Annotated in this window: 40 protein-coding genes; 26 read left to right on the top strand and 14 right to left on the bottom strand. The window is 64.5% G+C overall.

Annotated elements, in window-relative coordinates; translation table 11 throughout:
* The first annotated feature begins 174 nt into the window (after positions 1 to 174).
* Complete coding sequence (locus RJQ10_RS09540; protein ID WP_350145967.1) at positions 175 to 600, top strand: Hsp20/alpha crystallin family protein; 426 nt, start codon at positions 175 to 177, stop codon at positions 598 to 600.
* Positions 601 to 606: 6 nt separating this feature from the next.
* On the opposite strand, the gene RJQ10_RS09535 is transcribed toward RJQ10_RS09540, so the two are convergent.
* Complete coding sequence (locus tag RJQ10_RS09535; protein WP_350145965.1) at positions 607 to 1,578, bottom strand: ChaN family lipoprotein; 972 nt, start codon at positions 1,576 to 1,578, stop codon at positions 607 to 609.
* Between the two features lie 177 nt (positions 1,579 to 1,755).
* On the opposite strand from RJQ10_RS09535, the gene RJQ10_RS09530 reads away from it, so the two are divergent.
* From RJQ10_RS09530 to RJQ10_RS09515, 4 genes are all read left to right on the top strand, one after another.
* Complete coding sequence (locus RJQ10_RS09530; RefSeq protein WP_350145963.1) at positions 1,756 to 3,114, top strand: cytochrome P450; 1,359 nt, start codon at positions 1,756 to 1,758, stop codon at positions 3,112 to 3,114.
* A gap of 141 nt (positions 3,115 to 3,255) precedes the next feature.
* Positions 3,256 to 5,154, top strand: coding sequence for a transglycosylase SLT domain-containing protein (locus RJQ10_RS09525; protein WP_350145961.1), 1,899 nt, complete (start codon positions 3,256 to 3,258; stop codon positions 5,152 to 5,154).
* Between the two features lie 13 nt (positions 5,155 to 5,167).
* Positions 5,168 to 5,854, top strand: a complete 687-nt coding sequence (locus tag RJQ10_RS09520; protein WP_350145959.1) for a TIGR04283 family arsenosugar biosynthesis glycosyltransferase — start codon at positions 5,168 to 5,170, stop codon at positions 5,852 to 5,854.
* Positions 5,847 to 6,476, top strand: coding sequence for a TIGR04282 family arsenosugar biosynthesis glycosyltransferase (locus tag RJQ10_RS09515; RefSeq protein ID WP_350145957.1), 630 nt, complete (start codon positions 5,847 to 5,849; stop codon positions 6,474 to 6,476). Before RJQ10_RS09520 ends, RJQ10_RS09515 begins: the two co-directional genes overlap by 8 nt.
* Here the strand turns inward: RJQ10_RS09515 and RJQ10_RS09510 are convergent.
* Both RJQ10_RS09510 and RJQ10_RS09505 read right to left on the bottom strand, forming a co-directional pair.
* On the bottom strand, positions 6,466 to 6,867 hold the full coding sequence (locus tag RJQ10_RS09510) for a hypothetical protein (RefSeq protein WP_350145955.1): 402 nt from the start codon (positions 6,865 to 6,867) through the stop codon (positions 6,466 to 6,468). The two genes, RJQ10_RS09515 and RJQ10_RS09510, sit on opposite strands and share 11 nt — an antisense overlap.
* Before the next feature lie 258 nt (positions 6,868 to 7,125).
* Positions 7,126 to 7,491, bottom strand: coding sequence for a translation initiation factor Sui1 (locus RJQ10_RS09505; protein WP_350145953.1), 366 nt, complete (start codon positions 7,489 to 7,491; stop codon positions 7,126 to 7,128).
* Positions 7,492 to 7,571: 80 nt separating this feature from the next.
* On the opposite strand from RJQ10_RS09505, the gene RJQ10_RS09500 reads away from it, so the two are divergent.
* From RJQ10_RS09500 to RJQ10_RS09480, 5 genes are all read left to right on the top strand, one after another.
* Positions 7,572 to 7,796: a SlyX family protein gene (locus tag RJQ10_RS09500; RefSeq protein WP_350145951.1), complete on the top strand. Its 225-nt coding sequence runs from the start codon at positions 7,572 to 7,574 to the stop codon at positions 7,794 to 7,796.
* A gap of 109 nt (positions 7,797 to 7,905) precedes the next feature.
* Complete coding sequence (locus tag RJQ10_RS09495; RefSeq protein WP_350145949.1) at positions 7,906 to 9,144, top strand: acyl-CoA dehydrogenase family protein; 1,239 nt, start codon at positions 7,906 to 7,908, stop codon at positions 9,142 to 9,144.
* A gap of 30 nt (positions 9,145 to 9,174) precedes the next feature.
* Positions 9,175 to 10,302, top strand: a complete 1,128-nt coding sequence (locus RJQ10_RS09490; RefSeq protein ID WP_350145947.1) for an acyl-CoA dehydrogenase family protein — start codon at positions 9,175 to 9,177, stop codon at positions 10,300 to 10,302.
* Between the two features lie 31 nt (positions 10,303 to 10,333).
* Complete coding sequence (locus RJQ10_RS09485; protein ID WP_350145945.1) at positions 10,334 to 12,043, top strand: amidohydrolase; 1,710 nt, start codon at positions 10,334 to 10,336, stop codon at positions 12,041 to 12,043.
* A gap of 104 nt (positions 12,044 to 12,147) precedes the next feature.
* The gene (locus tag RJQ10_RS09480) at positions 12,148 to 13,353 is read left to right on the top strand and encodes a hypothetical protein (RefSeq protein WP_350145943.1); all 1,206 of its coding nucleotides are present in this window, start codon (positions 12,148 to 12,150) and stop codon (positions 13,351 to 13,353) included.
* A gap of 19 nt (positions 13,354 to 13,372) precedes the next feature.
* On the opposite strand, the gene RJQ10_RS09475 is transcribed toward RJQ10_RS09480, so the two are convergent.
* The 3 genes from RJQ10_RS09475 to RJQ10_RS09465 all read right to left on the bottom strand — a co-directional run bounded on the left by RJQ10_RS09475 (position 13,373) and on the right by RJQ10_RS09465 (position 16,782).
* Positions 13,373 to 14,050 carry a PaaI family thioesterase gene (locus RJQ10_RS09475; protein ID WP_350145941.1) on the bottom strand — a complete coding sequence of 226 codons (678 nt, stop codon included), beginning with the start codon at positions 14,048 to 14,050 and terminating at the stop codon, positions 13,373 to 13,375.
* Positions 14,051 to 14,076: 26 nt separating this feature from the next.
* Positions 14,077 to 15,228 carry an epoxide hydrolase family protein gene (locus tag RJQ10_RS09470; protein WP_350145939.1) on the bottom strand — a complete coding sequence of 384 codons (1,152 nt, stop codon included), beginning with the start codon at positions 15,226 to 15,228 and terminating at the stop codon, positions 14,077 to 14,079.
* A gap of 84 nt (positions 15,229 to 15,312) precedes the next feature.
* Positions 15,313 to 16,782 (bottom strand): SDR family NAD(P)-dependent oxidoreductase, encoded by a 1,470-nt coding sequence (locus RJQ10_RS09465; protein WP_350145937.1) that lies wholly within the window; start codon positions 16,780 to 16,782, stop codon positions 15,313 to 15,315.
* Positions 16,783 to 16,979: 197 nt separating this feature from the next.
* On the opposite strand from RJQ10_RS09465, the gene RJQ10_RS09460 reads away from it, so the two are divergent.
* Positions 16,980 to 17,465: a hypothetical protein gene (locus RJQ10_RS09460; protein WP_350145935.1), complete on the top strand. Its 486-nt coding sequence runs from the start codon at positions 16,980 to 16,982 to the stop codon at positions 17,463 to 17,465.
* Position 17,466: 1 nt separating this feature from the next.
* Here the strand turns inward: RJQ10_RS09460 and RJQ10_RS09455 are convergent, their stop codons facing one another.
* Positions 17,467 to 17,802 (bottom strand): hypothetical protein, encoded by a 336-nt coding sequence (locus RJQ10_RS09455; protein WP_350145934.1) that lies wholly within the window; start codon positions 17,800 to 17,802, stop codon positions 17,467 to 17,469.
* A gap of 160 nt (positions 17,803 to 17,962) precedes the next feature.
* On the opposite strand from RJQ10_RS09455, the gene RJQ10_RS09450 reads away from it, so the two are divergent.
* The 6 genes from RJQ10_RS09450 (at position 17,963) to RJQ10_RS09425 (ending at position 24,665) form a co-directional block, all read left to right on the top strand.
* The gene (locus tag RJQ10_RS09450) at positions 17,963 to 19,036 is read left to right on the top strand and encodes an alpha/beta hydrolase (RefSeq protein WP_350145932.1); all 1,074 of its coding nucleotides are present in this window, start codon (positions 17,963 to 17,965) and stop codon (positions 19,034 to 19,036) included.
* Positions 19,033 to 19,776, top strand: a complete 744-nt coding sequence (locus RJQ10_RS09445; RefSeq protein ID WP_350145930.1) for a lysophospholipid acyltransferase family protein — start codon at positions 19,033 to 19,035, stop codon at positions 19,774 to 19,776. The genes RJQ10_RS09450 and RJQ10_RS09445 overlap by 4 nt, the downstream gene beginning before the upstream one ends.
* Positions 19,769 to 21,682: an aminotransferase class I/II-fold pyridoxal phosphate-dependent enzyme gene (locus RJQ10_RS09440; RefSeq protein ID WP_350145928.1), complete on the top strand. Its 1,914-nt coding sequence runs from the start codon at positions 19,769 to 19,771 to the stop codon at positions 21,680 to 21,682. The genes RJQ10_RS09445 and RJQ10_RS09440 overlap by 8 nt, the downstream gene beginning before the upstream one ends.
* 83 nt (positions 21,683 to 21,765) lie before the next feature.
* Entirely contained in the window at positions 21,766 to 22,485 is a 720-nt protein-coding gene (locus RJQ10_RS09435; RefSeq protein ID WP_350145926.1) for a dienelactone hydrolase family protein, read from the top strand.
* A 5-nt stretch (positions 22,486 to 22,490) separates the two neighbouring features.
* Positions 22,491 to 23,117 carry a maleylacetoacetate isomerase gene (gene maiA, locus RJQ10_RS09430; RefSeq protein ID WP_350145924.1) on the top strand — a complete coding sequence of 209 codons (627 nt, stop codon included), beginning with the start codon at positions 22,491 to 22,493 and terminating at the stop codon, positions 23,115 to 23,117.
* Positions 23,118 to 23,153: 36 nt separating this feature from the next.
* Entirely contained in the window at positions 23,154 to 24,665 is a 1,512-nt protein-coding gene (locus tag RJQ10_RS09425; RefSeq protein WP_350145922.1) for a TLP1 C-terminal extension domain-containing protein, read from the top strand.
* A 70-nt stretch (positions 24,666 to 24,735) separates the two neighbouring features.
* Here the strand turns inward: RJQ10_RS09425 and ltaE are convergent, their stop codons facing one another.
* On the bottom strand, positions 24,736 to 25,749 hold the full coding sequence (ltaE, locus tag RJQ10_RS09420) for a low-specificity L-threonine aldolase (RefSeq protein WP_350145920.1): 1,014 nt from the start codon (positions 25,747 to 25,749) through the stop codon (positions 24,736 to 24,738).
* Positions 25,750 to 25,955: 206 nt separating this feature from the next.
* On the opposite strand from ltaE, the gene RJQ10_RS09415 reads away from it, so the two are divergent.
* From RJQ10_RS09415 to RJQ10_RS09405, 3 genes are all read left to right on the top strand, one after another.
* Positions 25,956 to 27,164 (top strand): acetyl-CoA C-acetyltransferase, encoded by a 1,209-nt coding sequence (locus tag RJQ10_RS09415; protein WP_350145918.1) that lies wholly within the window; start codon positions 25,956 to 25,958, stop codon positions 27,162 to 27,164.
* A gap of 33 nt (positions 27,165 to 27,197) precedes the next feature.
* A complete protein-coding gene (locus RJQ10_RS09410; protein ID WP_350145916.1) occupies positions 27,198 to 29,345 on the top strand; it encodes a 3-hydroxyacyl-CoA dehydrogenase NAD-binding domain-containing protein in 2,148 nt (715 codons plus the stop codon).
* A 123-nt stretch (positions 29,346 to 29,468) separates the two neighbouring features.
* On the top strand, positions 29,469 to 30,458 hold the full coding sequence (locus RJQ10_RS09405; RefSeq protein WP_350145914.1) for a L,D-transpeptidase family protein: 990 nt from the start codon (positions 29,469 to 29,471) through the stop codon (positions 30,456 to 30,458).
* Positions 30,459 to 30,521: 63 nt separating this feature from the next.
* On the opposite strand, the gene RJQ10_RS09400 is transcribed toward RJQ10_RS09405, so the two are convergent.
* Positions 30,522 to 30,782 (bottom strand): Lpp/OprI family alanine-zipper lipoprotein, encoded by a 261-nt coding sequence (locus RJQ10_RS09400; protein ID WP_350145912.1) that lies wholly within the window; start codon positions 30,780 to 30,782, stop codon positions 30,522 to 30,524.
* A 231-nt stretch (positions 30,783 to 31,013) separates the two neighbouring features.
* Between RJQ10_RS09400 and RJQ10_RS09395 the strand changes: the two genes are divergently transcribed.
* Positions 31,014 to 31,415, top strand: a complete 402-nt coding sequence (locus RJQ10_RS09395; RefSeq protein WP_350145910.1) for a L,D-transpeptidase family protein — start codon at positions 31,014 to 31,016, stop codon at positions 31,413 to 31,415.
* Positions 31,416 to 31,437: 22 nt separating this feature from the next.
* Here RJQ10_RS09395 and RJQ10_RS09390 read toward each other — a convergent pair whose 3' ends face one another.
* The gene (locus RJQ10_RS09390; RefSeq protein WP_350145908.1) at positions 31,438 to 33,099 is read right to left on the bottom strand and encodes a L,D-transpeptidase family protein; all 1,662 of its coding nucleotides are present in this window, start codon (positions 33,097 to 33,099) and stop codon (positions 31,438 to 31,440) included.
* A 14-nt stretch (positions 33,100 to 33,113) separates the two neighbouring features.
* Between RJQ10_RS09390 and RJQ10_RS09385 the strand changes: the two genes are divergently transcribed.
* Positions 33,114 to 33,815 (top strand): murein L,D-transpeptidase catalytic domain family protein, encoded by a 702-nt coding sequence (locus tag RJQ10_RS09385; protein ID WP_350145906.1) that lies wholly within the window; start codon positions 33,114 to 33,116, stop codon positions 33,813 to 33,815.
* A 109-nt stretch (positions 33,816 to 33,924) separates the two neighbouring features.
* On the opposite strand, the gene RJQ10_RS09380 is transcribed toward RJQ10_RS09385, so the two are convergent.
* Both RJQ10_RS09380 and putA read right to left on the bottom strand, forming a co-directional pair.
* Positions 33,925 to 34,263 (bottom strand): zinc ribbon domain-containing protein YjdM, encoded by a 339-nt coding sequence (locus RJQ10_RS09380; RefSeq protein WP_350145904.1) that lies wholly within the window; start codon positions 34,261 to 34,263, stop codon positions 33,925 to 33,927.
* A gap of 52 nt (positions 34,264 to 34,315) precedes the next feature.
* Positions 34,316 to 38,071 carry a bifunctional proline dehydrogenase/L-glutamate gamma-semialdehyde dehydrogenase PutA gene (gene putA, locus RJQ10_RS09375; RefSeq protein WP_350145902.1) on the bottom strand — a complete coding sequence of 1,252 codons (3,756 nt, stop codon included), beginning with the start codon at positions 38,069 to 38,071 and terminating at the stop codon, positions 34,316 to 34,318.
* A gap of 119 nt (positions 38,072 to 38,190) precedes the next feature.
* Between putA and RJQ10_RS09370 the strand changes: the two genes are divergently transcribed.
* Positions 38,191 to 38,691, top strand: coding sequence for an Lrp/AsnC ligand binding domain-containing protein (locus RJQ10_RS09370; RefSeq protein ID WP_350145900.1), 501 nt, complete (start codon positions 38,191 to 38,193; stop codon positions 38,689 to 38,691).
* A gap of 54 nt (positions 38,692 to 38,745) precedes the next feature.
* Here RJQ10_RS09370 and RJQ10_RS09365 read toward each other — a convergent pair whose 3' ends face one another.
* Together RJQ10_RS09365 and pap are read right to left on the bottom strand one after the other, a co-directional pair.
* A complete protein-coding gene (locus tag RJQ10_RS09365) occupies positions 38,746 to 39,231 on the bottom strand; it encodes an asparaginase domain-containing protein (protein ID WP_350145898.1) in 486 nt (161 codons plus the stop codon).
* Positions 39,228 to 40,778, bottom strand: a complete 1,551-nt coding sequence (pap, locus tag RJQ10_RS09360) for a polyphosphate:AMP phosphotransferase (protein WP_350145896.1) — start codon at positions 40,776 to 40,778, stop codon at positions 39,228 to 39,230. Before pap ends, RJQ10_RS09365 begins: the two co-directional genes overlap by 4 nt.
* 161 nt (positions 40,779 to 40,939) lie before the next feature.
* Here pap and RJQ10_RS09355 point away from each other — a divergent pair, with 161 nt between their 5' ends.
* The 3 genes from RJQ10_RS09355 to RJQ10_RS09345 all read left to right on the top strand — a co-directional run.
* Positions 40,940 to 41,503, top strand: a complete 564-nt coding sequence (locus RJQ10_RS09355; RefSeq protein WP_350145894.1) for a class I SAM-dependent methyltransferase — start codon at positions 40,940 to 40,942, stop codon at positions 41,501 to 41,503.
* Positions 41,504 to 41,506: 3 nt separating this feature from the next.
* Positions 41,507 to 43,267 (top strand): autotransporter assembly complex protein TamA, encoded by a 1,761-nt coding sequence (locus RJQ10_RS09350; protein ID WP_350145892.1) that lies wholly within the window; start codon positions 41,507 to 41,509, stop codon positions 43,265 to 43,267.
* The coding region (locus tag RJQ10_RS09345) for a translocation/assembly module TamB domain-containing protein (protein ID WP_350145890.1) at positions 43,264 to 46,790 on the top strand (3,527 nt) is incomplete at its 3' end. The genes RJQ10_RS09350 and RJQ10_RS09345, both read left to right, overlap by 4 nt.

Here is a 46,790-nt window from a genome sequence, read left to right as displayed (position 1 = left end):
ACGCGCCGTTACATGAGCCAGGAGACGCTGGCGCGCGTGCTGAGCAAGGAAGACCAGGCCAACCTACTGCCACAGTCTGAGGCCGCCTGAAGCGATGAAACTGGAGACCGGAGTTACACCACTTGACGGGACACTACCTCGCGGAACCAACCGCACATTTAAAGGAGGTGTCAGATGTCTCTGATTCAACGCAATAATCCGTTCGATCTTGACCGGTTCTTTGACAATTTCCTTGCGCCGGCCAGCAGCAACAATGAAATGGGGTCTTTCTTCGCGCCACGGGTGGATGTCCGGGACGGGGAGGACCACTACGAAATCACCGCCGAACTGCCGGGGGTGGACAAGAAAAATATCCACGTGCACGTCAAGGACGGGGTGTTGACCCTGGAGGCCGAGGCCAGCCAGAGCGAGAAGGAGGAGAAGGGAGGCAGGGTGATCCGCCAGGAGCGTCGCTATGGCCGTTACCTGCGCAGCTTCGACCTCGGTGGGGATGTCCATGACGAGGACATCAATGCCTCCTTCAAGGATGGCGTGCTGACCCTGACCGCACCGAAGGTGAAGCCCAATGTGCCAGAACCGCGGCGCATCGAGATCCAGTAAGCACCCTTACCCTGCGCCGGCAGCCTTGGGTATGTCGGCGCAGGGGTCGCCACGGTCGTGGGCGATGGTGAAAATCGTGAAGTCGCTCCAGGCAGGCGTCGCGGCGGCGTAGTCGCCGGGCTTGATGCGTTCGGGTTCGAGTTCGGCCATGGTGACGGCAACGATGGTGGCATCGGGCTGTAGCCGCTGCAGGAATCTCGGTATGCCCCAGTCGCGGCGGGCATGGCCATTGCCCGTGATGACCACGGCCCGCTCGCCGCTGCGGGCGCTGGCGAGACGGCTGGCCATATAGGCATCGCGGGCAATCTGTACCTGCACCATGGCTGCCATGTGCTCGGCGGGTAGCAGGCCACAGTGGGCGTCGGCCATCAGCTCCTGCATTGCCAGGCGCTGTTCCGCGCTGAAGAGTGTGTCAGGCTGTAACTGTTGCCGGGTTTCGGCGTCCAGCGCCGCGTCGAGCCCGTCGCTGAACACAGCGCGCACCGTGGCAGCTGGAAACATAAGGTCCACCGGCTGCCAGCCACGCTCCAGCACTGCGGCGAACACCGGCTCGTACAAGGGCCAGTCCGGCCACCCGGAATGCTCCCAATCCAGCGCCTCGGCGAGTCCCGCTGTTCCCGCCGGGCCCGCGTCCAGCCAGGCCTCCAGGGCCGGGGCCTGGTCCGCATCCACTTGCTCGAATCCCGCTATCGCAGTCTCCGGCCATTGCAGTCCGTTAATGATTTCTGCCTGCAGCTGATGATGCACGGGGTTGTCGTGATTCTCGCCGAGCAGGACATAGTCGGCGCGAGCCAGTGCCTCCTGCATTTCCTCGAAGGTGGTGAAAGCCTGGGTGCGGGCAGACCAGACCCGGTCCATCAACGGGTGTTCCCCGGGTTCCGCTGGCGTCCGGGGCGGGATATTGACGCAGCCCGTCAACAACAGGCCCAGGAGGCCAAGCAGGAGCGGCCGGGTCGTCCGAGGTAACGCTGCGATCATGGGAGGTCGGATCCTGTGGTAAAGCGGGGATTGTAACCAATCCTGCGCAAGGAGGCTGAGCGCACCGCGTAGGCCGCTCCGCGTGAGCCGCCCTGCGCGGGCCGCCCTGCGCGGGCCGCCCTAGGCACACCGGGCGGGGATGTGCCAGAATAGGACCAAACTAATGAGGGTTAGTCCATGTCTGCCACTTCCGCCTATGTGCTCGCTCCTGACTGTAAGGACCTGGCCCACCTGCCGGGAGAATTCGGCTGGCCCCTGCTGGGCATAACGCCCGAGTTGCTGCGTGACCAGCTTGGTCTGGCGCGACGTTTTTACCGCCAGTACGGCCCTGTCTCCAGAATCCAGATGGCGCGCCAGCGGGGCGTGCTTGCCCTGGGTCCGGATCTGGCCCAGACCATTCTCCTGGACAAGGAGCAGAATTTTTCCGCGAAGATGGGCTATCAGTGGTCCCTCGCGCCCTTTTTTGGCGATCACTACCTGTTGGGTAACGACTTCGACGAACACAAGTTCCAGCGCCGGATCATGCAGACCGGGTTCAAGACCGCGGCCATGCGCGGCTATGTGGAGCTGATGAACCCCATCCTGGAGCAGGGAATGGCAGACTGGGACCAGCTGCCGGATTTCCGCTTCTTCCCGCGGATCAAGGAGCTGCTGCTGGCACAGGCGCTGAAGGTCTTCTACGGCGTCGATGGTGGCAGCGCGGTGGCGGGGGAGCTTTCCCGCGCGTTCACGGACATCACCGAGGGCATGCTGGGGCTGTTCCACGTCGATCTGCCCGGGTTCCGCTTTCGCCGCGGCCAGCGCGGCAAGCGCCTGATCGAGGCCTATCTGTCGGGGTTGCTGCCTGCAGCGCGGGCAGAAGAGCGCATGGACATGCTCGCCTACATGGCCAAGGAAACCCGTCCCGATGGCGAACTGTTCTCTGACCGGGAGCTGGTGGATCACGCCAACTTTCTCCTGTTCGCCGCCCATGACACCACAACCAGCACCTTGACCCACATGATGTACTACCTGGCGCGCTATCCAGCGTGGCAGCAACGAATCCGCGAGGAGGGCCGCGCGGTCAATGCCAGCGGACCACTGGGCTATGACGACCTGCCGGCGCTGCCGCTGCTGGAGGCCGCATTTTTCGAATCCCAGCGCCTGCACCCGTCCGTCGGCGTCATGGCCAGGCGCACCATTCGCGACTGCAAGCTCGGTGACGTCGACGTGCTTGCCAACACCCTTGTTTTCCAGTTCCCCATGTTCACCAACCGGATGCAGGAATTCTGGCACGATCCTGACAGCTTCGATCCGGACCGCTTCCTGCCCCCGCGGCAGGAGCAGAAGGGGCATCCCTTTGCCTTCATGCCCTTTGGCGGTGGCGCCCACAAATGCATCGGCATGCACTTCGGCAACATGCAGGCGCGGCTGTTCAGTCACCAGTTCCTGCAGCGCTATGAAATCAGCCTGCCCCCGGGGCACCAGGCCAGCTTCCAGACTGTGCCCTTGCCTAAACTTCGCGACGACCTGCCGCTGCGCTTGCGTCGCCTGTAGCCAGCTGCAGGGCCGCAGCGCTTGCAAATTGCCGGGGCAGGTATCACCCTAGCGCCTTGTGAACGACTGCTGCACGCTGTGGTGGTCGCCTGAAGGTCGCAGTCAGTGAGGTATGCCCAGTTGCAGTTGCGGGTAGTCTGTTTGGTCCTGTTGTTCCAGGCTCTGGTACCGGCCCTGCCACTGCAGGCGGACAATCTGCCTCTGGCGAGGGAGGGCTACAGTAACGCGGTCAGGGCCATTGAGCGGGGCCTGTGGGCGGAGTATCAGCAGCTGCGTCCGGCGCTGGAAGAGTACCCGCTGGCCATCTACCTCGACTACTACGAACTCAGTCGCAAGACCCGCCAGGTACGCCCGGGGGATGCCAAACTGTTCCTCCAGCGCAGCCAGGACTCGCCACTGCCCAACCGCTTCCTTGCGGCCTACCTGGCCCAGGCAGGGAAGGACGGTCGCTGGCAGGATTTCCTCGCCGTCATGCCCTATGAACCCAACAGCATCGAGCTCAAGTGCTTTTATTTTCGGGCCCGGCTGGCGGCGAATGATCCACTGGTCGCCTGGGAGGGAGCGGAACGCCTGTGGGTGCACGGCGAATCGCGGCCCAAGGCCTGTGACCCGCTGTTTGCCGCCTGGCAGAAGGCCGGGCAGCTCAGTGACGACGTGGTCTGGGCGCGCCTGCTCAAGGCTTTCGAAGCCCGCCAGCGGGGACTGCTGAACTATGTGGCTCGCAAGGGCAGCGACGGCCTGCGCCCCTGGTCGGACAGGCTGCTGGAGATTTACAGCAACCCGGACCGGATACGCAGCCTGGTGCCCGCGACGGAGGATCCCCGCAGCGCCGATATTGTCGCCTACGGCACCGCCTATTTCGCCCGCTACAAGCCGGCTCCGGCTCTGCAGCAGTGGCTGTACTTTGCCGAACGCCTGGACTTCAGTGCGGCACAGCGTGCGCTGGCGGAGGAGGCCCTGGTACTGCGCAGCCTGTTGGCGAAATCCACCGAAAACCTGCCCTGGGCGGAGGGTGCGCTGGACCGGCTGGGCGACGACGGGCTGGTGGAAATCCGCCTGCGCTGGGCATTGCAGGACCAGGACTGGACCGCGCTGGCGGCCAACCTGCAGAAATTGTCGCCGACTGGCCGGGCGGAGCCGACCTGGCGCTACTGGCAGGCGGTTGTTCACGAGCGCGCCGGCGAGCGGCAGCTGGCCGAGGCTCTGCTGCGCGATCTGGCCCGGGAGCGAGACTACTATGGTTTTCTGGCGGCGGAGCGTCTGGGGCTGCCCCCTGTCTTCAACCATCGCCCAAGCGCCCTGGCGCCCGAACGGGCAGAACCTTTGCGGCAGTTGCCGGTGGTACGGCGCATAGAAGAGCTGTATCACCATCGGGAGGAAAACCTGGCGCACTCCGAGTGGTATCAGGTGCTGCAGGCCACCTCGCCGGCAGAGCAGCAGGAGCTGGCGACGCTGGCCTCTAGCCTGGGCTGGCACCGCATGGCCATTGATGCGGCCAACCGGGCCGAGTCCTGGGACGCGCTGGATCTGCGTTTTCCAACCCCCTACCGCGATACCTTCAGCCGCTATGCCAGCCAGCGCGAGGTTCCGGTAACGGAGTTGATGGCCATCGCCCGCCGCGAGAGCGCGTTCTACGCCGGCGCCCGGTCCCCGGTCGGTGCCCGCGGGCTGATGCAGGTCATGCCGGCGACGGGCAAGCAGGTGGCGGCCCAGCTCAAGACCAGCCACAGCGACCAGGCGCTGTATGATGTTGAGCACAACGTGCTGCTGGGCAGCGCCTACTACCGGCAGCTGCTGGACCGCTACGGCGGCAACCGGGTGCTGGCAATGGCGGCCTACAACGCCGGTCCACAGCGGGTGGACCGCTGGCGCAACCGGCCGGGGGAAGCAGTGCCCGTGGACGTCTGGATCGAGACCATCCCGTTTCGGGAAACCCGCAATTACGTCAAGGCGGTGCTCGCCTACAATCTGGTCTTCAAGTACCTGCTCGGCGAGGAGGGTACGCTGCTCACCGGTCAGGAACGCAGGCTGACCTACTGAGCGCGTGCAGACAATGAGCCACCCCAGCCTGAGCTTCGTCATTCCGGTGCTGAACGAAGTCGAGCGCATCGGGCCTCTGCTGGCACAGCTGGCGCGTGACTTCCCCGCCGCCCAGAGAATCGTGGTTGACGGCGGCAGCACCGATGGCACAGTCGCCGCGGCCATGCCCGGCTGTACCCAGCTGTTGCTGGGCGAGGCCGGCCGTTCGGCACAGATGAACCTGGGGGGCCACGCTGCCAGTGGAGACTACCTGCTGTTCCTGCACGCGGATACCCGGCCCCGGTTTGCCGCCGCAGAGCTGGAAAAAGAGCTGGCTGCGAAGCCCCGCTGGGGTTTTTTCCGGCTGCGGCTGGATGGTCGCAGGGTGGTGTTTCGGCTGCTCGAACGCGGTATTACGCTGCGCTCCCGGGTAAGCGGCATTGGCACCGGCGACCAGCTGTTGTTCCTGCAGCGTGAGCTGTTCCAGGGCTGCGGTGGCTTCGCCGCCATTCCGTTGATGGAGGATGTTGAGCTGTGCCGGCGACTGCGGCGGGGATCCAGGCCCAGGGTGCCCGGGCTGGCGGTAGAAACTTCCAGCCGGCGCTGGGAGGAGCGCGGTGTGTTGCGCACTGTGCTGCAGATGTGGGGGCTGCGCTTTGCCTATGCGCTGGGTGCGTCGCCTGCGCGACTGTGGCGAATCTACTACGGCTCCCGTGGCTGAGTCGGTACTCCTGCAGCAGTTTGCCAAGGCCCCCGAGCCCGGGCGGGTCAAGACCCGCATGCTGCCCAGGCTGTCGGCAGCGGAGGCCTGTGCGTTGCACTCGGAGCTGGTCCTGTGGACCTGTGAAACCCTGCTCGACTCCCGGCTGGGGAACGTCGAACTGTGGGTGGCGGGGGACCCGTCCGCCGGCCTTTTTGGGGAATGTGCCTCCCGCGGGCCGCTGTCCCTGTGCCGGCAGGTCGGCGACGATCTGGGTAGCCGCATGCGCCATGCTCTCAATGATGGCCTCAATCGGGCTGATCGGGTATTGCTGGTGGGCAGTGACTGCCCCGCGCTGACCGGCCGCTATTTGCAGCAGGCGCTCGCCGCGCTGGACACTGCGGAAATGGTACTGGGGCCCGCCCTCGATGGCGGCTATGTCCTGATTGGGGCCCGCAGGCCGGTGGATGCGGTGTTTGACGGTGTCAGCTGGGGCAGTTCCAGCGTCCTGGGGGAGACAATGGCGCGCGCCGGTGCGGCAGGGATCAGCGTCGCGCAGCTGCTGGCGCTGCAGGACGTGGATCGTCCCGACGACCTGCCACACTGGCAGGGGCTGCGCCAGCGCGGCCGGGTCAGGCGCTAGCGGTGGCGACTGCCTCCGGTGGTGCTGTCTCAGTGCCCACCCGGGAGCGTTGGTACAGCAGCCAGGCGACGGCGGTGCAGTAACTCAGATTGGTCTGCAGTTCGCTGTCCGGATCGCTGAGGAAAGCCCTCTGGCTCGCCAGCCCGCGTACCCGGCTGGCCATTTCCGGCCGGAAGGCCAGATAGCGGTCCCAGATGTCCCGGTGCTGGGCGGCGGTGATGTGAAACAGGCCGAGACCGGTATTGCGAGCCGAAAAGAGGCCCAGCTCAGGGGCCGAGACCGCTGATTCCAGGAGGAAATCCTCGCTGGCAGGGTTCCAGACACCCAGGTACTTGAGGGTGGGCCGGATAACCTGCTCCCTCAGATGCTCCGCGGTGACATACATAGGCATGATCTCCTGGTGATCTTCGCGGCGGGATTATTCTTGTCGGCAGGCTGAGCGAACTCCGATGCCGGCATCTTCCTCGCGCGCCTGATCTTTTTAGCACAGGAAACCAATAAAACCAATAAAAATAATGGCTTGCAGCGGACTATTTACAAATATTTTGGAAAGCTACTGTAACTGGGTTGTTTCAGGCTCGCGCCGACCGGAAAACGTCGAATAAATTTCGACAAATTTCGGGTAAAATGGGTTAAATTCCATAAAAATTCAGCCTCCGGCAATTTTTACCCGAAATCCCAGTCGCTCCAATTCTGGCTGCAGGATTTGCCGCTGGTCGCCCTGGATTTCAATTTCGTCGCCCTTTATCGAGCCACCGACACCGCATTTCTGCTTCAGCTTGCTGGCGAGTGCCTTCAGTTCCGCAGGCGCCAGTGGCAGGCCGCGTACCACGGTGACCGCTTTGCCACCGCGTCCCTTGGTCTCGCGGTGCAGGCGGACGATGCCGTCACCCACCGCCGCGGGGCGTGCATTGCCGCAAACGCAGGCCGCTTCCGGGCGCTGGCACTGCGGGCAGAGCCGGCCGCCATCAGTAGAGTAAACCAGGCGGGAATTTGTGCGGTCGCGTTTGGCCATGGAGGTCCTCGAGCATTGAGCGATGGCGCGGAGTATATTAGCCTCCGTGCTGCAATTGAACCGCGCCGCCCAGGTCCCCCATGAAGAAGAAAGAACTGCAACGACAGCTGGAAGAGCTGCAAAGCCAGATGGCGTTCCAGGATGACGCCCTGCAGGCACTGCAGGCCGCGCTGGCTACCCAGCAACAGGATCTGCTGACCCTGCGACGCCAACTTACCCTGCTCAAGCAGCGTCAGGATGAGCAGGCGCAGCAGGCGGAGGAGGGCCCGGTGGCGCCTGTGGACGAGGTTCCTCCGCACTACTGATGAACTCGTCGCACTCCGCGCCAGTCTGGGCCGACTTGTCGCTGTGGGTGCAATCCACCAGACTTCTACCCCGCTAACCGTCACCGACACCCGAAAGAGGAAGCCAATAATGTCAGAGGACACCGCCCGCAAGGATACGCCGGAGCAGGCCGAGTTTCGCAGTTTCTGCCGCAACTGGCTGCAGGCCAACAAGCCGGGCGAGCCGCCGGTACGCCTGCCCCAGTCACCGCTGGAGATCATGACTCCAGAGCAACTGGGCTACCTGCAGGCCTGGCAGAAGTCGGCCTGCGATGCGGGGTTGATTGGTTGCGACTACCCGGTGGCAGTCGGGGGCGGTGGGCGCAAGGATTGCCAGAAGATCGCCAACGAAGAGATGCTGGCCGCGCGGACACCGTTTCTGCCCAATGTGATTGGCCTCGGCATGGCCGCGCCCACCGTCTTCTACCACGCCCGCGATGAGGTCAAGGCCGAACTGCTGCCGCGCCTGTTTTCCGGCGAGGACATCTGGTGCCAGGGCTTTAGCGAGCCCGGTGCGGGCTCCGACCTGGCCAGCGTGCAGACCTTTGCCGAGCGCAAAGGCGAAAAATGGGTGATCAACGGCCACAAGGTGTGGACCTCGCTGGCGCATTTCGCAGAGTGGATGATCATCCTGCTGCGCACCGACAAGTCGCACAAGTACGATGGCCTGTCCTATTTCGTGGTACCGATACGCGCTGCGCTGGGGAAGGGAGTTACCGTGCGTCCGCTGATCAAGATCACCGGCGAAACCGGGTTCAACGAGGTGATCTTCGATGATCTCGAGGTCGATGACCGGTATCGCCTCGACGAACTGGGCAAGGGCTGGCAGGTGGCGATGACCACGCTGTTGCACGAGCGCGGTGCCGGTGAGCTGCAGACTCCTCGCGCCGGTGGCATGAAGAACAAGTCCAGCCATAACATCTCCACTGGCGCAGTCATCGAGCTGGCGAAAAACACCCGGCGCGGCCAGGGCACGGCGGCCGACGATCCTGTTCTGCGCGACAAGCTGATGCAGCAACTGATCCGGGAAGAAGGCTTGAAGCAGAACCAGCGCCGCACCCGGGTCCAGGCACTGCTGGACCACCCCATGCGCCTGCCCCTGCAAAACAAGCTGCTGGCCAGTGAGATCGCCCAGTCCGTCAGCGCCCTGGCGCTGGAGGTTGAGGGCATCAGTTCCTCCCTTTACCTGGCGGATGGCAATGCACCGGCTGGCGGCCAGTGGCCGATGGCCTACATGAATTCCTACGGCATGACCATTGCCGCCGGCACCAGCGAGGTGCAACGCAATATCCTGGGCGAGCGCGTGCTCGGCCTGCCCAAGTCCAAATAAGCTGGCGCCCGCGCATCTGGAGACCAAACCATGGCACAACCCAACAATTACGGCTTCGGCGAAGAAGCGGCCCTGCTCAAGGAGTCGGCCCGCAAGTTTTTCCGCGAACATTTTGCCACCGACAAACTGCACGCCCTGGTCGCTGCCGATCACAACCCGGACCGGCCACCCGTCTGTCACTGGGACCGCGAACTGTGGCAGCAGCTGGTGGAACTCGGCTGGACGATGCTGGCGGTGCCGGAATCCGCCGGCGGCGTCGGCATGCCGGTAGCCGCCGTGGCGGGACTGGTGGAGGAGCTGGGTCGCGCGGCTTTTCCCTGCCCCCTGCTGGGTACCTTGAACGCGACTTACACGCTGGTCGGCTGCGGAGCTGACGGGGAGGCGGCCCTGGCCGACATCGCCGCAGGCGAGGCCGCGACGCTGGCCCTGACCAATCGCCACGGGGAATGGGACCCGGCGGCTACCGAGGTGGCGTATCGCGACGGCGCCCTGCACGGTACAGCCTGGTTCGTGCAGGATGCGGCCAAGTGCGACAAGCTGCTGGTCTGCGCCAGCACGGACAGCGGCGTCGGCCTGTTCTGGCTGCCTGTCAACGCTTCCGGTGTGACGCTGGAGGCGGATGCGATTGTCGATCTGACGCGCGATCAGGCCCATATCCGTTTTGACGGCGCGGCGGCCACGCAAGTCAGCGGCAACGCTCTGGCGGCACTCAATGGCGCTTTCCCGGCCATCTGGACCCTGTTGGCGGCGGACATGGTGGGAGCGGCCGAGTGGCAGCTGCAGACCACGGTGGAATACGTTGGTACGCGCCAGCAGTTCGATCGTCCGCTGGGGTTTTTCCAGGCCATCAAGCACCCGCTGGTAGAAGTCATGGTGCGGATTGATGCGGCCAAATCGCTGGTGTACAACGCCGCCTGCGCCTGTGACACCGAACAGGAGAAGGCTGCCCAATATGCACACATGGCCAAGGCGGCCGCGAGCGATATGGCGGCCTACGCCAGCAGCCGCTCAATACAAAGCCACGGCGGGATCGGTTTTACCTGGGAGTGCTATGCGCATCTGTACTTCAAGCGGCAGATACACTCGCAGATGCTGTGGGGAGACGGCGGCTGGCATCGGGCGCGACTGGCGGATATTGTGATTGGAGCTGCCGCCTGATTCCGGGCCAACCAGCAGAGAGGGTAGAAACATGAGTTGGAAGACCTGGCTGGCGGTGACGGTGGCGTTTGCCGCCGGCGCCTTTACGCTGTTTTCGATCGCGACACGACTGCCGGCAGCGCCGGAACACCAGGTCTTTGTCAACGGCGAAGTGCTTACAATGGATGCGGATAATCGGGTGGTTCAGGCCCTGTCGGTGCGTTCGGAGCGGATCGAGGCACTGGGCAGTAACGCCGAGATCATGGCGCTGGTCACCGATCGCACCGAGATTATCGATCTCGGCGGTCGCACCCTGCTGCCCGGGTTTATCGACGCCCACGGCCACTTCCCGGCGTCGGGCCTGGACACGGTTGCGGCGGACCTGAACAGCCCCCCGCTCGGCACGATCACGGATATCGACGGCCTGCTGGCGGCACTGCAGCAGCGCGCCGCCGCCGCGCCCGCAGGTGAGTGGATTACCGGCTTTGGCTACGACGACACCCTGCTGGCGGAGAGGCGCCACCCTACCCGCGAGGAACTCGACACGGTATCCAGCGAGCACCCCGTGGCTATCCTGCACATCTCCGGGCACATGGTGGTCGCCAACAGTGCGGCCCTGACGGCTGTGGGTATCGATGCAGATTCGGAAAACCCGGAGGGCGGCGTCATTGCCCGCCGCCCCGGCTCCCGCGAACCCAACGGGTTGCTGGAGGAGACGGCGCGTCTGCCGGTCGTGGCAAAAATGCTGGATCTGGGTGCCCTGGATTTTCTCGGCATGATCCGCGCCGCAGTGCGCGAGTACGCGCAATACGGTGTCACCACAGCCCAGTCCGGAGGAGTCGCGCCGGATATGGCACGCGGTCTGTCCCTGGCCAGTCGCCTCGGTGTCATTCCGCTGCGCTTGCTGCTGTTCCCCATGGAAGAGGACTTTCGCCAGCTGATTGCCGACGGCAGCTACAGCCCCGACGATTTCGAGCGCGAGCGGTTGCAGATGGGTGCGGTCAAAATCATCGCCGACGGCAGTATCCAGGGCTTCACCGGTTACCTGACCCGGCCCTACCACACGCCCTACCACGGTGACGCGGACTACCGCGGCTATCCCGCCGTGCTCCGCGAGCGCCTGTTTGAACAGGTGCTGGCCCTGCACCGCGGCGGCTACCAGATCGCAGTGCACGGGAATGGCGACGCCTCCATTGATGATATCCTCGACGCCTTTGCCGCCGCCCAGGCCGCGCACCCGGCGGCGGACCCGCGATTCCTGCTGATTCACTCGCAAATGGCACGCAAGGACCAGATCGAGCGCATGGCGGAACTGGGCGTGACCCCGAGTTTTTTTGCTGCGCACACCTGGTACTGGGGCGACCGTCACCGGGATATCTTCATCGGCCCCGAGCGGGCCGCGCAGATCAGCCCCGGGGCCTGGGCGCAGCAGGCCGGCTTGCGCTTCACCTCGCATATGGACACCCCGGTCACGCCGATGCGGCCTCTGCAGGCTGTCTGGAGCATGGTCTATCGGGAAACCGTCAGTGGCGAGGTGCTTGGCCCGGAGCAGCGCATCGATGTCATGACCGCACTGCGAGCGGTGACCATCGATGCCGCCTGGCAGATCTTCCAGGAGGACAACCGCGGCTCCCTGGAGCCGGGCAAGTATGCTGACCTGGTGCTGTTAAGCGGCAGTCCGCTGCGTGACTCGCACGCCCTGCGACAACTGCAGGTGGACGGGACCTGGGTCAATGGCGCGCGAATTTACAAGCGCCGCTGAGCGAGACCGCGTGCCCGCGTGGACAGCGCGGGTGCTATCCGATATAACGTTCTGACCGGGCCGGGCTGGCAGGCCGGGGTTGCGCACAGGGGGAGCCGCGCCGAATGTATCGCTACAGTGTCGACAATACGATCATCTACACCTCGGAAGACCTGGTCCTGTTCAAGGAAGCTCCTTTCGCCTCCTGGATGGAGCGCCTGACCCTGGAAAATCCGGGTCACGGCATCCAGCCCGATGCGGACAGTGCGGCGCCTGGCAACACCATGCTGCGCCAGGACGACGTTGCCGGCATGCTGCGCTCGCAGGGTCGCAAGGTGGTACTGGTGGATTGGGAGGAATCCGAAGCCCTGCGCCGCGGTACGACCCTGGCGGCGATGGGTGATGGTGCCGACTTCATCGTCAACGGCCAGCTGGCGGTCGGGCCGCTCGCCGGTTCCAGCAATCTGCTGATGAAAACCAGCGGCTACTCTGAACTCGGTGATTACCTCTACGTTCCCTGTGACACCCAGGGCAAGACCAATCTGCACTCCGCGTTCCGCCTTTGCTTCCTGGCCGATCTGCTGCACAGCCTGCAGGGCGTTCTGCCGCCGCGCATGTTGATCATACGCGGGGGAGGGGACCTGCTGCCGCTACAGACGGAGGATCACATCTACCACTACCGGGCGGTAAAGCAGCGTTTCATGGAAGCGCAGCGCAACTTTCGCAAACACAGGATGCCCGATCCCTCACTCTCTGCGCACTTTGGGCGCTGGTCCCACTGTGCCAACGAGGTGTTGAAGCAGCGGGCGCTGCAACCGGAGGCGACCGCGGAGCCGCTGCCTGCAGAATCTGACCAGTCGGCGCCGGAGCGGGAACAGCTGCGGGAGTTCCCGCCGGTGCAGCTGTTGCTGACGTCGGTACAGGCGGGAACCGGTGGGGCGGCGGCCTGCGCGCCGGCGCCGATGCAGGCGGGCGCGGAAGTGGTGCTGGAGGATCTGTCGTTTATCGGCAGAGCTGCGCGGCAGGCCCGCGATCCGGCTGTGGAGCGTCGTCGCCGCCAGGCGCCGCCGCCGGCACTCGGCGACCCTGAGCCGGCAGTGGCGCGCCAGTCCCGTCCTGGCGATGCGCACCCGCTGGACCCACCTGGATTCAGCTTTGCCCAACGTCCGTCGGTGGCGGTGGCCGTGGAGCCGTTGGCGCCGGCGAATCCGGCGCCCGGTTCACGCCGGGCCAGCGGTGGCCTGGTGGATCGCGATGATGAAATGGATGGCCGCTTCACCCCGGTGCCTTTTTCCGCCAGCCTCAACACGCGCGACGCGGTAGACGACTAGGGCAGGCCCCGGGCTGTGCTCAGCTCATCTGCAGCAGGGGTTTCGTCGGTCTCACGAACAGGCATTCGCAGCTGGCGGTGAGGATCCCGTCGGCGTGCATTTCTCCGCTCACGACCGTCTTTCGGCCCACGCTCTCCTGCACCTGTGCAGTGAGCTCCAGGTCGGTGTTCAGCGGCGTGGGGCGGTGATAGCGCACACTCAAGGTGCCGGTCATGCCGGGATTTTTGCCTGCCAACTGCGCCATGCCCAGGAACTGGTCGAAGATGGCGGCGACAAAGCCGCCGTGGATGAAGCCAGGGGGTCCCTCATAGGCGTAGCCGCAGCGCACAGTGCCAAATGCCCGGTCGCCCTTGAGCCACATGTTCAGCTGCGGTGACAGGGGGTTGCTCCAGCCGCCCAGGGCATTCAGTTCATGATTAACTTCACCGTGGCCACCGTGCTTGCCGTCGCCCAGGAAGGCCAGTAATCCACGCAGGCGCGGTCTGGCGGCAAGGGCGGCCGTTTGGGCTTCCATCAGCTCGGCCAGGGCGTCGATTTCCCCGGTGGTGGCGTCGCTGGTGACCAGCACATCAATCATTTCCCGCAGGGCCTGGGCCGCCCGCCGCTTGGCCTCCCAGTGGGGCGAGAACGGCGGGGAAACTTCCTCGGAAGTGAAGGGATTGAAGACGGATTCAGTGCCGTCGTGGTCTGGAAACATCGGCTTATCCTGCTGTGTCGCGGTGTTCAGCGCAGCTTGCGGAAGCAGTCCCGCAGCTCGCTGATCATCAGGTGTGGCTGTTCCAGGGCCGCGAAGTGGCCACCGACCGGGAGTTCGTTCCAGTGGATGAGCTGGGAAAATCGCTTCTCCGCCCAGCGCCGGCTGCTGCGAAAAATCTCTTTGGGGAAGATCGAACAGCCCACCGGCATGGTAATCGGATCGAAGTTGGGGCTGCCGAAGCTTTCCCAGTACAGCCGGGCGGAACTGGCGGCGGCGTTGTTGAGCCAGTAGAGCATCACGTTGTCGAGCAGCTCATCGCGCTCGATCACATGCTCGGGGTGTTTGAGCCCGTCCTGTTCACAGTCGGTCCAGGCGTAGAACTTCTCGATAATCCAGGCCATCTGGCCGACGGGTGAGTCCGCCAGGCCGTAGCCCAGGGTTTGCGGCCGCGTGGACTGCTGTTTCGAGTAGCCGGAATCCCACCGGTCGTAGTAGCCCATTGACTCCAGAGCGGCCTGTTCCTGCGGGCTGAGGTCGTTCATGGTGTCCGGGTCCGGTGCCACAATGGGCATGTTCACATGTATCCCGGCGCAGTGGGTGGTTTCCGTCAGGCCCATGCTCTGGGTGATCATGCTGCCCCAGTCGCCTCCCTGGGCTACATAGCGGTCGTAACCCAGGCGCGCCATCAGCTCACCCCACATGCGCCCGATCACTTCCACCGACGTCCCGGTGGCTTCGGGCTTGCCGGAAAACCCGTAGCCCGGGAGAGAGGGAATCACCAGGTGGAAGGCATCGGCGGCATCGCCGCCATCCGCCACCGGGTCCACCAGCGCATCGATAATATGGCGGAACTCAAGCACGGAGCCGGGCCAGCCGTGGGACACAATCAGTGGCATGGCTTCCGGGTGGGGCGAGCGAAAGTGAAGGAAATGTATATCCAGCCCGCGGATACGGGTGCGGAACTGGGGCCAGGCATTCATTTCCGCCTCGCAGCGGCGCCAGTCGTAGTCACTGGCCCAGTATTCCGCCAGCTCCCGGGTGTAACTCAGGGGTATGCCCTGGCTCCAGTCGTCACAGGTTTCCCGCTCGGGCCAGCGGGTCATCGCCAGACGCTGGCGCAGGTCGGTGAGAGCGGCCTCTGGGATGGCTATGGTGTAGGGTGAAATCTCTTCGCTCATGGTTTTCGTCCCCGAAGTGGACGTTAACCGTAGCCACAGCGGCCGCCCTATGCAAGCAGCCGCAAGGCTATCAGCAGTGGTGGTTCAGCTGCTCAGCCCGTGTGCATGGGTTGGGGGGGCGTTGCGTTCGGCTTTGGTCGGCCGCCTGCTCTGCTGCCGGGGAGCGGTGAAGTCCCGCAGGAACGGTTGCAGGGCTTCCCGCTCCGCCGCCTCGTCTTTGGTCTTGGCGAGCAGATGCGTGGTCCGCGGCTCCCGGTCCAGGAACAGCTTGCCTGTTACCTTGCCCGCCTCGCTGGCCACCGCCAGCCAGACGATGGTATCCGCGCCTTCCTCCGGACTGCGCAGAATGCGCCGGGTAAGCTTGTGGAATCCGGGTAGTGAGGTCTCTACTCCCGGGGTGTCGGCCCAGCCGGGGTGCATGGCATTGACGACGATGTCGTCGCTGGCCCAGGCCTCGGCCCACTGCTCGGTCAGCACCATCAGTGCCCGCTTGCAACGGGCATAGGCGACACTGCCGGAATAGCCTTCCTCCCGGGCGACCAGCTTGCCGACCCGCAGTGGTTGCGAGTACATGCCGCCGGACACCACGTTGACTACCCGGCCCTCTGGCGCTGCTGCGAGCAGCGGGCGCAGGCCCTCAGTAAGCCGATAGGGGCTCAGCAGCAACAGGGCAAAGCTCTGCTCGATACCTTCCAGGGTCTCGCCGCGGGGGTTGAACAGCGCACCGGCGTTGTTGATGAGCACGTCAATCGGCCGGCCCCGGCGCAGCAGGCGCTCGATCAGGCGCTGTACCTCGGCCATCAGGCTGAGATCAGCCACCTCGACAAAGATCGCCGTGTTGCCGGTTTCGCGCTGCAGTTCATTCACCAGCTCAGTCGCTTTGGCTTCGTTGCGAATGACCAGGGTAAGGGATGCCCCGCGCTCGGCCAGTGCCCGGGCGGTAGCCAGCCCCAGTCCGGAGCTGGCGCCCGTGATGACCACGTGTTTGTCGCCCATCCACGCCGACATCGGGTTCCAGTAGCGTTGCCCCTTGCTGTAGCCGCGACGACTGAAATGGGCGACGCCGGGCAGGATCCAGCGGTCGGCGCGGGCGCTGCTGGCGGAAATGGTCGGCGCGGGGTAGTCGTCCTCGAGAGCGCGTTTCATGCCCTGAACCGAGTTGTATCCCATCTTCTCCATGCCCTTGCGCAGCGCTCCCTGCGCCGGTCCCAGGGGGATCTTGAAGTTGAAACTGGCACGGTAGTCTATGTGGGTTCCCGTGGCTGTCTCGGAAAAATGAATGACATCGTCAACCTCGAACAGCCGACAGCTGCCGTGCAGCTCGATGGCCTTGTCGGGCTCCAGGTGGGTCACGGTGTAGAGCAGGTCCACGGAGCCCACTGGCATTTCGCAGGTGACGTTGAACCGTGTGCCCACGGCGACAGGGCCTGCGCTCAGCTTCTCTGCCGCGATGGCGGTAGCATCCCACTCGGCGGTAGTGCGGAAATCCTTGATATAGTCGAACGCCTCCCGGACCGGGCGCGGTACGTCTATTTTTTCATGCAGCACGATCATGTGCGTTCGACCTCTTTGGCTAAGTACCCGTTTATACGCCAGACTGAGCCACACAGATTTCTCCGCGGCCTGCTGCCAGTATAGACCCCCCGGCGCAGGTGCGCGGGGCGCGCCCGTCGCACGCGACAGGCTGAGGGTATAGAATCGCACTTTGCGGGCAACCATCGCCCGCACCTGGACAGGCAGTGGAGTGCACGATGCGAGGCTATGGCAGAGAATTTCCACGACCAGCGCAGCTGGCCCTCCTGTTGGCGCTGTGGGCACCGATGGCGCTGGCCCAGTACGACATCCAGACCCGTCTTCCCAGCTGCGCCTCGCTCAAGTGGTCGGATGCAGTCCACCAGAGCTACCCGGATATAGAGGCGATCTGCCAGGGTGTCTATGAAAAGGACGGTGTGCTGTATGCCCGGGCGGAAGTGGAGGTGCTGCGGGTTAGCGGCAACCGCCTGACCCTGCGCACGCTGCACACCGATGACAGCCGCGGTCACCAGACCAGTATGCGGGTGGGGCCGAACTGGCGGGCGCGGATCGACGGCAAGGATTATCGCGCCGGGGAGCTGATCGGCGGACAGCGTCTGACGGTGTACATTCCGCAGGACCGTTTCGCGTTTGCTCTTGATGGCGCAAGCGGTGTCGCCGAGTACGATGACACTCCTGCGGAGGGCGGTGAAGCCCCGGAGTAGCCTAGTCTTCCACCCAGACACGGCGCAGGGGTTCGCCGAAGTCGTCGTAGAGTGTCTTGCGCCGGGGCTGCGGCCGGCGGCTGCGCTTCGGCCCCGGGTTGCGTTTGAGCAGGGCCTTGCGGCGCTGCTCAATGGCGGCGACCACCTCCGGTACCAGGGTGCGCTCGGCCCGGGGTTCCAGAAACAGGCGGCGGGTCAGGTAAAGCGGTGCATCCAGCGGGTCCTTGCCGCTGATTCCCTGGGGTACGGATTCAACTTCTCCGCCCTTTTGCAGAAAGCGTCGAGTCTCGTTTTCCAACGCTTCCCGCAGCTCCGCCTTGCTTGGTGGTTTCTTCACAGTAATGAGCGCCTGCAGTGGGTTCCGACTGCTCGACCAAAATAGGCCAGTATAACGGCCCGGGCGCAGAATCATAGCTCGGCGGCGGCCCCCTGCCTCCGTTGTGCAGCGCGCCGGCATTCTGGTTTAATGCAGGCCTCGTTTACCCCGGAGTGATTCGATGGTCTGGTTTATCCTCGCGGTTCTGGTGCTTTTTGCTTTCAGTCTCCTCTTCCTGCGCGGGGAGGATCTGTCCCGCTACGATGCGCCGCCGCTGCCTGCACCGCAGGGCAAGCCCAGCCCGGAGCATGGAGCTGTACTGGCAAAGTTGGGTGAGTTTGCCAGCTCGGGACAAGCGCTTCGCGGCCGCGGCAGGTTGCAGGCGATACGAGGCTACATGGATTCGCTCAGCGACGGGATAGAATTCACCAGTCGGTTTCAGGAAGTTGCCGACGGCCAGTTGCGCGGGGAGTGGGTGCTGGCGCCGGGCTGTGATCCGCGCCGCCGACTGCTCTATATCCATGGCGGGGCCTGGTTTGCCGGGAGCCCCCGCAGTCACCGCGCCATCACCGACCGTCTGGCGCGCCTCACCGGCGCAGCGGTGTTGTCCCTGGATTATCGCCTGATTCCCGAGCACCGCCGTCGCGATGGGATTGAGGATTGCCGCAATGCCTGGCGCTGGCTACTGGTGAATGGCCCCGAGGGCCCCGAAGCACTGGACTACGGCATGGTGGCAGGGGATTCCGCTGGTGGCAGCCTGACCCTGGGCCTGCTGGCATGGATCCGCGACGAGGGGCTGAGGGCGCCGGACGCGGCCATCGCGTTCTCGCCGTCCACCGATGTCACCATGAGCGGACCCAGCATGCGCTCTAACCTGGCCACTGATCACATGCTCGGGCCGCTGTTTGGCAAGCTGGCGCGCATACCGACCATCCTGCTCCTGTGGCTGACCTGGTTCAATAATCGCATCCTGCCTGCGCACCCCGATGTCTCGCCCCTGCGGGGCAATCTCGGCGGTCTGCCGCCTGTCCTGGTCCAGGCCAGCGAACAGGAAATGCTCCTCGACGATGCCCGACGCTATGTCGCCCGCGCCCAAGAGGCCGGCTCCCCGGTGGAGTTGCAAACCTGGCCCCACATGGTGCACGTGTGGCAGATGTTTACCCCGGATCTGCCGGAGGCCGAGGAAGCCTACGCCAATATCGCCGAGTTCCTTGCCAGCGCGGGCGTTCCAGTAGCTGAGGGCGGCGATCTGTGAATACGCTGCGCTCGGTGCTGGTGTTCCTGTGGATGGTCATCAGCGTCATACCGATGGGTGTAGGGCTTATCGTGTGTTCGCTGTTCATGAGTGACACCCGGTTGTGGTGGACCTTTGCCGTGCCCTGGCTGCGGGGCGTTATTGCCGCCGCCAGAATAGTGGGGCTGGTACGGTACCGGATTCACGGTGCGGAGAACCTGCCCAATGCCGAGGATATGCGCCGCATTGTTCTCTGCCCGAAGCACCAGTCGACCTGGGAAACCTTTTTCTTTCCCAGTATGACGCCGCATCCGCTGGCCTATGTCTTCAAGCACGAACTGCTGTACATCCCGATTTTCGGCTGGTGCCTGGCGCGGCTGAAAATGGTGCATATTGACCGCAGCAAGCGCTCCGAAGCCTGGGGCAAAGTGGCCGCGCAGGGCAGGGTGCTGATGGACCGGGGCAAGTGGATCATCATGTTTCCCGAGGGCACCCGCACCGAGCGCGGCGGCAAGGGCAGCTACAAGACCGGCGCGACCCGGCTGGCAGTCGCAACCGGAGCCAGCGTCATCCCGGTAGCTGTCACCTCGGGGCGATGCTGGCCACGACGGTCCTTCGCCCTTCGTCCCGGAGTGATCGACGTGTCCATAGGGACACCGGTGTCGGCAGTGGACCGCCGACCGGGCGAGTTAATGGAGGAGGTCGAGCGTTGGATCGAGTCCGAAATGCGGCGTCTGGATCCCGAGGTCTACCATGCGTGAACGTCATGCCAGGATAGCCCTGGTCAGTACCGACCAGACCTTTGCCACCGGGCTGGTGACGGAGCTCAATCGCTGCGCCGCCGGCGAACAGCGCAACCCGCAGCAGTGCGAGCTGCAGTTTGTCCATGCCCGTGACGCTGTGGAAGCACACCGTCTGGCCAGCGAGGACGGTCTGTTGCAGGCTCTGGTATTTGACGCGGTCACCCTGACCGCGGCAGCGCAGGCCATTGCCGATGTGGCGCAGCTGCGCCCGGAACTGGATCTGTACCTGATGCCGGAAGCGGGCACGGACTACGGAGAGCTGCAGGTGGAACTGCTTGACCGCCTCGACAGCAAGCCGGCGCACCTGTACCGCCAGATAAGGACCGCGATTCAACGCCGCGCCCGCACACCTTTCGCTGACACCCTGCGCGACTATGTCTACAGCGCCAAGGACGCCTGGCACACGCCCGGTCACTCCGGCGGCGACAGCCTGCGCGACAGCCCCTGGGTCAGTGACTTCTACCAGATGATGGGCGAGCACATCTTCAATACCGATCTGTCGGTCTCGGTGCAATCCCTGGATTCCCTGCTGGAACCGCACAGCGTGATCCAGGAGGCGCAGGAGCTGGCGGCCCAGGCCTTCGGCGCCCGCCACACGTTTTTCGTCACCAACGGAACCTCGACCGCGAACAAGGTGATCATGCAGCAACTGCTGGGTGCCGGCGGCAAGGTCATTCTCGACCAGGCTTGCCATAAATCGGTGCATCACGCGGTGGTGCTGTTCGGGGCCGAGCCCGTTTACCTGGCGGCGTCCCTGAATCCCCGGTTTGGTTTCTATGGTCCGGTACCGCGCCAGCGGGTACTCGATGCAATCGACGCCCACCCCGATGCCCGGCTGCTGGTGCTGACCAGCTGCACCTACGACGGCTTCCGCTACGATCTGGCGCCGATCATCGCCCACGCCCACGCGGCGGGCATCAAGGTGCTGGTGGACGAGGCCTGGTATGCGCACGGTCGCTTCCACCCGGAGCTGCGCCCCTGCGCGCTCGACTGCGCGGCAGACTACGTCACCCAGAGCACCCACAAGATGCTCTCGGCGTTTTCCCAGGCCAGCATGATCCACGTCTCGGATCCCGACTTCGACGAGCATCGGTTCCGCGAGAATCTCAACATGCACACCTCGACCAGCCCCCAGTACGCGATGATCGCGAGCCTGGATGTGGCCCGCAAGCAGATGAGCATGGAGGGATTTTCCCGGCTCCAGGCCTGCTTCGACATTGCCGCCCAGCTGCGTGAGGGTATCAATCGCACCGAAGTGTTCCGGGTGCTGGAGCTGGCGGATATGCTGCCACAGGAGCTGGACGGTGACGGAATCCGCCTCGACCCCTGCAAGCTCAGCGTGGATGTGACCGCCTCCGGTTACTCCGCGCGCCAGTTGCAGCTGGCGCTGTTCGAGGACCACGGAATCCAGATCGAGAAGGTGACCCACAATACCCTCAGTATTTTGGTGACCCTCGGGGCGACCGACAGCAAGGTGCTGCGCCTGCTCAATGCCCTCAACAAGCTGGCGCAGAAGGCGCCGGCCTCACGGGGTGCAGCCGTTACCCGGCGCACGGTCACCCCGTTGCCCGCCCTCAGTGACTTTGCCTGCCTGCCCCGGGACGCCTACTTTGGCCCGTCCCGGGTAGTGCCCCTGAACGCCAGCGGTCGCGGCGTCAACGAAGCGCTGGTGGGCGCCGTCAGCGCGGACCAGATCGTGCCCTATCCACCGGGTATTCCGGTGCTGGTGCCCGGCCAGGTGATCACCAGCGATATCGCCCACTTTCTGTTCGATCTGCACCACGGTAACACTGGCATCGAGATTCACGGCCTGCTGGAGGAGGGGGAGGAGCCCTGCCTGCGCGTGCTGCAGGGGCTGGCCTGACACCGGCGCATGGTCTAGGCTATGCCATTTTTCGCGCGCCGGGACGAGTGTTCGGCGCTTTTGACCACGGAGGTGTATTAACCATGGCTATCCAGACACGACACATTGAATACCAGCACGAGGGCGTGACCTATGAGGGCATGCTGGCCTGGGACGATTCCGCCGCCGGGCCGCGCCCGGGGGTGGCGGTAGCCCATACCTGGGCCGGGCGCAGCGAGTTCGAGGAGCAGAAGGCCGTGGATCTGGCGCAGCAGGGCTACGTGGGCTTCGCCCTGGATATGTTCGGCAAGGGCGTTCGCGGTGAGGGAGCGGAGCAGTGCCAGGGCCTGATCGCGCCGCTGCTGGCGGATCGAGCCCTGCTGCAGGATCTGGTGACGCTGGCGATTGCCGTGATGAGTGAGCAGGCAGAGGTGGACGCCACACGGGTTGCGGCCATGGGTTACTGCTTCGGCGGCCTGACTGTGCTGGACCTTGCCCGCACTGGAGCCGATGTGCGTGGCGTGGTCAGCTTCCACGGCCTGTTCAACGCGCCCGACAATACGGCGGGCAACAGGATCGCAGCGAAGGTGCTTTGTCTGCACGGCTACGATGACCCGATGGCCACGCCGGACAGCCTGTTGGCGCTGGCGCAGGAACTGAGCGCGGCCGGCGCCGACTGGCAGGTGCACGCCTACGGCAACACCCTGCACGCCTTCACTAACCCGCAGGCCAACGATCCCGGTTTCGGTGCGGTCTACAACGCTGCCGCGGACCGCCGCTCCGCGCAGTCACTGCAGAATTTCCTGCAAGAGGTGCTGGCCTGACTCCCATGAAACTCTACGATTACTTCCGTTCCTCCGCCGCTTTCCGGCTGCGGATCGCGCTGAACCTGAAGGGGCTCGCCTACGAGTCCGTGGCGGTCAACCTGGTGACCAACGAGCAGCGCGATGCCGGTTTTCTCGCCCTGAACCCGCAGGGGCTGGTGCCTGCGCTCGCAACCGGCGACGGCGAGCTGCTGACCCAGTCGGTTGCGATACTCGAGTGGCTGGAGGAGGAGTACCCGGAGCCCCCGCTGTTGCCGCAGGACGCGTTGGGTCGAGCCCGGGTCCGGGCCATGGTGCAGGCCATTGCCTGCGATATTCACCCGCTGAACAACCTGCGGGTGCTGCGTTACCTGGTCAATGAGCTGGGAGTTTCCGAGGACGCCAAACTGGCCTGGTATCACCACTGGATCGCGCTGGGTTTTGCGGCCCTGGAGCAACAGGTCGGCGGTGAATGCTACTGTTTCGGTGATGCTCCCAGCCTCGCCGATGCCTGTCTGCTGCCCCAGATGTACAACGCCCGGCGCTTCGGCCAGGATCTGCAGCCCTATCCGCGGCTGCAGGCCATTGCCGCCCACCTGGAGCAGCTTCCGGCATTTGCTGCCGCCTCTCCGGAAGCGGTCGCCCCGGTCTGACCCCGGTCCCCATCGCTGGCACAGGTGAACCACCCAATGAATGACAGCCAACCCATACTCGTCGCTCACGCCCAGCACACCTGGCGGGATCGCGATGCCAGCCGCAGCCCGCTGGACGCCCTGGAAATCGTGTCTCGCAGCGCCCTGGCGAACGCAGCCTGTCGCGGCCTGCTGCAGAGCATCGACACCGTTGTGACTGTGCCGTCTCTCGCCACCCAGGTTCCGGATCTTGCGGGACTGACACCGGTCAACACCGGCTCTGCCCTGTGTCAGCGCCTCGGTTTGCAGGCCGAAACCTTCAGCACCGATGTCGGCGGCAACACCCCGCAGCTGATGGTGAACTATTTCGCTGACCGGTTGGCGGCCGGCACTTCAAAAGCTGTACTGGTGGCCGGCGGAGAGCTATTCGCCACCCTGTTTGCGGCCCTGTCCTCGGGCCAGGACATCAGCCACTGGCAGCTTGGCGGCGACCAGCCCGCAGTCCAGCTCGGCTCGCCGCGGGAACCGGCCAACGCGATTGAGCAGGCCCACGGCATGTTCGAGCCGATCAATACCTATCCCCTGTTCGAGAGCGCCCTGCGTCACGCCCGAGGCTGGGATCGCGAAACCCACTTGCAGCGACTGGGTCAACTGGTCAGCGGCATGAGTGCGGTGGCGGCACAGAACCCCTGTGCCTGGCGTCAGGAGTTCCTGACGCCGGAACAGGTGCTGGACACCAGCGCCGGCAACCGCATGATCACCTGGCCCTATACCAAGGTCATGAATGCGATCCTGGCGGTGGACATGGCAGCCGCTGTGATCATGACCACCGTCGGTGAGGCGCGGCGCCTGGGCATCGATTCTGAGCAGTGGGTCTATCTGCGGGGGGGGGCGGAAGCCAACGATATATGGAATGTCAGTGAGCGACCGGTATTGCATGAGTCCCCCGCGATTGCCGCTTGTGCCGGTGCCGCGCTGCACATGTCAGGCCTGTCCCTGGACGCGCTGGACCGGTTCGACCTGTACAGCTGTTTCCCCTCCGCGGTACAGGTGGCCTGCGAAGCCATTGGTCTTGCGCTCGACGACCCGCGGGGTGTCACTGTCACCGGTGGCCTGACCCTGTTCGGAGGCCCCGGGAACAATTACTCACTGCACGGTATCGCCGAAATGGTCGCGCAGCTGCAGGCTGGGAATGGGCGTCACGGCATGGTGACGGCCAACGGCAACTATCTCACCAAGCACGCCGTCGGTGTTTATTCCCGCGACCCGGGTGACTCTCCCTGGCCGCTGGCACGCCCGGACCTGCAAACCACGCTGGATGCCGCGCCCCGCTTGCGAGTGGACGCGGCCGCCAACGGCGTGGGTACCATTGACGCCTGTGCGGTGGCTTTCGACAGGGAGGGGCCGGGCAGGGGTATCGTTCTCGGCCGCATGGGCGACGGCAGCCGGTTTGTCGCCAATACCCCGCGGGGCGACGCCGCAGCACTCGAGCGCCTGCTGGCGGACGACCCGGTGGGTGAGCAGGGACGGGTGACGCCCGGTGACAGGGTGAACAGTTTCGAATTCTGAGTCACCCGGATTGCGGCGAACGCCGGTTGCGCTGGATCGGCCGGCAACCGCGCGGATTCGGTGGCAGTGGTTAGCCCAGCGCCTCGCCCATCGCGGCGATAACGCGGTCGATGTCGGCGGCGGACACATCGAGATGCGTGACCAGGCGGATGGTCCGGCCTGCGGGAATCAGGATTCCGGCAGACCTGAGCTGCGCCTGGACAGCAAGCCCCCGCTCTGCCGAGGCCAGCTCGATATGCACCATGTTGGTGTTCACCACGCAGCGGGCAATGCCGGGCAGCGCGATCAGGCCCGCGTGCAGGCGCGCCGCGTTGGCATGGTCCTCCGCCAGACGGTCGACGTGGTGGTCCAGGGCGTGATCGATGGCCGCGGCAATAATGCCGGCCTGGCGCATGCCGCCACCGACCATCTTGCGCCAGCGCCGGGCCTCACGGACAAACGCGTGCGTCCCCACCAGAACCGAGCCCATGGGTGCTCCCAAGCCCTTGGAGCAGCACAGGCTGATACTGTCTGCATCCGCGGCCAGTTCTGCAATGGACCTGCCGCTGGCGATCGCGGCGTTGAACAGGCGGGCCCCGTCGAGATGAACGCGCAGGCCGTAATGGTCTGCCAGGTCGCGGACCTGGGCGGTGTAGCCTTCGGGCATGACACGTCCGGCGTGGGTGTTCTCCAGCGCCAGCAGCCGCGAGCGGGCGAAGTGCACATCATCCGCCTTGATCGCAGCCTGCATATCGCTGAGGGCAACTGTGCCATCGGCCTGCACTGGCAGGGGCTGGGGCTGGATACTGCCCAGCACGGCGGCACCGCCGGCCTCATAGAAATAGGTGTGGTAGGGCTGGCCGACAATGTATTCGTCGCCGCGCTGACAGTGGCTCAGCAGGGCGACCAGATTGCTCTGGGTGCCGGTGGGCAGCAGCAGGGCGGCTTCCTTGCCGGCCAGGGCTGCAACCCGGGCTTCCAGGGCATTGACACTGGGGTCATCACCGAAGACATCGTCGCCCACTGCGGCGGCGGCCAGTACTGCCCGCATGGCTGGCGTGGGGCGGGTCACGGTATCACTGCGCAGGTCTATCAAGCTGTCCATGGCGCTCCTGTCGGCGGTGTGGTGAGCATTGGCAAAGAAGGCTGGACTATAAAGCAGATGGCCGGCGCTGCACATCTCCCGGGGAATACGTGCGGCCCGGTGTCACTTTGGGTCAATTTTTTTGCCGGCTGGCATCATTGTCTTCGCCGACGGCAGCTCTCACTATGCGTGTTCACATTCTGTTTCATTGAGCAACGAGGGTACCTATGACACATCCCGCCTATATCTACGATGCTGTGCGAACTCCGCGCAGCAAGGGCAAGGCCGGTGGCAGCCTGTACGAGGTGAAGCCGGTGGACCTGGGCGCTGGCCTGTTGCGGGCCCTGCAGTCCCGGCACGACCTGGACACGGCCTATGTCGATGATGTGGTCATGGGTTGCGTCACGCCCGTGGGTGAGCAGGGCTCCGATATTGCCAAGATGATCGTGCAGAACGCGGACTGGCACGAGTCGGTGGCCGGTGTGCAGCTGGACCGGTTCTGCGCCTCCGGTCTGGAGGCGGTCAACATCGCCGCGCAGAAAGTGGCCTCGGGCTGGGAAGACCTGGTGGTGGCCGGTGGCGTCGAGTGCATGTCGCGGGTACCCATGGGCAGCAATGGCGGGGCCATGGGGGGAGATCCGGCGTTCAGCCTGAAAACCGGTTTTGTGCCGCAGGGCATTGGCGCCGACACCATCGCCACCCTGGAAGGCTGGAGCCGCGAGGATGTGGATGCCTTTGCCCTTGAGTCCCAGCGCCGCGCGGCCCACGCACGGGACAGCGGTTACTTTGACCGCTCCGTCATCCCGGTACGGGATCGCAACGGCCTGGTGATCCTGCAGCGCGACGACTTTATCAAGCCCGATACCACTCCGGAAGGTCTGGCGGGGCTCAAGCCCTCCTTCGCCATGCCGGGGCAAATGGGCTTTGACGATGTGATCCTCGCCAAGTACACCACCCTGGAGAAGATCAACCATGTGCACACGCCGGGTAATTCCTCCGGTATTGTCGATGGCAGCAGCGCGGTCCTGATCGGCAGCGAACGGGCCGGCAAGGATCTCGGCCTGACGCCAAGGGGGCGTATCGTCGCCACCGCGGTGCTCTCCACCGACCCCATCATCATGCTGACCGGTCCCGGTCCTGCGGCGGAGAAATGCCTGCGCAAGGCGGGCCTGAAAACGTCCGATATCGACCTGTGGGAAATCAATGAAGCCTTTGCTTCGGTGGCCATGCGTTACATGAAGGATCTCGACATTGATCACTCGGTGACCAACGTCAACGGCGGCGCGATCGCCATGGGCCACCCGCTGGGTGCGACTGGCGCCATGCTGGTCAGCATCATGCTGGATGAGCTCGAACGCCGTGGTCTCAAGCGCGCCATGCTGTCCCTGTGTGTGGGCGGTGGCATGGGGATCTCTACCATTATCGAGCGTGTCTAGACAGCCAGCGAACAGGAAAAGGATCGAGTGACGATGAGTGTATTCAAATACGAGAAAGACGCCGACGGCATCGTAACCGTCACCATGGACATGACCGGACCGGTCAATGCCATGAACGAAGAGTACCGGCTGGCGATGGATGAGACCATCGCTCGCCTGGAGGCGGAACAGGGGCTGTCGGGAGTGGTTCTCGCCTCGGCGAAAAAAGTGTTTTTTGCCGGCGGCGACCTCAACGACCTGCTGGCGGCGCAGCCAGGTGATGAAGCGGCTTTCATGGCCGAAGGGGAGCGGGTCAAGTCCGGCCTGCGTCGGCTGGAGAAGTTGCCGGTACCGGTGGTTGCGGCCATCAACGGTGCGGCGCTGGGCGGTGGCTTCGAGATTGCCCTGGCCTGTAACTACCGTGTTGCCTGCGATGATCGCAACGTGCAACTGGGTCTCCCGGAAGTGAGCCTGGGCCTGCTACCCGGGGGCGGTGGAGTGGTGCGCATGGTCAACCTGCTGGGCCTGGAGAAAGCGCTGCCCTACCTGCTGGAGGGCACCCGCATGGATGCAGCTGCCGCTCTGGAGGCGGGTCTGGTACACGCGCTGGTGGAGTCGCAGGAACAGCTGGTTCCCGCGGCGAAAGCCTGGATAGTGGGGCAGTCGGACAAGGCCGACGCCGGCCTGCAGCCCTGGGACCGCAAGGGTTTCCGGCTGCCGGGTGGTTCGGTCTCGAGCCCACAGCTGGCGCAGCTCATTACCGTTGCACCAGCCATGCTGCGAAAGAAAACCCGCGGTCTCATGCCCGCGCCGGAGGTCATCCTCGACTGTGCGGTGGAAGCCGCGCGGCTGGACTTTGATACCGCCCTGAAAATCGAGTCGCGGGGCCTCACCTGGCTGGCGATGACGCCGGTGGCGAAGAACATGATATCCACGTTCTTCTTTGCCATGAATCGGGTCAATCGCGGTGGTAGCCGGCCCCCGGCCGTGCCGCCCCAGAGCGTGACCAGAGTGGGTGTACTGGGCGCCGGGATGATGGGGCAGGGGATCGCCTACGTATCGGCCATGGCTGGCATTGAGGTGGTGCTCAAGGATATTTCTGTCGAGGCCGCCGAGAAGGGCAAGGCTTATAGCGAGGCGCTGCTGGCGAAGCGCGTGCAGCGCGGCAAGATGACCGAAGAGAAAAAGGAGCAGGTGCTGGATCTGATCCTGCCCACGGCCAGCAACGACGATCTCGCTGGCTGCGACTTCATTGTCGAGGCCGTGTTCGAGAACCTCTCCCTCAAGCACAAGATAACCCGGGAACTGGAAGGGCAACTGGCCGCGGGCGGGGTCTGGGGCTCGAATACCTCCAGTCTGCCGATTACCGAGCTGGCCGCTGCCAGCAGTAAACCGGAAAACTTTATCGGCGTTCATTTCTTTTCGCCGGTCGACAAAATGCCGCTGGTCGAGATCATCTGTGGGGAAAAAACCAGCGACGAGACCCTGGCCAGGGCCTACGACTACGCCCGCCAGATCAAAAAGACCCCGATCGTGGTCAACGACTCCCTCGGCTTCTTTACCTCGCGCACCTTTGGTACCTATCTGGACGAGGGGGTGCGTATGGTGAAAGAGGGACTGCATCCGGTGCAGGTGGAGAATATGGGCAAGGCCGTGGGTATGCCCGTGGGGCCGCTGGCGGTCTATGACGAAGTAAGTCTGGAGCTGAGTATCAAGGCCCAGGCCACCTGGGAGGAGATGGGCGAGCTCGACAAGTTCGGGGACGGCAGTGTTGCCCGCGATGTCATCAACGCCATGGTCGGGGAGCACGGCCGCGGCGGCCGCCATCACGGGGGCGGCTTCTACGAGTATGCGGCCGATGGCAGCAAGGCGATTTGGCCTGGCCTGCTGGAACTGTATTACCAGCCCGGGATATCAGTGCCCGAGCAGGATATGCGGGACCGGCTGCTGTTCCGGCAGGTGATCGAAGCCCTGCGCTGCCTGGAATCCGGCGTCCTGCGCACCGTTGACGACGGCAATATCGGTTCCATTATGGGAATCGGCGCGCCGCCCTGGACTGGCGGCTTTATCCAGTTCGTCAATACCTACGGCGTGGAACGCTTCGTGCATCGCTGTGAGGATCTGGCTGCTGCCTACGGCGAGCGTTTTCAGCCGCCGGCGATAGCGCGACAGAAACTGGCGGCCGGCGAGCTGTTCGAATAAGTCCCGGGGGTAACTGTTTTCGCGGAACGCGCCAGCAGGTATCATGCCCGCTGATTTCCCGAGACTGTTGCCCCGATGCCTGATTTTCGATCGTCACCCGCCCGAGCTATCCTGGCCGGGCTGATGTTACTGCTTCTGCCTGCCGCCGGTGTGCAGGCGGAGACGCCGCCCCCTGCGGGCGCCTCCAGCGGCTTCTATCCGGTACCGCAACCCGATGAGCATCTCGTGGGGCGCCCGCAGACGACCACCGCGTCGGAAGAGGACACCCTGGTGCTGATCGGTCGTCGTTTCCGCACGGGCTATGGTGCCATTCGCGCCGCCAACCCGCTGGTGGACTCATGGTTGCCGAGGGAGGGTACGGAGGTATTGCTGCCCACCTGGCATATCCTGCCCGAGGCCCCCCGGGAAGGCATCGTGGTCAATACCGCGGAAATGAGGCTCTATCACTTTGAGGCGGCCAAGGGCGACCAGCCGGCCCGGGTCGGCGTCTACGCCATCAGTATCGGACGCGATGGCCGCGAAACCCCGCTGGCGGGTGCCCGGGTAACCAGAAAGGCAGAAAACCCGACCTGGTACCCCACGGAATCTATCCGCAAGGACCGTGCTGCGCGTGGCGAGCCGGTACCTGCAGTGGTGCCGCCGGGCCCAGCCAATCCATTGGGGACCCGCGCCCTGTATCTGAATTTGCCGGCCTACCTGATCCACGGCACCAATCGCGAGCTCGGTATCGGCATGCCGGTAACCGCAGGGTGCGTGCGCATGTACCCGGAAGACATCGAGTACCTCTATGACCGGGTGCCCGTTGGCAGCAAGGTGGAAATTGTGCACCAGCCGGTCAAGGCGGGATGGTCCGGTAACGTGCTGTATGTGGAGTCACACAATCCGCTGGAGGGCTTGGAGTTTACCCAGCAAGAGCGGCTGCAGCAGCTGCGTGCGGCCATTGCGCGCACGGTCAGTGACCGGCCGGATTTTACCGTGGACTGGGACAAGGTGCGTGATGCGGTGATGGAGTCGACCGGGGTGCCGGTGCCTGTAGGGCCGATCTGGCTGGTCGATGAAAGGCTGGGGAAAGAAGTCGTGCAGGAAGGCGGTGGTGTTACACCGGCTGGCTGATCACCGGTGGCAAAGAGCGTGGCCTGGCGGGGCATTCGCCACCGTCCAGGCCACCCACGGGAATTACTTCTGCATGGAAGTCTTGAACGCGCGGTCGATCTTGCTGTTGGCGTCGTCGGCGCTGCGCTTGGCTTCTTCAGCGGTACGCTTGGCATCATTGGCGGTGCGCTCTGCACTGGCCGCAGTCTGCTTGGCTTCGTCGGCGGAGCGCTGTGCTGCTTCAGCAATGCTGCGCACTTCGTCCAGTTGTGAGGTGCTGGCACAACCGGTTGCCAGAGCGGCGAATGCGGTGATTGCTACAGCCTTGATGAGCGTGGATTTCATTGTATTACTCCTTGAGCAGGGTTGGCCTGTCAGATCTAAGAAGCCACAAAGTGGCGGGTCACGTGCTAACTTCGAACTCCCGACCTCAGGTCCTGTGAGTCGAACCTATATAAAATACCATTGCAGGAGCATCGCAAACCAGTGATGAGAACGACGTTTAGGCGAATTTGTGCATTTTTGCTGCTTTTTTCGCTCCCTCAGGCGGTCCTGGCCTTTACCCAGGTCGATACAGTGCTGGTTGTGAAGTCGGAGCGAATGCTCTATCTCAAGTCCAACGGGGAGGTCCTGCGCCAGTATCCAGTGGCGCTGGGGCCAGTGCCCCGGGGGCACAAGCAGCAGGAAGGGGACGAACGCACACCAGAGGGCCGCTATATCCTCGATTACAAGAATTCCGAGAGCCGCTTCTACAAGTCGATTCGCGTTTCCTATCCCAATCAGCGCGATCGACTGCGGGCACTGGAGCTGGGAGTCAATCCCGGGGGCAACATCATGATTCACGGCCAGCCCGAGGGCGCGGAGGAAGGCGCCCAGCTGTTCAACTGGACCGATGGTTGCATCGCGGTCAGCAACGAACACATGGATGAGATCTGGCAGATGATTACAGTTGGGACGCCGATCGAAATTCTGCCTTGAGGGTACCGGGCGGCCCGGGTATTCAGGGGCCGTTGCAGGCTGGGGGCAGGGGTGGCGATGTCGCCGGGCGCCTGCTGAGCGCGGCCGCCAGGGCGGCGTCCCGCCCGTAAATGTCCGGGCGCAGGACCAGTGTGCCGCGGGCATCGAGGTCTGCGGTCCAGTAGTCCATCAGCAGTGGTACCGGGGCCAGCAATGGCAGGTCGCTGGTGGTACCGCTGGCGAGGCGGCTGGCCACCGCGGCCGGGTCATACTGCCGGTTGCTCCGCAGCATTTCCTCCGCCAGCGTCATCACGTCTTCCACTCGCACACAGCCGGAGCTGTCCGTGCGCTGGGCGCGAGCGAACAGTTGTTTGCCGGGGGTGTCGTGCAGGTAGACACTGAACGGGTTGGGGAAACGGATTGCGATCCGCCCCAGGGGGTTGTCGGGGCCCGGCAGCTGCCGCAGGATAATGGCGCCCGGGCGCTGCCAGTCGATTGTCTCCGGATCCAGTTGGCTGCCCTGCGCATCCAGTACCCGGAGATTCTGTTCCTGCAGATACTCGGGATTGGCGCGGATAGCGGGCAGCTTGTCCTCGCGGAAGATGGTGGGCGGCACGGTCCAGGAGGGGTTGAGGGTGAAATGGCTGACCGCAGAACGCAGGGACGGCGTTTGCCGCAGGCTCCTGCCGACGGTGGCGCGGGCGTGCCACTGGAGCTGATTGTCCCGGTAGTACGCGATATTTGCGGCGGCGATGTCAACCACAATCTGGTGTGGGAGCTGTTCGTGCTGGAGCCAGCGCCAGCGTTCCAGGTTGGCCTCGAGCTGGGCGCGTCGCTGCGCGTGAGTCTGGTTGAGCGCCGCCAGCGTGGCGGGCCCGACAATTCCGTCGACCGCAAGCAGGTGCCGGTGCTGGAAGGCTTCGACGGCGAGCGCCAACTCGCGGTCATAGCGCAGTTGGTCGACACCGCTGCCAGCGGCAGGCAGAAAGTTTTCGGCTCGCAATCGTGCCCGCAGCAGTGGAACTCGCGGGTCGCTCTGGCCGGGGCGCAGGAGTCTGCCATCGGGTAGTTGTTGCCAGGGCGCTGCATTTTCCCGCCCCGGCAGGGCCACCAGCGCTTCGCCAAGGGCGCGGTAAACAGGCAGCTCAGGCCGCGCCAGCGCGATCGCCGTCGCCGGCTCCCGGGCGAAAGCTGGCGCGCTGCCCAACAGGCTGCGGCGGGCACCGGCGAGGCTTGTCGGGCGCTGGCGCCACAGCGGCTCTATGGTCTGGCGGTCGAGCGCGCCGAATCGCAGATCGAGCTGGGCCTGCAGCCAGGCAGCGGTCATCGCGAGCTCGCGACAGAATTGCCTGCCAGCGCTGAAGCCGGTCGCCGGGGCCAGGTATCTGTCGGGATCAAGGCCATCGGCTGCCAGGCCGGCCAATGCCCGCTCCCAGGCGGTACTGGCGGCGGCCTCGTTCCAGAGGGGGCGATAATCCCGTGCGGCGTAAAACGCAGCCAGTTCCGCCACTGTCAGCGACCCGCCGACAGGCGGATCCGGATGTGTCGCCAGCACCTGTGCAAGGTGGGAGCGCAGGGCGGTCGGGGTCGCTGGCGGTTCTGTGGCGGCAATCGCCGCGTTCATCGCGCAGCAGAGCAGCAGCGCGCAGATGGCCAGGATCTGCTGGCCATCTGCGCGGGAATGAGTTAACCTGTTGTTTTGCATACGGAAAGCTTACCATGCCCGCAAGCATGCAACGCTCGATTCGGATGGTATTCTGCACTATTGCGCTGTTGGCAGGCTCTCTGCCTGCAGTTGCGTCCGCCAGTGCGGGGCTCTTCAGTGAGCTCACCAGTATCGCGCCCACGCTGGACCGCAAAGTGCTGCGCAGGGCGGTATCCGCTATGGAATGTGCCCTCGCCGGTGGTGCTGGCAACGCCGAGCGCCTGGCGATCATCGATTTTTCCCTGCCCTCGACCGAGCAGCGCCTGTGGATATTCGATCTGGAAGCCAGGGAGTTGTTGCTGCATGAACTGGTGGCCCATGGCCAGGGGTCGGGGCAGAACATGGCCTCGCAGTTTTCCAATGTATCCGGCAGTCACCAGTCCAGCATTGGCCTGTTTCGCACCAGCGAGAGCTATTACGGTCGCCATGGCTATTCCCTGCGCATGGACGGCCTGGAGCCCGGCGTCAACGATCGCGCCCGGGACCGCGCCATCGTGATTCACGGTGCAGACTATGTCGATCCGTCCTGGATCGATCGCCAGGGCCGAATCGGGCGCAGCCACGGCTGCCCGGCGGTGCGCAAGGAAGTGGCGGGGGAGGTTGTCGATACCCTCAAGGATGGCCAGTTCCTGTTCTCCTGGTACCCCGATCCTGAGTGGCTTGCCAGCTCCAGCTACCTTAACTGCCAGAGCAGGACTGTCGCCAGCTTGCAGTAACTGCCCTTGCGCTGTTCGTCGTTCCCCCATCGAGGCCCGGGGGGGCACCCGTGAGCATTCGTTTCAGCTTGGGTTGGGCTCAGGTGTTCGTTGCCTTCCTGCTCAGCGCTCAGGCCTTCTTCACGAATTCCGACTTCAATTTCATCGCGCCGATACCATCGATCTTGCAGTCGATATCGTGGTCGCCGTCGACCAGGCGAATATTCTTGACCCGGGTGCCGACCTTGACCACCAGGGACGAGCCCTTGACCTTCAGGTCCTTGATAACCGTCACGGTGTCGCCGTCCTGCAGCGGGTTGCCGTTGGCGTCGCGGAATACAGTATCCGGATCATCCGCCGCCGCATCGGTTGCCGTCCACTCATGGCCGCATTCGGGGCATACCAGCATTGCCCGGTCTTCGTAGGTAAAAGCCGAGCCGCAGGCGGGGCAGGGTGGCAGCGCTGTCATGATAATTCCTTGTGATCGCGAGCAAAGCCGCAATTATCGCACAGGCCAGCTGTCAGCTGGCCATTGTCATCAGCGATGCATTGCCACCAGCGGCGGTGGTGTCAATGCTCACGGACTTTTCCACCAGGGTCTGCTGCAGCAGGGTGGCAGGTGCCACGCAGCTGATCAGCGGCAGAATCGGGCCGTCACGGGTCGCCAGCTCCTGCGCCACCGCGTGCAGGTGCCGGCTGCGAGCGTGAACCATCGCACCCGCCAGGCCGGGAGCGTGCAGCAGCTGGCTGGCCCCGGCCAGCGGCTGCAGGGCGAACAGCGAGCCGGGCACGCCCGAAGCCACCATCGCCTGCACCAGCGCCTGCCACTCCGGCAGCAGCTCTTCCGTTGCCAGGCCTGCCACGCTGTTGCCCGCGACCAGTGCGGAAACCGCCGCCATCAGATACTCCCCGTTGCAGCGATCATCATCCAGCACCAGCAGCAGGCAACCGCGGGATTCCAGGTACAGGCAGTTCGATTCCCCGGTAGGCCCCGGCAGGACCCGCGGCGATTTGAGCAGGTCAACCGCATAGCGCAGCTGCTCGCGCACGGCAGTGAGGGTGTGCTCCAGAATCAGCGGGTTGCCATCCTGGCGTCGGGCATAGTTGGCCAGGAACTGGCGCAGGATCGATACGCGATCATTGATGCTGCGCCGTGCCCAATCCCGCCCCGCCTTTTGCACATCCTCCAACAAGCGCATGTCGCTGTCGCGGTCCGGGGCAGGCAGCGGACACTGGCCGGAGGCATTCTCCGCTTCCTCACCGGTGGTGACCAGGCGCGACAGGTACTGGGGGCCACCGGCCTTCGGGCCGGTACCGGACAGGCCGCGACCACCGAAGGGCTGGACGCCGACAATGGCCCCGATCATGTTGCGGTTGACGTAGATATTGCCGGCCTGCACGCGCTCGGCCGCGCGGTTGCAGGCCTCCTCGATACGGCTGTGAATACCGAAGGTGAGGCCGAAGCCGGTCTGGTTGATCTGGGCGAGTACGTCGTCGAAGGCATCGGCCCGATAGCGGATGACATGGACGATGGGCCCGAACACTTCCTTTTCCAGCAGTGACAGGTTGCTGATTTCATAGAGTCGTGGCGCAAAAAACGTGTGTTCGCCCGGCTCGGGAATGTCCGTGCTGTACAGCAGGCGCCCCTTTGCTTCCAGATAGCGCACATGGTCCTCGAGGCCGCGCAGGGCCTTGTGGTCGATTACCGGGCCGATGTCGGTGGACAGCAGCGCGGGGTCTCCCACCCGCAGTTCGCGCATGGCGCCGATGATCATCTCGATGACCTTGTCGGCAATGTCTTCCTGTAAAAACAGCACCCGCAGCGCCGAGCAGCGCTGGCCCGCACTCTGGAAACCGGACGTGACGACATCGCGCACGACCTGCTCCGGCAGGGCTGTGGAGTCCACCACCATGCAATTCTGGCCACCGGTTTCCGCGACCAGCGGCACCGGCGCATCCGGACGCGCCGCCAGCTGCCGCGCAAGCCAGGCGCCGGTGACGGTCGAACCGGTAAACATGACTGCCTTGATCCGCGGGTCCGGTACCAGCTGCTCACCGACCGCCTTGCCCTCGGCCACCAGCAGCGCCACCACGCCCGTGGGGAAACCACAATCCTGCATCAGCTGCAGCGTGCGCAGGGCGACCAGGCTGGTTTGCTCCGCGGGTTTGGCGACCACCGTATTGCCCGCAGCGAGTGCGGCGCTGACCTGGCCAAGGAAAATGGCCAGGGGGAAATTCCAGGGGCTGATGCAGAGCACGACGCCGCGCGGTGCCAGGCCCTGCGCGGCAAACCCGGCTTCTTCGGCGCGGGCGGCGTAGTAGCGCAGGAAATCTACTGCTTCCCGCACCTCTGCAACGCCGTCGGGAATGGTCTTGCCGGCTTCCTTGCAGCACAGCGCAATCAGCTCATCCCGGTGCGCCTCCAGCGCTTGCGCAAGCCCGCGCAGCAGATTGGCCCGGTCCGCTACCGGTGTTGCGGCCCAGCCGGCGAACGCGTCCTGCGCGCTCGCTGCGGCTGCTTCGATGGTGGCACGGTCGGCAAGCGCAATCGTGCCGACAAGCTCGGCGTGATCTGCCGGGTTGCGCACGTCCCGCTGTTCGGCACCGGGTGAGGGCGCCAGCGGCAGGGTCCGCACCCACCTCTGCATGCCCTCGCGCGCGGCAATCAGGGTCGGCGCGTCGCTGAGGTCCATGCCCGCGGCGTTGGCGCGCTCGGCGCCGTACAGGTCGGCCGGCAGGGGGATGTTGGGGTTCGCCGGCTGGCGCCAGCTGCGGACGGTTTCCACCGGGTCTTCCAGCAGCGCCTCGACCGGAATGTTCTCGTCGACGATATTGTTGACGAAGGAGCTGTTGGCACCGTTTTCCAGCAGGCGCCGCACCAGATAGGCCAGCAGATCGGCGTGCACACCGACCGGGGCGTACACCCGGCAGGGCACCTTTTCGTTTGCGACCACCTGGTCATACAGGGTTTCACCCATGCCGTGCAGGCGTTGGAATTCGTAGCCCGAGCGCTCACTGTCCAGCTCCAGAATGGTGGCAACAGTGTAGGCGTTGTGTGTGGCGAACTGTGGATAGAGGCTGTCGCGGCAAGCGAGCAAACGGGCGGCACAGGCCTGGTAGGAAACGTCGGTGCTGGCCTTGCGGGAAAACACCGGGTAGCCCTCCAGTCCTTCGACCTGGGCCAGCTTGATCTCGGTGTCCCAGTAGGCGCCCTTCACCAGCCGCACCATCATCCGGCGCCCCACTCGCAGGGTCAGCGCCCGCAGCCAGTCGATGACGAACAGGCTGCGCTTCTGGTAAGCCTGTACAGCTATCCCGAAGCCCTGCCAGTCGCCGAGATCGGGGTCGGCAAACACCGCCTCGATGATATCCAGTGACAGCATCAGCCGGTCGGCTTCCTCGGCATCCACGGTAAATCCGATGTCGTGCCTTTTCGCGGCCAGTGCAAGGGTTTTCAGCCGTGGCACCAGCTCAGTCATGACCCGATCGCGCTGGGCGAATTCGTAGCGGGGATGAATTGCCGACAGTTTTACCGAGATTCCGGGGCTGACTTCCGGTCCACGGCCGGCAGCGGCCTTGCCGATCGCTTCGATAGCACTCAGGTAGCTGTCGAAATAGCGCTGGGCGTCGGCGGCGGTACAGGCGGCTTCCCCAAGCATGTCGTAGGAGTAGCGGTAGCCTCGCTCTTCGGGCCCGCGGGCGCGTTCCAGAGCGCGGTCGATGGTGGTGCCCATTACAAACTGGGTGCCCATGATCTGCATCGCATAGCGCACCGAGGCGCGGATAACCGGCTCGCCCAGGCGCCCCATGGTTTTCTTCAGCAGGCCGAACTGGCGCGGGTTGTCCTCGTCATTGTAGTTCACCACCTTGCCGGTCAGCAGCAGACCCCAGGCCGAGGCGTTGACGAACAGTGAGTCGCTGTTGCCGAGGTGGGAACTCCAGTCGCCGTCCGCCAGCTTGTCGCGGATCAGGCGGTCCACCGTGAGCCGGTCGGGGACCCGCAGCAGCGCTTCTGCCAGGCACATGAGAACGATGCCTTCCTCGGTAGAGAGCGCGAATTCCTGCAGCAGGGCGTCAACGCCGCCCTTGCCGATCTGGGCCTTGCGGATGTTGATTACCAAGGCGCGGGCACGCTCCCAGGCGCGACTGCGGGCGGCCTGGCTGATGTCGGCAATGGGCAGCAGATGCGCCAGCACCTCGGCTTCGTCCCGACGGTAGAAGGCGTTCATTGCCTGGCGGATCGGGTCTTCGGTCTCGAGTGAATCGGTAAATAGCACAGCGCTGCTCCTGCTCTCAATATCGGGGCATTGTAGTCAGCCGGGCGCAGAATGAGCTGTTTTATTTTGATGCTGTTGTGCATTATATTCTGCCTAAATCGAATTTACCGGAATAAAATATGGCAAATTCCGCACCAAAGAAGCATGTAAGTAATGCGATGGGCGTAGACAGAATCGATCTCCAGATTCTCGCCTTACTCCAGGGCGACGGTCGGATGTCCAATGTAGAGTTGGCCCGGCGGGTGAACCTCAGCCCCAGTCCCTGTCTCGAACGGGTGCGACGGCTGGAGGCGGCAGGCTTGATATCCGGCTATAGCGCCCGTCTGGATGCTGCGGCGCTCGGCCTGGGCACCAGCGCGTTCATCCAGGTTACTTTGGACAGGACCACCGCAGAAGTGTTTGATCGCTTTCGCGATGAAGTTGTACTTATTCCGGAAGTGGCCGAGTGCCACATGGTGGCCGGGGGGTTTGACTACCTGCTGAAGCTGCGCCTGAGCGGGATGGACGCGTACCGAGCTGTGCTGGCCCGGATTGTCGATCTGCCGGGCGTCGCGCAAACGCATACATACGTGGTTATCGAAGCGATAAAACAGGATCGCGGTGTTCCACTGGGCACTTGATACTCCGGGGGCGCAGTGCATGCGCTGCCGCTGGAGTGCCAGTTGCGCCCTGGCTCAGGCCACTGCCTCAAAACGGTTTGCAGCGACATTCTTGACCACCTTGTCGGCGTCGAACACCTCGCCGTTCATGGCGATATAGACCCCGGGCGGCTTGCTCTGCACGGCACCGATAGCGCAGCCGATATTGAAAATGGCATCGGACTGGGCAAAGGCAGCCGGCTGCAGGGCGCCGGTCAGGACGATGCACTTGTCGGTAATGCCGGTCAGGGCGCGGGCTGTGGTGACCATGCCATCGGTGCCGTGGGTAATCAGCACGCACTGTTCCGCACAGCGCTCGGCGGCGGCGCGAATGGCGGCGCGGTCGCTATCGGTCATGTCCAGGCTGTCCTTGCGCATCGCGGATTCCACGGTCCAGGCGAAGCCTGCGCCCATCCGCTGCAGCAATTCGCCGATTACCGGTTCACCCACCTGGTAGTCGCTTTTCGCATCGAAATAGATTTTATCGATGGTGCCGCCGGTAGTGATGATGTGCAATTTCATGAATTCGGTGCCGTGGGCTGGAAGCGATCGCTCATTATAGCGGCAGGCTCCGGCGCTGGGTACTCGCCCCCCATGGCCGTATTCAGCGCGTTGCACAGGGTCCGCAGGATTTGTATCCGCGCGTAGCGTTTGTCGTTGCCCGCAACCAGGGTCCAGGGCGCGAATCCGGTGCTGGTATGCGCCACCATATCCTCGACTGCAATTTCGTAGTCGTTCCAGCGCTGCCGGTTGCGCCAGTCGTCTTCGGTGATCTTGTACTGTTTGTGCGGCTTTTTCTGACGATCCTCGAACCGCCGCAGTTGCTCCTCCGGGGTGATATGCAGCCAGAATTTCACCAATACACAGCCGTGGGCAACCAGCTGGCCCTCGAACTGGTTGATTTCATGGTAGGCCCGACGCCAGGCGTCCATCGGCGTCAACTGTTCAACCCGCTCCACCAGTACCCGCCCATACCAGGAGCGGTCAAACAGCGTCGCCCGGCCGTCCCTCTCCAGCTTGCGCCAGAAGCGCCAGAGGTAGTGATGGGCGCGCTCTTCATCGGTTGGCGCCGCATATTGCACGACCTGGTACAGTCGCGGGTCGATAGCGGCGGTGACGCGGCGAATGGCAGAACCCTTGCCGGCCGCGTCCCAGCCTTCAAAGACGGCGACCAGGGAGCGCCGCCGGCGGTGGGCCAGCCAGGCCAGGTCCTGCAGGTGACGCTGCTGCCGGTGGAGCTGGATCCGGTATTCGTCCTTGTCGAGGGTGAGGTCGGCAGGGACGCCGGCCAGCACGGTGGGCTGGTCTCGCCCGGGCGCTGAAGCCCTGTAGTTTGCTGGCGCGCTGGCAGGTTTGGCGCTGCGATTGGCGCGCTCCTGCAGCGCCCGCAGGATGATCTCGCCGCCGGTGATCTCCCGGTACAGGCGATCATCTGCCTCGATCAGGTGCCAGGGCGTGTGTCCGGTATCGCTACCGAGGAGTATCTGCTCCGCAGTCGTCAGGGCCCGGGGATACATATCCCACCAGTGTCCCGCATAGGCGCCCACCCTGGGGTTTTGCTGCAGTCGCGGTGCCTCCTCATCCAGCTGGTGGCGCTGGGTCTCGCGGGTCACGTGCAACCAGAGCTTGATCAGCAGCGCGCCATCGTCGTAGAGCATGCGTTCAAAGGCGTTGATTTCCTCCAGCTGGACCTGGAGATCGCGCATCCCCAGTTTGCCCTCGGTGGCGTCGTGCAGAGGTCGGGTGTACCAGGAGCCCAGGAAAATCCCGGTCTTGCCTTTGGGCGGCAACTTGCGCCAGAAGCGCCAGAAAAACGGCCGCTCCTCCTCTTCATCGGAGTGCATCCAGATAGCGCTGGTCTCGATCCGGCGAGGGTCCATCCATTCGTTGAGACGGTGGACCAGAGTGCCCTTGCCTGCGCCGGGCAGGCCCGCGACCAGGATGATCACAGGGTAGTCGCGTTCCGCCTGGTCGAACTGCGCTGCCAGCAATTTCTGGCGCAACTCCAGTTCACGGGCCTTGTATTCATCCGGCGAGAGGAACTTGCCGGTCTCCAGCGCCTCAAACATGTTCAGGGATGCTCCTTGGTATCCGCCGCCGTGCCAGCATAGGCTTGTACGCCACGCCCCGTTATAATCATACGCACTTCATGGAGATAGTCAGCATGGGCTTTTACGAACGGCACATTCTGCCGTATTGCATAAACTGCGCCTGCGGCAGCAAGCCGATAATGCAGCAGCGTGAAAAAATTGTGCCCCTGGCACAGGGTACCGTGCTGGAGATCGGCATCGGTACCGGCCTCAATCTGCCGTTTTACGATCCGGCCCGGGTCCAGCGACTGATCGGCCTCGATCCCTCGGAGAAATCCTGGGAGCTGGCGGGCAAGCGGGCGGCGCATGTCGATTTTGCAGTCGAGTTTATCGGCCTGCCGGGGGAGGAGATCCCGCTGGCTGACAACAGTGTCGATACCATTGTGGTGACCTTCAGCCTGTGTACCATCCCCGACCCCGTTGCGGCCCTGAAAGGCATGGCACGGGTGCTGCGCCCCGATGGCCAGCTGCTGTTCTGCGAGCACGGCAGGGCACCTGACCCGGAGGTGGTGCGCTGGCAGGATCGACTCAACGGCTTCTGGCAGGCGCTGGCGGGGGGCTGTAACCTGAACCGCGACATCCCCGCGCTGCTGGCCGCCGGGGGGTTTGTGACCGATAGACTGGAAACCATGTACCTGCCCGGAACCCCGCGGTTTGCGGGATTCAATTACTGGGGTCACGCACGCCTCGCCAGCGAGCACTGACGGTTGATTTCATCGCGTCGCTTCCAGGACGGGGTCCTGTTGCTGGCATTGCTGCTGCTCGCCGCTCCGGGGCACGCGCGACCGACGCTGGAGTACCGGGTTGAGGGCCTGGAGCGCGATCAGCGAGCCAACGTGGAGGCGTGGCTGGGGGTGCCGCCGGAGACCAAGTCCGCCCGGGCGAATTTCGTGACGTCTGCGCGGGATCGCGTGGAGCGCAGTCTCCAGGCCCTGGGTTACTATCGCGCCGATGTCGATGTCAACCTCGACCGGCAGCAGGATCCCTGGCGCATGGTGATCACGGTTGAAGCCGGTTCCCCGGTCACGGTCAGCGTCCTGGACCTCCAGCTCAGCGGCGGCGCAGAGCTCGACCCTGCCTTTGCACGCCTGCTAGCCAGCAAACCGCTGAACGCGGGCGATATCTTCCACCACGGCCACTATGAGTCCCTGCGCAATTCGCTGCTGAGCCTGGGGCAGCGGCGCGGCTACTTCGACGGCCAGTTGCAGGCGCGCTCGGTTGAGGTTGAGCCCACCGCCGGCGAGGCCCGGGTGCAGCTGCACTACGCCAGTGGCGAGCGCTATCGCATCGGCGAGGTGCGAATGGATGAGGAGGTCATGAGCCGGGACTTGCTGGTCAAACTGCAGAATTTCGAGGAGGGCGCCCCCTACGAACTGGGTACCCTGCAGGGCCTGCAGGCGCAGTTGCAGCGGACCGGCTACTTCTCCGCCATTACCCTGCGCCCGGCGCTGGAGGAACGCGCCGCTGGCGAAGTCCCGCTGGATCTGGAGTTGTTTCCCGCCAAGCGTCACACCATCGACGTGGGCATAGGCTTCAGCACGGATACCGAGGAAAGAGTGTCGCTGACCTGGCGCACGCCCAAGGTGAACCGCTTCGGGCACAGCCAGGAAACCCGCCTGGAGTACTCCGCAATCAATCCCAGCGGGCGTTTTACCTACAATATCCCACTCACGCACCCGCTGAACGACGTGCTCCAACTCGGGCTGCGGGTAGAGCAGAACGAGTTTGGTGATCTGGAGAGCCGCCAGCAGGAGGCGCAGGTACGGCGGGAGCAGCGATTCGGCAACTGGATCCTCAGCTATCACCTGCGGTTTCTCAATGAACAGTGGGATGCGGGTCCGGTGGCTGGCAATGAGGATTACCTGCTGCCCGGTATCTCCATTTCCCACAAGCGTCGCGATGGCCCCCTGGTCAATCCCACGCGCGGCTTCAGCCAGTTCTATTCGGTGGAAGCCACCTCCAGTTACATGGGGTCCAGCGTCGACATGACGCGTCTGTACGCCAACTGGATCTACGTTCTCCCGCTGGCGGAGCGGCACCGGCTGGTGGCCCGTGCGGAGGCGGGCGCCGCACTGCTGGGAGATGGTCAGCGGGACGACCTGGCGCCGTCGCTGAGCTTTTTCGCCGGCGGCTCCCAGAGTATTCGCGGCTTCGGCTATCAATCCATAGGCAACGAGGTGGACGTGCTCCTCAGCGATGGCGAGGAGCGCGAGTTCGTTCTCGGTGGCAACCGGCTGGCGGTGGCCAGTCTGGAATACCAGTATGCTTTCCTCAAGGAATGGCGCGCGGCGGTTTTTGTCGACGGCGGCGATGCGTTCGATGAGGGTGAGTTCGATGCCAATTACGCGGCCGGCCTCGGCGTCCACTACATGACGCCGGTGGGCGCCATAAAGCTGGAGCTGGCGCGCAGTCTCAGTGAGGAAAATCCAGGCTGGCGGGTGCATATCAATATCGGGGCAGAGTTTTGAAGCGCCTCGCCCGCGGTTTTTTCCTGCTGCTGGTGCTGCTGCTGGCGCTGGTATTGGCGGCGCCGTTTACCGCGTCCGGCACCCGGCTGCTGCTGGCACTGCTGCCCGCGTCGGGTCCCCTGCAGGTCGACTACCACAGTGGCCGGCTGGCCGGGGAGTTTCGCCTGCGGCGGTTGCAGCTGGTCACGGCGGATATCGAGCTGCAGCTGACCGATCTGCACGCAGAGCTGAAGCCGGCTTGCCTGTGGCAAAGCAGGTTCTGCTTCACGCAGCTTGAGCTGGGCAAGCTCGCGCTGGAGGTGTTGGCGGGCGGCGATGACAGCGCCGCGGCCGCAACGTCCACTGACCCACTGGTGCTGCCCGTGAGTGTGCGGGCGCCGCGAGTGGGTATTGCTGACCTGCAGCTGCGCTGGCCGGGGGGCAGCTGGGAGCAGCAGCGGGCAAGCCTCGGGCTGGAGCTGGATGAGTCCGGCATATATCTCGACCAGGTAGTGGTTGCCGCCGGCCTGCTGACTCTGGCGGCGGCAGCGGAGGACGACGCTCCCCCGAAGCCCGAGCCGCTGCGGCTGCCGGAAGTTGGCCTGCCGCTGCTGCTGGCAGTGGAGAGCCTGGAGCTGCAGTCTCCCAGGCTGCGGATGGGCGAGGTTGAACAGGGGCTGGAACGGCTGGCACTGAGTCTGCGCTGGCAGGGGACGGAGCTGGTGGTGGCTGATCTCGAAGCTGACAGCGATGAGTGGGGCGCCCTGGCTCTGGCCGGTGAACTCGACATGGCCGGAGACTGGCCCCTGGCGCTTGAGCTGCTGGCGACACCCGCGCCCGATGTTCTGCCGGAAGCGCTGCGGGGTCGCTCCTTCGCCCTGCGCCTGGATGGAGAAATGGATGCCCTGAAGCTTGCGCTTGATATGCCTGGTGAGCCGGCCTTGCAGCTTGCCGCGGAGGTGAACCTGCTGGATCCAGCGCTGCGCTTTGTGGCCGATGCCCGCCTGCAGGGGGAGGAGGGCATTGCGCTGGCGGAATACCTGCCGGGATTGCCACAGGAACTGGCGGCCGCCAGCCTGAACCTGCCGCTGGCAATGACCGCGGAGGGTACTCTGCAGGCCCAGGCGATATCCCTGCAGACGCGGCTGCAGGAGGTCGGCTACCCGGCGCTTGACCTGCGCCTTGCCGCTTCCCACGCCGCGGGACTGGTTACGGTGCAGGAGTTGCATCTCGCCGGCGGCGAAGGTGAGGGCAGCCTCAGTCTGGCGGGAACGCTGGAATACGGCGACGCCTTGCGCTGGCAGGCAACACTGCAGTCGCCGGGCATCGCGCTACCGTCCCTGAGCGACTATGTCTTCGGCAATGTCAGCGGCAGTCTGGCTGTGACGGGCAGCCTGGTCGGCGGGCGCTGGGAGCTGACCCTGGACGATGTGGCGGTCGACGGCGATGTCAACGGTCTGCCGGCCACCCTGAGCGGGGATATCGCCCTCGCCGCGGATAGCTACATTAGCTCGGGAGAATTGTTGGCCGAGGCCAATGGCGCGCGCCTGCGCCTGGCCGCTGGCGGCACTGGCACCGCGGCCGTGGTCGAGATTGCCATCAGCGATCTGGGACGCTGGCAGGCGGGCAGTCGCGGCAGTGCCGAGCTGCGGGGCGATTGGCATGTGGAGACATCCACGCTCGATCTTCAGGGAAGTCTCGCCGACCTGCGCTGGCGCGCCATCGTGCTCGAACAGGGTACCCTGGCCGGATCGCTGGACCTGGCCGCGAATGGCGCGCTCGATGCCGGCCTCAGCCTGCGGCAAGTGGAGGTGGGTGACCTGTCCCTGGGTACGGTTGCGGCTCGCATCAGTGGCAGCCGCGAAGCGCCTCGCTTGACGCTGGCATCAGGCGGCAGTCTGGCGGGCGAGCTGCGCATTGCGGGGCGGCAGGAGGACGCAGACTGGGTCCTGTCGGTCAGTACTGAGGGCTTGCAGACGCCCCTGGGGCCGCTGGCACTGGCGGCTCCCTTCACCGTCCGCTACGGAGCGGATCAGACCAGCGTTGCCGCCCACTGCTGGCAGCTCCCCCAGAGCTCCCTGTGCACCTCGGAATGGGTATTGGGGAGCGCTGGCGGTGGCACTGCCAGCCTGGACGGTGACCTGTCCCTGTTTGCGGCGTTGCTGCCACAGCAGTTGCAGGTCGAGGGGCCGCTGACGGCCGCCTTGCGCGCCGAGTGGCAGCCGGATTCGCCGCTGCGGGCCACGGCACAGATCCTGAGCCCGGAGGGGACGCTTACCCAGTTCTATCCAGAGGGAGAGTCCGCGACCTTGAGTTGGGATTCCCTCAGTGCGAGTCTGGATCAGGGCGGCAACGGGCTGGTTATCGATGCCCACCTGCAGCAGGAGGGGAAGCGGGTAGTCGGCCTGGAGCTCCGGCTGCCCGCCGATCGCGACGCCCCGCTGGCGGGCGATCTTGAGCTGGAGCAGCTGCAGCTCACGACCCTTCTGCCGTTCCTGCCCCAGCTGTCGCGGCTGGAGGGAGCGCTGAATGGCTCCCTGCGCCTGGAGGGCACGCTGGCGGAGCCGGGGGTTCAGGGTGAGCTGCGCTGGAGCGGTGGCGCGTTGGAGGCCCATGCCAATCCCACCGAATTGCGCGATCTGGAACTGGCCGTTCGCCTGCTGGGGGACCGCGCAGAGATCGCCGGAACCGGAGTGCTCGGCGGCGGCGAGCTGGAAATCAGCGGGGATGCCCGCCTGCGACCCGAGCTGGAATTGACCCTCGCCCTGCGCGGCGACAGTAATCGCCTGCTCTATCCGCCCAGCACGCAAATGGTGGTGAGCCCGGACCTGCGGCTTAGCGCCAGTTCCGACCGTGTTGTGGTCGGCGGCGAGGTGAGGGTGGTCTCCGGGGTGCTGGCCTATGAACAGTTGCCCGCGGGCAGTGTCTCCCTGTCCCCCGATGTCGTCGTGGTGGATTACGCCGGCAATCTGGTCACGGCGGAAAGCGCGCTGAATTTCGATGCCGAAATCCGGGTGCGGATCAGCGATCGGTTCCGGGTTCAGGGGCGCGATTTGAATGTGACCGTCGGCGGTGACCTCTCTCTGCAACAGGTCTCGGGGCAGCCCTTGCAGTTGTTCGGCAATCTCAATATTGTCGGGGGCGAGTTCCGCGCCTACGGTCAGCGGCTGCTGGTACGCCAGGGCAGGGTTTCCTTTACCGGGCTGCCGGAAAACCCCGATCTCAACCTGCGGGCAGAGCGGGAAATCGCCGCCGAGGACGTGCGCGCCGGCGTACTGGTCAGCGGCACCCTGGAAGAGCCCCAGATCACCCTGTATTCGGAGCCGGCACTGTCGCAAACCGAGACCTTGTCCTACCTGGTGCGCGGGCGCGGCATGGACAGTGGAGCGGGAGCCGATGGCACCGCCATGGCGCTGTCGGTGGGTACGGGGCTGGTCAACCAGAGTGCCATCGTGGCGGAACTCAATCGCCTGCCGGGTTTGCGCAATGTGGAATTTGGCGCGGAGGGTTCCGAGGACGAGACCGCGGCGACGGTCAGTGGCTA

The sequence above is a fragment of the Haliea sp. genome (assembly GCF_040222615.1).
GTDB lineage: Bacteria > Pseudomonadota > Gammaproteobacteria > Pseudomonadales > Halieaceae > Haliea.
Note: the sequence above shows the minus strand (reverse complement) of the source record. Positions and strands in the feature narration are given on the sequence as shown.

Excerpts from the sequence above, each read along its gene's own strand:
- RJQ10_RS09540 (WP_350145967.1), top strand. The coding sequence starts at position 175 with ATGTCTCTGATTCAACGCAATAATCCGTTCGATCTTGACCGGTTCTTT.
- RJQ10_RS09535 (WP_350145965.1), bottom strand. The coding sequence starts at position 1,578 with ATGATCGCAGCGTTACCTCGGACGACCCGGCCGCTCCTGCTTGGCCTC.
- RJQ10_RS09530 (WP_350145963.1), top strand. The coding sequence starts at position 1,756 with ATGTCTGCCACTTCCGCCTATGTGCTCGCTCCTGACTGTAAGGACCTG.
- RJQ10_RS09520 (WP_350145959.1), top strand. The coding sequence starts at position 5,168 with ATGAGCCACCCCAGCCTGAGCTTCGTCATTCCGGTGCTGAACGAAGTC.
- RJQ10_RS09510 (WP_350145955.1), bottom strand. The coding sequence starts at position 6,867 with ATGCCTATGTATGTCACCGCGGAGCATCTGAGGGAGCAGGTTATCCGG.
- RJQ10_RS09505 (WP_350145953.1), bottom strand. The coding sequence starts at position 7,491 with ATGGCCAAACGCGACCGCACAAATTCCCGCCTGGTTTACTCTACTGAT.
- RJQ10_RS09500 (WP_350145951.1), top strand. The coding sequence starts at position 7,572 with ATGAAGAAGAAAGAACTGCAACGACAGCTGGAAGAGCTGCAAAGCCAG.
- RJQ10_RS09495 (WP_350145949.1), top strand. The coding sequence starts at position 7,906 with ATGTCAGAGGACACCGCCCGCAAGGATACGCCGGAGCAGGCCGAGTTT.
- RJQ10_RS09490 (WP_350145947.1), top strand. The coding sequence starts at position 9,175 with ATGGCACAACCCAACAATTACGGCTTCGGCGAAGAAGCGGCCCTGCTC.
- RJQ10_RS09485 (WP_350145945.1), top strand. The coding sequence starts at position 10,334 with ATGAGTTGGAAGACCTGGCTGGCGGTGACGGTGGCGTTTGCCGCCGGC.
- RJQ10_RS09480 (WP_350145943.1), top strand. The coding sequence starts at position 12,148 with ATGTATCGCTACAGTGTCGACAATACGATCATCTACACCTCGGAAGAC.
- RJQ10_RS09475 (WP_350145941.1), bottom strand. The coding sequence starts at position 14,050 with ATGTTTCCAGACCACGACGGCACTGAATCCGTCTTCAATCCCTTCACT.
- RJQ10_RS09470 (WP_350145939.1), bottom strand. The coding sequence starts at position 15,228 with ATGAGCGAAGAGATTTCACCCTACACCATAGCCATCCCAGAGGCCGCT.
- RJQ10_RS09465 (WP_350145937.1), bottom strand. The coding sequence starts at position 16,782 with ATGATCGTGCTGCATGAAAAAATAGACGTACCGCGCCCGGTCCGGGAG.
- RJQ10_RS09460 (WP_350145935.1), top strand. The coding sequence starts at position 16,980 with ATGCGAGGCTATGGCAGAGAATTTCCACGACCAGCGCAGCTGGCCCTC.
- RJQ10_RS09450 (WP_350145932.1), top strand. The coding sequence starts at position 17,963 with ATGGTCTGGTTTATCCTCGCGGTTCTGGTGCTTTTTGCTTTCAGTCTC.
- RJQ10_RS09440 (WP_350145928.1), top strand. The coding sequence starts at position 19,769 with ATGCGTGAACGTCATGCCAGGATAGCCCTGGTCAGTACCGACCAGACC.
- RJQ10_RS09435 (WP_350145926.1), top strand. The coding sequence starts at position 21,766 with ATGGCTATCCAGACACGACACATTGAATACCAGCACGAGGGCGTGACC.
- maiA (WP_350145924.1), top strand. The coding sequence starts at position 22,491 with ATGAAACTCTACGATTACTTCCGTTCCTCCGCCGCTTTCCGGCTGCGG.
- RJQ10_RS09425 (WP_350145922.1), top strand. The coding sequence starts at position 23,154 with ATGAATGACAGCCAACCCATACTCGTCGCTCACGCCCAGCACACCTGG.
- ltaE (WP_350145920.1), bottom strand. The coding sequence starts at position 25,749 with ATGGACAGCTTGATAGACCTGCGCAGTGATACCGTGACCCGCCCCACG.
- RJQ10_RS09415 (WP_350145918.1), top strand. The coding sequence starts at position 25,956 with ATGACACATCCCGCCTATATCTACGATGCTGTGCGAACTCCGCGCAGC.
- RJQ10_RS09410 (WP_350145916.1), top strand. The coding sequence starts at position 27,198 with ATGAGTGTATTCAAATACGAGAAAGACGCCGACGGCATCGTAACCGTC.
- RJQ10_RS09405 (WP_350145914.1), top strand. The coding sequence starts at position 29,469 with ATGTTACTGCTTCTGCCTGCCGCCGGTGTGCAGGCGGAGACGCCGCCC.
- RJQ10_RS09400 (WP_350145912.1), bottom strand. The coding sequence starts at position 30,782 with ATGAAATCCACGCTCATCAAGGCTGTAGCAATCACCGCATTCGCCGCT.
- RJQ10_RS09390 (WP_350145908.1), bottom strand. The coding sequence starts at position 33,099 with ATGCAAAACAACAGGTTAACTCATTCCCGCGCAGATGGCCAGCAGATC.
- RJQ10_RS09385 (WP_350145906.1), top strand. The coding sequence starts at position 33,114 with ATGCCCGCAAGCATGCAACGCTCGATTCGGATGGTATTCTGCACTATT.
- RJQ10_RS09380 (WP_350145904.1), bottom strand. The coding sequence starts at position 34,263 with ATGACAGCGCTGCCACCCTGCCCCGCCTGCGGCTCGGCTTTTACCTAC.
- RJQ10_RS09370 (WP_350145900.1), top strand. The coding sequence starts at position 38,191 with ATGGCAAATTCCGCACCAAAGAAGCATGTAAGTAATGCGATGGGCGTA.
- RJQ10_RS09365 (WP_350145898.1), bottom strand. The coding sequence starts at position 39,231 with ATGAAATTGCACATCATCACTACCGGCGGCACCATCGATAAAATCTAT.
- pap (WP_350145896.1), bottom strand. The coding sequence starts at position 40,778 with ATGTTTGAGGCGCTGGAGACCGGCAAGTTCCTCTCGCCGGATGAATAC.
- RJQ10_RS09355 (WP_350145894.1), top strand. The coding sequence starts at position 40,940 with ATGCAGCAGCGTGAAAAAATTGTGCCCCTGGCACAGGGTACCGTGCTG.